41 protein-coding genes are annotated in these 57,416 nt (G+C 72.7%); 19 read left to right on the top strand and 22 right to left on the bottom strand.

Features of this window, described 5'->3' with window-relative positions; translation table 11 throughout:
• Nucleotides 1–53: 53 nt before the first annotated feature.
• Together ACG2DA_RS04535 and ACG2DA_RS04530 are read right to left on the bottom strand one after the other, a co-directional pair.
• Nucleotides 54–1,316, bottom strand: coding sequence for a hypothetical protein (locus ACG2DA_RS04535; protein WP_395254285.1), 1,263 nt, complete (start codon nt 1,314–1,316; stop codon nt 54–56).
• A gap of 816 nt (nt 1,317–2,132) precedes the next feature.
• Complete coding sequence (locus ACG2DA_RS04530) at nt 2,133–2,978, bottom strand: YkgJ family cysteine cluster protein (RefSeq protein ID WP_395254284.1); 846 nt, start codon at nt 2,976–2,978, stop codon at nt 2,133–2,135.
• A 203-nt stretch (nt 2,979–3,181) separates the two neighbouring features.
• Here ACG2DA_RS04530 and ACG2DA_RS04525 point away from each other — a divergent pair, with 203 nt between their 5' ends.
• Nucleotides 3,182–5,533, top strand: a complete 2,352-nt coding sequence (locus tag ACG2DA_RS04525) for a hypothetical protein (RefSeq protein WP_395254283.1) — start codon at nt 3,182–3,184, stop codon at nt 5,531–5,533.
• A 33-nt stretch (nt 5,534–5,566) separates the two neighbouring features.
• Here ACG2DA_RS04525 and ACG2DA_RS04520 read toward each other — a convergent pair whose 3' ends face one another.
• Nucleotides 5,567–5,791, bottom strand: coding sequence for a hypothetical protein (locus tag ACG2DA_RS04520; protein WP_395254282.1), 225 nt, complete (start codon nt 5,789–5,791; stop codon nt 5,567–5,569).
• Between the two features lie 58 nt (nt 5,792–5,849).
• Nucleotides 5,850–6,722: a dienelactone hydrolase family protein gene (locus ACG2DA_RS04515; RefSeq protein WP_395254281.1), complete on the bottom strand. Its 873-nt coding sequence runs from the start codon at nt 6,720–6,722 to the stop codon at nt 5,850–5,852.
• Between the two features lie 279 nt (nt 6,723–7,001).
• Here ACG2DA_RS04515 and ACG2DA_RS04510 point away from each other — a divergent pair, with 279 nt between their 5' ends.
• Entirely contained in the window at nt 7,002–8,015 is a 1,014-nt protein-coding gene (locus tag ACG2DA_RS04510; RefSeq protein ID WP_395254280.1) for a hypothetical protein, read from the top strand.
• Nucleotides 8,016–8,126: 111 nt separating this feature from the next.
• Here the strand turns inward: ACG2DA_RS04510 and ACG2DA_RS04505 are convergent, their stop codons facing one another.
• From ACG2DA_RS04505 to ACG2DA_RS04490, 4 genes are all read right to left on the bottom strand, one after another.
• The gene (locus ACG2DA_RS04505) at nt 8,127–10,100 is read right to left on the bottom strand and encodes a protein kinase (protein WP_395254279.1); all 1,974 of its coding nucleotides are present in this window, start codon (nt 10,098–10,100) and stop codon (nt 8,127–8,129) included.
• A 157-nt stretch (nt 10,101–10,257) separates the two neighbouring features.
• The gene (locus tag ACG2DA_RS04500) at nt 10,258–11,709 is read right to left on the bottom strand and encodes a sulfatase (protein ID WP_395254278.1); all 1,452 of its coding nucleotides are present in this window, start codon (nt 11,707–11,709) and stop codon (nt 10,258–10,260) included.
• Complete coding sequence (locus ACG2DA_RS04495) at nt 11,706–15,224, bottom strand: PVC-type heme-binding CxxCH protein (protein ID WP_395254277.1); 3,519 nt, start codon at nt 15,222–15,224, stop codon at nt 11,706–11,708. The genes ACG2DA_RS04500 and ACG2DA_RS04495 overlap by 4 nt, the downstream gene beginning before the upstream one ends.
• Nucleotides 15,221–16,153: a GDSL-type esterase/lipase family protein gene (locus ACG2DA_RS04490; protein ID WP_395254276.1), complete on the bottom strand. Its 933-nt coding sequence runs from the start codon at nt 16,151–16,153 to the stop codon at nt 15,221–15,223. The genes ACG2DA_RS04495 and ACG2DA_RS04490 overlap by 4 nt, the downstream gene beginning before the upstream one ends.
• A 79-nt stretch (nt 16,154–16,232) precedes the next feature.
• Here ACG2DA_RS04490 and ACG2DA_RS04485 point away from each other — a divergent pair, with 79 nt between their 5' ends.
• Nucleotides 16,233–17,657, top strand: a complete 1,425-nt coding sequence (locus ACG2DA_RS04485; RefSeq protein ID WP_395254275.1) for a sulfatase-like hydrolase/transferase — start codon at nt 16,233–16,235, stop codon at nt 17,655–17,657.
• Between the two features lie 27 nt (nt 17,658–17,684).
• On the opposite strand, the gene ACG2DA_RS04480 is transcribed toward ACG2DA_RS04485, so the two are convergent.
• The 5 genes from ACG2DA_RS04480 to ACG2DA_RS04460 all read right to left on the bottom strand — a co-directional run bounded on the left by ACG2DA_RS04480 (nt 17,685) and on the right by ACG2DA_RS04460 (nt 23,031).
• Nucleotides 17,685–19,616 carry a GH3 auxin-responsive promoter family protein gene (locus tag ACG2DA_RS04480; RefSeq protein WP_395254274.1) on the bottom strand — a complete coding sequence of 644 codons (1,932 nt, stop codon included), beginning with the start codon at nt 19,614–19,616 and terminating at the stop codon, nt 17,685–17,687.
• Nucleotides 19,617–19,723: 107 nt separating this feature from the next.
• Nucleotides 19,724–19,999: an Mpo1-like protein gene (locus tag ACG2DA_RS04475; RefSeq protein ID WP_395254273.1), complete on the bottom strand. Its 276-nt coding sequence runs from the start codon at nt 19,997–19,999 to the stop codon at nt 19,724–19,726.
• Nucleotides 20,000–20,003: 4 nt separating this feature from the next.
• Nucleotides 20,004–21,245 carry a pyruvate carboxyltransferase gene (locus ACG2DA_RS04470; protein WP_395254272.1) on the bottom strand — a complete coding sequence of 414 codons (1,242 nt, stop codon included), beginning with the start codon at nt 21,243–21,245 and terminating at the stop codon, nt 20,004–20,006.
• 32 nt (nt 21,246–21,277) lie between these two features.
• The gene (locus tag ACG2DA_RS04465) at nt 21,278–22,138 is read right to left on the bottom strand and encodes a hypothetical protein (protein ID WP_395254271.1); all 861 of its coding nucleotides are present in this window, start codon (nt 22,136–22,138) and stop codon (nt 21,278–21,280) included.
• Nucleotides 22,139–22,248: 110 nt separating this feature from the next.
• On the bottom strand, nt 22,249–23,031 hold the full coding sequence (locus ACG2DA_RS04460) for a TrkA C-terminal domain-containing protein (RefSeq protein ID WP_395254270.1): 783 nt from the start codon (nt 23,029–23,031) through the stop codon (nt 22,249–22,251).
• 230 nt (nt 23,032–23,261) lie between these two features.
• On the opposite strand from ACG2DA_RS04460, the gene ACG2DA_RS04455 reads away from it, so the two are divergent.
• Together ACG2DA_RS04455 and obgE are read left to right on the top strand one after the other, a co-directional pair.
• Nucleotides 23,262–26,435, top strand: a complete 3,174-nt coding sequence (locus ACG2DA_RS04455; RefSeq protein ID WP_395254269.1) for a hypothetical protein — start codon at nt 23,262–23,264, stop codon at nt 26,433–26,435.
• A gap of 1 nt (nt 26,436) precedes the next feature.
• Entirely contained in the window at nt 26,437–27,447 is a 1,011-nt protein-coding gene (gene obgE / locus ACG2DA_RS04450; protein ID WP_395254268.1) for a GTPase ObgE, read from the top strand.
• A gap of 78 nt (nt 27,448–27,525) precedes the next feature.
• On the opposite strand, the gene ACG2DA_RS04445 is transcribed toward obgE, so the two are convergent.
• The 3 genes from ACG2DA_RS04445 to ACG2DA_RS04435 form a co-directional block, all read right to left on the bottom strand.
• Nucleotides 27,526–28,011 carry a hypothetical protein gene (locus tag ACG2DA_RS04445; RefSeq protein WP_395254267.1) on the bottom strand — a complete coding sequence of 162 codons (486 nt, stop codon included), beginning with the start codon at nt 28,009–28,011 and terminating at the stop codon, nt 27,526–27,528.
• A 157-nt stretch (nt 28,012–28,168) separates the two neighbouring features.
• Nucleotides 28,169–28,789, bottom strand: coding sequence for a hypothetical protein (locus tag ACG2DA_RS04440; protein WP_395254266.1), 621 nt, complete (start codon nt 28,787–28,789; stop codon nt 28,169–28,171).
• A 43-nt stretch (nt 28,790–28,832) separates the two neighbouring features.
• On the bottom strand, nt 28,833–29,357 hold the full coding sequence (locus ACG2DA_RS04435) for a methylated-DNA--[protein]-cysteine S-methyltransferase (RefSeq protein ID WP_395254265.1): 525 nt from the start codon (nt 29,355–29,357) through the stop codon (nt 28,833–28,835).
• Between the two features lie 159 nt (nt 29,358–29,516).
• On the opposite strand from ACG2DA_RS04435, the gene ACG2DA_RS04430 reads away from it, so the two are divergent.
• Nucleotides 29,517–30,260 (top strand): hypothetical protein, encoded by a 744-nt coding sequence (locus ACG2DA_RS04430; RefSeq protein ID WP_395254264.1) that lies wholly within the window; start codon nt 29,517–29,519, stop codon nt 30,258–30,260.
• A 50-nt stretch (nt 30,261–30,310) separates the two neighbouring features.
• Entirely contained in the window at nt 30,311–30,742 is a 432-nt protein-coding gene (locus tag ACG2DA_RS04425) for a VanZ family protein (RefSeq protein ID WP_395254263.1), read from the top strand.
• Between the two features lie 7 nt (nt 30,743–30,749).
• On the opposite strand, the gene ACG2DA_RS04420 is transcribed toward ACG2DA_RS04425, so the two are convergent.
• Complete coding sequence (locus ACG2DA_RS04420; protein WP_395254262.1) at nt 30,750–31,220, bottom strand: hypothetical protein; 471 nt, start codon at nt 31,218–31,220, stop codon at nt 30,750–30,752.
• Nucleotides 31,221–31,459: 239 nt separating this feature from the next.
• On the opposite strand from ACG2DA_RS04420, the gene ACG2DA_RS04415 reads away from it, so the two are divergent.
• The 3 genes from ACG2DA_RS04415 (at nt 31,460) to ACG2DA_RS04405 (ending at nt 36,791) form a co-directional block, all read left to right on the top strand.
• The gene (locus ACG2DA_RS04415) at nt 31,460–32,662 is read left to right on the top strand and encodes a phytanoyl-CoA dioxygenase family protein (protein ID WP_395254261.1); all 1,203 of its coding nucleotides are present in this window, start codon (nt 31,460–31,462) and stop codon (nt 32,660–32,662) included.
• A gap of 34 nt (nt 32,663–32,696) precedes the next feature.
• Nucleotides 32,697–34,277 (top strand): hypothetical protein, encoded by a 1,581-nt coding sequence (locus ACG2DA_RS04410; protein ID WP_395254260.1) that lies wholly within the window; start codon nt 32,697–32,699, stop codon nt 34,275–34,277.
• A gap of 108 nt (nt 34,278–34,385) precedes the next feature.
• Nucleotides 34,386–36,791 (top strand): DUF1592 domain-containing protein, encoded by a 2,406-nt coding sequence (locus tag ACG2DA_RS04405; protein ID WP_395254259.1) that lies wholly within the window; start codon nt 34,386–34,388, stop codon nt 36,789–36,791.
• Between the two features lie 39 nt (nt 36,792–36,830).
• On the opposite strand, the gene ACG2DA_RS04400 is transcribed toward ACG2DA_RS04405, so the two are convergent.
• The 4 genes from ACG2DA_RS04400 to ACG2DA_RS04385 all read right to left on the bottom strand — a co-directional run bounded on the left by ACG2DA_RS04400 (nt 36,831) and on the right by ACG2DA_RS04385 (nt 44,568).
• Nucleotides 36,831–37,913 (bottom strand): hypothetical protein, encoded by a 1,083-nt coding sequence (locus ACG2DA_RS04400; protein ID WP_395254258.1) that lies wholly within the window; start codon nt 37,911–37,913, stop codon nt 36,831–36,833.
• 104 nt (nt 37,914–38,017) lie between these two features.
• Complete coding sequence (locus ACG2DA_RS04395; protein ID WP_395254257.1) at nt 38,018–39,346, bottom strand: hypothetical protein; 1,329 nt, start codon at nt 39,344–39,346, stop codon at nt 38,018–38,020.
• A 256-nt stretch (nt 39,347–39,602) separates the two neighbouring features.
• Complete coding sequence (locus tag ACG2DA_RS04390) at nt 39,603–41,504, bottom strand: serine/threonine-protein kinase (protein WP_395254256.1); 1,902 nt, start codon at nt 41,502–41,504, stop codon at nt 39,603–39,605.
• Nucleotides 41,505–41,541: 37 nt separating this feature from the next.
• Nucleotides 41,542–44,568: a hypothetical protein gene (locus tag ACG2DA_RS04385; protein ID WP_395254255.1), complete on the bottom strand. Its 3,027-nt coding sequence runs from the start codon at nt 44,566–44,568 to the stop codon at nt 41,542–41,544.
• Nucleotides 44,569–44,650: 82 nt separating this feature from the next.
• On the opposite strand from ACG2DA_RS04385, the gene ACG2DA_RS04380 reads away from it, so the two are divergent.
• The 6 genes from ACG2DA_RS04380 to ACG2DA_RS04355 all read left to right on the top strand — a co-directional run bounded on the left by ACG2DA_RS04380 (nt 44,651) and on the right by ACG2DA_RS04355 (nt 52,505).
• Nucleotides 44,651–46,597, top strand: coding sequence for an HSP90 family protein (locus tag ACG2DA_RS04380; RefSeq protein WP_395254254.1), 1,947 nt, complete (start codon nt 44,651–44,653; stop codon nt 46,595–46,597).
• Nucleotides 46,590–47,861: a hypothetical protein gene (locus tag ACG2DA_RS04375; protein ID WP_395254253.1), complete on the top strand. Its 1,272-nt coding sequence runs from the start codon at nt 46,590–46,592 to the stop codon at nt 47,859–47,861. Before ACG2DA_RS04380 ends, ACG2DA_RS04375 begins: the two co-directional genes overlap by 8 nt.
• On the top strand, nt 47,858–49,021 hold the full coding sequence (locus ACG2DA_RS04370; RefSeq protein ID WP_395254252.1) for a hypothetical protein: 1,164 nt from the start codon (nt 47,858–47,860) through the stop codon (nt 49,019–49,021). Before ACG2DA_RS04375 ends, ACG2DA_RS04370 begins: the two co-directional genes overlap by 4 nt.
• A gap of 1 nt (nt 49,022) precedes the next feature.
• A complete protein-coding gene (locus ACG2DA_RS04365; RefSeq protein WP_395254251.1) occupies nt 49,023–50,189 on the top strand; it encodes a hypothetical protein in 1,167 nt (388 codons plus the stop codon).
• Nucleotides 50,190–50,206: 17 nt separating this feature from the next.
• Nucleotides 50,207–51,322: a hypothetical protein gene (locus ACG2DA_RS04360; protein ID WP_395254250.1), complete on the top strand. Its 1,116-nt coding sequence runs from the start codon at nt 50,207–50,209 to the stop codon at nt 51,320–51,322.
• A 79-nt stretch (nt 51,323–51,401) separates the two neighbouring features.
• Nucleotides 51,402–52,505 (top strand): hypothetical protein, encoded by a 1,104-nt coding sequence (locus ACG2DA_RS04355; protein WP_395254249.1) that lies wholly within the window; start codon nt 51,402–51,404, stop codon nt 52,503–52,505.
• Nucleotides 52,506–52,511: 6 nt separating this feature from the next.
• On the opposite strand, the gene ACG2DA_RS04350 is transcribed toward ACG2DA_RS04355, so the two are convergent.
• On the bottom strand, nt 52,512–53,564 hold the full coding sequence (locus tag ACG2DA_RS04350) for an SDR family NAD(P)-dependent oxidoreductase (RefSeq protein ID WP_395254248.1): 1,053 nt from the start codon (nt 53,562–53,564) through the stop codon (nt 52,512–52,514).
• A 173-nt stretch (nt 53,565–53,737) separates the two neighbouring features.
• Between ACG2DA_RS04350 and ACG2DA_RS04345 the strand changes: the two genes are divergently transcribed.
• From ACG2DA_RS04345 to ACG2DA_RS04335, 3 genes are all read left to right on the top strand, one after another.
• On the top strand, nt 53,738–54,760 hold the full coding sequence (locus ACG2DA_RS04345; RefSeq protein ID WP_395254247.1) for an ROK family protein: 1,023 nt from the start codon (nt 53,738–53,740) through the stop codon (nt 54,758–54,760).
• A gap of 224 nt (nt 54,761–54,984) precedes the next feature.
• Entirely contained in the window at nt 54,985–55,374 is a 390-nt protein-coding gene (locus ACG2DA_RS04340) for a hypothetical protein (protein ID WP_395254246.1), read from the top strand.
• A 222-nt stretch (nt 55,375–55,596) separates the two neighbouring features.
• Entirely contained in the window at nt 55,597–57,378 is a 1,782-nt protein-coding gene (locus ACG2DA_RS04335; protein WP_395254245.1) for a hypothetical protein, read from the top strand.
• Nucleotides 57,379–57,416 lie beyond the last annotated feature (38 nt).

The raw sequence follows: 57,416 nt of genomic DNA, 5'->3' as shown, positions 1-57,416 counted from the left end.
TCGGATGCGGATCGACGCCGCCCCGCCGCCCCGGCCACCCGCCCGCGATCATTTCACGACCAGAACTTCCACCACGGCTTTTTGGGGATCAAGCGGTCTCGCTCAACCCGGGCGTCGAGCGCCGCGAGCGCAGCATCCATCGTCTTCTCATTGACGCCGCGATCCGGCACGACGGACGGATACATCTTTAAGTGAGTCAGGTCCAATTCGTCGCCGGAGGCCTTGATGGCCTGCAGGATCGCGCGCGATTCTGCATTATAGAGACAAAGCGCCTCGAATTCTTCGTTCGTCATTCCTTTGCGTAACGGGGCGGCGAGGGCACGGGCGCGTGCGTAAGCCGGGATCGACATTAGCGGAACGTCGGTTTCAATCCGCCCGTCGCGACGGGCGAGGATGACGGTCGGGGAATATTGAACTCCATGCCCTTCAAAGAGGGTGCGGCCGAACGCGATTGTGGAGACGGACTCCGTCTCATGCACGAGGTCAGGGTCGAACCCCTGGCGAACCATCTCTTCCATGAGCCGATCGACGGACTCGTACTTCGCGAAGTTCTCAGCGAAGTAGCGGATGACTCGCTCCAACTCGGCTCGCCGGGAAATCTCTGTTGAGTTGCGAGGAAACTCAAACACTGCGAACCGCGTCAGGTATCCGAAGCCGGGACCTTGCACGCCGGCCGGCCAGTTTGGGTCTTGGTGGGAGACGTCATGCCCGTCGATTTCCAATTCGCGGCGCCACCCCTCCCCCCCCTCCGAGACGACGGTCGCTTTCGCCAGATGCACCCTGCGTGGCGCGGCGGATTCGGCGGCGAAGCGGAACCAGGGCTTTGTGTCGTCAAGCGCCAACTGAACGGCCCCGTCCTGAAACCCGCGGGAGATCGACGGCCCGACGAAGGCGCGAAGTCCGGACAGGCCGTAGTCGCCTTGAGAGTAGCCCTCCGAGGCGTCGCCCCCTTCGACGCCCGCCTGGCATGTCATGCAAACGGGCTCGTTGTCGATAAATGATTTGATCGGCCCCGCAACGCAGGTGATCCACATCACGGCGGCCTGTTCCAGCGCCGCCTCGCGGTCCTCGCCCATCCCGAACAGGCAAGCGTCGAGCGCCTCGTCATCGTGTTCGTGCAGCGTCGCCATGACGTGGGCGTGCACCACGCCGTCGCGGGAGGACGGCCCGGCGTCCTTCAACACGGCGTGCAGCGTCACCCGCCCGTCAAAGAGCTGCAGCGTGTCCTCGAAGCGTCGGGTCCAGCCGGCAAGGTCGCCGCCATGCTCGACGACGCCCTCTTCGATCAGTTCGAGCAATCGATCAGGATCAGACATGAATTTGTATAAGCCCTGTTGTGCGGAGGGGGCCGGCCCTGCCCGCCGCCGCGTCGGGCGCCAGGCGCTCACCGCGGCGCGCCAGCGGAGCGGGGTTGAGCATGCGAGTGACGCCCAACGGTCGCGAGCGGAGCCGGATCGCCCTCCACGCTCACCCGCCTGCGGCGTGAAAGCGGGGCCCCCAATTGAGAGCCAGTGGCCGAGACGGCGGCCGACCCGCACGGTTCGTACGCCAAACCGCCGATCCGGCAACGAGTTCGGACGAAACAGGTCCCGCCCCCGCGTGAGGTAGGGCCCAGGACGTTAGCACCCCGCCCCCCGGCACGCCGCACGGCGGTCAGGCCGCGAGCGGGGTCACACGTCGGGTCCGGGGGCCGCGGCCGTCATCGCGTTGACTAGCTAGCAGCCGAGCCGGGAGCACCCCCCGCGCCGACGTCGCCGGCGGACTCGACAGGCGAGTTCCGTTCCTCCCGACAGGCGCCCCGCCGCCGAGCCTCGCGCAGGTTCGCCCGGCGGGCGAGCCCCACCCCCGCCCGGGGCCGGCCTTCGCCGCCCCGAGCCCCGCAGCCCCCGCACCGATCGGCGGGCGCCGCACCCCATCGACATCCCTTCCCCCCACGCCGGCGCCCGCCGGACCGGCAGCCGCCGGGCGGGGCGGGGCGCACCGACCGCGCAACGACGTGAACCCGCTGTGACAACTCGACCCGCGTCCCGGTCCGCGGCGGAGCGAACCCTCCGCCGCGGCCGGGTTCGCCGCTGCGCCGACAGTTCCCCGCCTCTATCAAAGTGCGTTCCGTGCCCGCCCCACTGCCCCGCTCACGCCGCCTGACGCCGCGGGGCCTCCGCGGCGCCGCCGTCGGCGATGCGGCCGGCGTAGATCGCTTCGAGGAACTCCGGGAACCGCTCCGCCGACCGCGGGGTCCGGTTCCAGACGGCGGCGACGCGGCGGAAGAAGTCCATCTCCCAGCGGGCCGCGGCCAGTTCGCCGGGGGCCGTCAGCGGGTCGACGTCGTCCGCCGTCCACGGCCGCGGGCACAGGTCGTAGGCCGGATGGGCGCCGGATCGGCCGCGGGCCGGCACGTCGTGCACCTTGACGAGGTGTCCGTCGGAGGCGAACCGCAGCGGGAACGATCGGCAGGAGGCCGGCCGCTGACCGTAGACGCCGCACCGGCCGGTCCCGCGGGGGTTCTCGGCGGTCGGCGGGGTCTCCTGCAGGAACCGACACTTCGTGCTGCCGGGCAGCGCGGCGCTGGGCTCGTGCGTCAGGCAGAGCACCGTCGCGGCCTTCGGATCGTCGGCGAAGTACAGCGCCGGGGCGTAGCGGCGGGAGATCTTGCCCTCCGCGTCCGGCCAGCGGCAGGCGATCTCCCAGAAGGATCGCCCGGTCGCCCGGGTCAGGCGGAACACGTCCGCCCCCGTCACCGGGACCGCGAAGCTCCGGCAACACCCGGCGTGACAGCCGTCGCAGGGCGTGCCGCCCTCGTCGTCGGAGCCGCCTCCGCCGCCCGCCCCGCAGCCGCCGCCGGAGCAGCCCCCGCTCCCCCCGCCGCCGAGCACCGTGAGGGTCGGCAGCGGGAGCAGGGTCGGGCCGTCGTCGCCGCTCTCGGGCGCGCCCCCGGGGGTCGGGGCGGCGTTCGGGAAGGCTGGTCGGCCGTGGGTCATCCGCCGTCGCTCCATGCCGGATCGGAAAGGGGGCTCCCCTTCCATCGGTCGGCGGCGTCCCGGGGTCCACCGGCGCCGGCGCGACCCTCCCGGGCCGGGCGATCTGCGAAAAAATCGCCCGTCCGGGACAGTTTCGTGCACGAAACCACGTTGCGGTTCCCACCACTACGAACGCCCCCCGCCCTCCCACCCGCCCCGCCGCGATGCGCCTGACGCTGCGAACCCTGCTGGCCTATCTGGACGATCAACTCACCCCGGCGGAGGCGCGGGAGATCGGGGCGAAACTGCAGGAGGCCCCCGCCGCCCGGGAACTGGCCGAGCGGGCGAAAGAGGTGATCCGCCGGCGCCGGTTGGGCGTGCCGGGCGATCCGACCGCCGGCGGCGACGCCGGGGCCCCGACGCCGGAGACGGCGGCGCTGGATCCGAACGAGGTCGCCGCCTACCTGGACAACGCCCTCCCGCCGGAGCGGGTCGCCGCGGTGGAGCAGGTCTGTCTGAACGACGACGCGCACCTGGCGGAGGTCGCCGCGGGGCACCAAATTCTCACGCAGGTGCTCTCGGAGCCGGTGGCGGTCCCGCCGACGCTCGCCGCCCGGCTGGCCGGTCTGGCGCCGACCGCCGCCGCCGATCCGGACGCCCACCCGGCCCGGCCGGCGCATCAGTCGTCGCCGAACATGGCCGCGGTCCCGCCGCGGTCCGAGGGGTTCGAGGCCGGGCTGCCGGAGCACCTTCGTCAGCACACCCGCCGCGGCTGGGGTTGGGTCCCGTACGCGGCGGCGGCGCTGCTGGCGGCGATCTGGCTAGGCTCGCTGGCGGTGGATCGCGATCTGTTCTCCGGCCTGGCGGGCGACGCCGATCCGGCCGCCCCGGACGCGACCGGCCTGGCGCCGGCCGCCGTCGCCGAGGCGGACGCGGAGGCCGCGGAGGCCGGCACCGACGGGGCGGACGCCGGGGAGGCGCTCGACGCCGAGGCCGCCCGGATCGCCGCGGCCGAGGCCGCCGCCGCGGAGGCCGCCGCCGCGGAAGCCGCCGCCGACGAGGCCGAGGCCGCCCGCTTGGCGGACGCGATGCCCGTCGACCCCCCGCCGCCGGAGGCGGACGCGGACGCCGCCCCGGTCGCCGTCGCCTCCAGCGACGGGGCGATGCCCGACGCCGCCGCTCCGGCGAACGCGGACGCGCCGAACGCCGAGACCGCCGACGCGGCCACCGCAGACGCCGCCCCCGCGATCGCCCCCTCGGCGCCGCTGTCGGTGACGGAAGGCGAGGGCCTGTACGCGTTCGACCCGGCCCGGAACGGGTTCTACCTCGTGCCCGCCGGCGAACCGGCGCCGAAGGGCGTGCCGCTGGTCGTCCCCGAGCCCCTGCGAGCGACCGTCGCGGTGGAGGGGGCGCCGCTGACCGTCGAATTGTTGGGCGGCACGCGGGTTCTGTTCGACCCGGCGAAGGCGGACGGGGCGGCGCTGGGGATGGCGGTGGTGGACGGCCGCGTCCGGCTGATCCGCGGCGACGCGGCGACCGACGGGGCGACGGGCGAAAGCGAACCGGCCGTGGTGGTGGGCGCCGGCGGGGCGAAGTGGCGGCTGGTCCCCGCCCCGGGGGCCGCGGCGGCGATTTTGGTGGAGCCGCGACGCCCGGAGGGCGCCGGGGCCGATCTGACCGGCGCCCCGCAGCGGGCGGCGGTGGCGGCGCTGGGCGGGACGGTGCAGGCCGTCGATCTGGCGCCGGGCTCCCGCGGGGAGCCGGTCGCCCTGCCGCCGGGCAGCGCCGTCGCCATGATCACTGAGGCCGGCCAACTGGCCGCCCCCGGGGCGGCGCCGGCGTCCGCCGCCGGCCTGTTCGCGGACGGCCTGCCCGGCTGGACGACGGGCGCCCCGCCCTCGGAGGCGGAGACGCTGCTGACCGACCAGTTCGCCGCGGCCCTCATCAAGGGTCAGCCGTTGGAGGTTTCCCTGCCGCCGCTGGTCGAGGATCAACGCGAACTGCTCGCCCGGCAGGCGGTCGCCGCGTTGGCCCTCGCCGGGCGAGCGGGTGATCTGGCCCGGACGCTCAAGCGGACCCCGCACCCCTCCGTCGTGCTGGTCGCCGCGAACGGTCTCCGAGCCCTGCTGGGCCGCAACCCCGAGATGGACGCCGAGGTCCGCACCGCCCTGGAACGCGAGTTCCCCCGGGAGGCCCGCATCGCCCTCGGCCGGCTGCTGGACCGCCTGACCGACGCCGAGGCCCGCGACCCGCAGATCAGCGCCGAGGTGATCTCCGCCCTCGAAAGCCCCGAACTGGCCGTCCGCACTTTGGCGATCGCGGAACTGGAGCGGCTCACCGGGGTGACGAAGTCGTACCGACCGCTGGATTCGGAGTCCCAGCGGGAGAGCGCCGTGAAGCGATGGCGGCGGGAGCTCGACCGCACCGGCGGGGCGATCCTCGATCCGAACGAGGCCCCCGCCGAACCGGTCGCCGAGGGCGACTCGGGGACGCCGGCCGCGGCCCCCGGCGGCGCCGCGGCGCCGGCCAACCCCACGGGGGTCGACTTCGACAGCCTCATCCCGGGCGATCTGTGAGCGGGCCGAGAGCCGCTCTCTTCAAGAGAGCGGCTAACCCCCGTTCGGTTCGTAGACCACCGCCATCAGCACGTCGCTGGGGGCGAAGGCGCTTTTCGTCAGCCCGTGGGAACCGTCCTCCGGCACGACCGTCTGCGGGGCGATGTTGCCGAACACCTGCACGACCTTCGCCCCGCTGTCGCGGAGCCAGTCGTTCATCTCGGCTTCCAGGGCGGAGAGGTCCGCTTCAGTCGCTTTGAAGAACTTGATCTGCTGCACGGGACGGCTGCGGAACGAGGGGGACGGCGGGGCGGACGGGCCGCGGGAGTCGCAGACGCTACTTCGCGTCCGCGGCGGTCGGCAACGATTCGCCCTTCAGGGCGACGTCGAACAGCGCCTTCATCGCCGCCCAACTGCGGGCGTCGGCCTTGGCGTCGTAGGCCAGACCGTCCATTCCGCGCTCGTCGGCCCCGGGATTGGTGAAGCCGTGCTTGGCGCCGGCGTAGGCGGTGAAGACGTAGTCGGCCCCCGCTTTCTCCAGCGGTTCCAGACAGGCTTTGACCTGCTCCGGCGGGACGAACCCGTCCGCGGCGCCGTGGCAGATCATCACGCCGGCGGAGACGTTCTCCGCTTCCTCCTGCGACGGAGCCGGCAGCGCCCCGTGGAAGCTGACCACGGCCTTCACCGGGGCGCCGGCGTAGGCCATCTGCAACACGGTCGCCCCGCCGAAGCAGTAGCCGATCGCGGCGAGGTTGCCCGCATCGGTCTTCGGGTGCTTTTTCAACTGGTCCAACCCGGCGAGGGCCCGGGCCCGCCAGTCGTCCACGTTGTCACGAACCATCCCGGCGAACTTGGAGGCCTCCTCGGGGTGCTCCGCCGTCTTGCCCTGCCCGTACATATCGACGGCGAAGGCGACGTAGCCCAACTCCGCCAGCATCTCGGCCCGATGCTTCGCGTAGTCGTTCAGGCCCCACCACTCGTGGACCACCAGCACGCCGGGCCGGGGGCCGTCGAGGGCGTCGTCGTAGGCGACGAACCCTTTGAACGTCGTGCCGTCGTGTTGGTATTCGACCGTCTCCGTCTTCACCGCGGCCGGGGCGGCGACGGCGCCGACCGCCAGCGCGGCGACGGCCGACAGCAGGGAGAGCGGGCGGAGCGAACGACGGGCGGCCTGAGACCGGGCGGCGTGAGATCGGGCGGGGGCGTGCATCCGGGCGATCCGTGGGGAGAGGGAACAACGGGAGGACGGTCGAACGAGCGACGCTGGCCGGTTGTGCGACCGACGCCCCATCGCTCTGGCGGCGGAAGCAATCCGCGCCCGCGGACCGTACCACCCGGGCGGTCCGCGGCGGTATGGTCCGATTCGGGGGTGGACCCTTCTGTCCCGTTCCGGGATTCGCCCCATCCCGCCGCCCGTCCCGAGCCGTTCCGTTTCCCGGCCGCGTCGTCGATCCCCCGGTCGCGGCGTCGCCCCGTCGGAGAATCCATAGTGCCTGCCGCGATCGCCGCCCGCTGCCCAGACTGTGCTAAGGGGTTCAAGCTGAAGCCGTCCGCCGCCGGTAAGACGGTGAAATGCCCCGCCTGCGGGGGCGCGGTCCCCGTCCCCGCCGCGGCCGGCGAGGCCCCCCGCCCCGCGAAGAAGCCGGCGAAGGCGAAGCGGAAACGGGCCGCCGAGCCCGCCCCGGCGCCGACCGGCAGCGGGAACAGCGGGGAGATCTTCGCCGGGCTGGACCTCAGCGAGTTCGGCCACGACTCCGGCTCCCGGGGGGCGCTGTCGAAGAAGGGCCTGCCCGCCCGCGTGCAGAAGGGCCCGCTCACCGACGAGATCGCCACGCCCACGGAGGCGCCGAAGAAGAAGAAGGAGGAGGATCCGCCCCCGCCGCTGCCGGTGATTCTCGGAATCGTCGGCGGCTCCCTGGCCGTGCTGGCGCTCGCGGGGGCGGGCACGGCGTACATGCTGTTCGGCTCCGGCCCGGTCGAACCGCCGGGCGAACTGGTTCGCTACACCCACCCGGAGCAGGGCAAGTTCGCCATCGACGTGCCGAGCAACTGGGAGACGGTCCGGGAAGGCGGCGGTCAGGGCGGGCGGCCGGCGTTCGCCACCTTCGAGGGGCCCGGCGGCGAGGTGCAGGTCCGCCAGAGCCTCGGCGGCTCCGCCGTCGGCGACATCGCCAACGCGGGCGACACCCAACTCGCCCCCGGCGAGGAGCTGCCCGAGGAGCTGACGCCCATCTACTCCCAGCACGAGGCCGTGAAGAGCCAGGTCGAATCGAACTTCTCCAACTACTCCGAGACGGGCGGGGAGAACTTCGACTCCAAAGCCGGCGAGGCCCGCCGCAGCGTGTTCACCGCCTCGAGGACGTTGGGCGGAGCGATCACCGGCTACCGCGGGACCTTCCGGGTCGGCAACGACACCTACACCGTGGTGATGCAAAGCTCCACCCGCGACTTCGCCACGATGGCGCCGGTCTACGAGAAGATGCTCGAAAGCGTGGGCCGGTGACCGGCCGGGATTTGGTTTCCCCGTGAGCCCGAAACGCAGGCGAGGGGCGGAACGTTCCCCCCGATTGCGTTTCGAGCTCAGGGAAGGCTCCTCGCGAACGAGCGAAACGCCCTAAAAGACCCACACGGCCGCGGCGGTTCCGGCGGCGGCGAGGGCGGTCGCGGCGGCGACCAGCCACGGACCGAGCGGCTTGCGGACCGGCCCGAGCCGCAGGGTGAATCGGCGGGAGCCGAGGGTCAATTCGTCGCCGTGCCCCAGCTCCGCGCCGGCGCCGCCGTGCAGCGGGGCGTCGTTGACGGCCGTGCCGCCGCCGAGGTCGGCGACGTTCCAGCTGCGGCCGTTCCACCGAAGCTCGCAGTGCTCCGGGGCGACGCCGGCGTCGGTCAGCCGGACGTCGCAATCGGCGGAGCGGCCGACCGTCAGCCGCCCGCCCCGCACGGGAATCTGGGGGAGGAACCAGCCCGCCAGCCCGGCCGGCACGAGTCGGGTGGGCGGAGAGATCGCCGGCAGTTCCACACCGCTGGGGGCCGGCTCCGCCCGCTGCGGCGCGGCCTTCGGGGACCAGTCGTCGACGACGGCGGAGTCCGGGACGGCGTCGGTCCCGGCCCCGGCGTCGGACTCCAGCCGGCGGCCGACGTGCGACAGGTGGGAGAACGAATCCCGCACGTTCGATTCCTGCCCGGCGTATCCCCCGCCCAAGATCTCCGAGGCGAGGTCCGCGGCGCTGCGGCGCTGGCCCAGCGAGGCGGCGGTCAGGATCGACGACGAATCGTAGCGGCGGCCCGCGTCCGGCCGGGCGGTGTCGAGGTCGGCGGTGGTGCCCGTTTCGCGGTCCGACTCCGCGGGCGACGGGGCCGCCGGGACGGCGTCCGGGGCGTTCGCTTTGCGCTTCTGCTCCGCTTTGAGGGCCGCCTCCTTCCGGCGCCGCTCCGCCTTCTTGGCCGCCGCCCGGGCGCGGGAGTTGAGGATCGTGTCGAAGTCGAACGCCACCGGCTTACGCCGGCAGTGCGGCTCCAACAGCGCGGCGACCTCGGCGGCGTTCGCCGGGCGGTCCGCGGGGTCCTTCGCCATCAACCGGGCCACCAGCGCCGCGACCTCCGCGGGGGTGTCCGGCGCCTTCCGCCGCACGTCCGGCACGGCGTTGCGGCGGTGGGCCTTCAACACCTCCCGGCCCGTGCGGGCCGGGTACGGCACGCGGGCCGTCAGCAGGGAGTACAGCGTGCAGCCCAGCGAGTACAGGTCCGCCCGCGGGTCGATCTCCGTGCTGTTGCGGCTCTGCTCCGGCGCCATGTAGTCGGCGGAGCCGACGCAGTCGTGGCCGAAGATCATCTGCAGACTGAACTCCGCCGCCGCCTGGTCGGTCAGCAGGGCCAGGCCGAAGTCCGCCACCTTGACCGTGCCGTCCGCCGCGACCAGCAGGTTCGCCGGTTTCACGTCCCGGTGGATCAGGTTCGCCTCGTGACAGGCGGCGAGCCCCAACGCCGCCTGGCGGGCGATGTCGCAGGCGGCGGCGCTTTTGACCGGCCCGCCCCGGATCAGCAGCTCCTCGGCGCTGACCGCCTCGACGAACTCCATCACCAGCAGGTGGTCGCCGGGGCCGTTGTCCGCTTTGCAGAACCGCAGGGCCCGCACGACGTTGGGGTGGTTCACCCGCCCCGCGGCGACGCCCTCGTACTTCAACCGGGCGATCATGCCGGCGTCGTCCCGCAGCCCCTCGGCGAGCACTTTCAGCGCGACCCGCTGCCCGCCGGTCGGGCCGTCGCCCTCGTCCCGGGCCACGTAAACGTTGCCCATCCCGCCGGCCCCCAGTACCGCCAGGAGTCGATAGCGGTCGAGGAAGAACCCGCGGTAACGTCCCGCCCGCAGCCGGTCCGCCTGGTAGCGGGTGAGCAGGCCCTCGCGAACCAGCTCGGACGCCGCCGCCTCCGGGCTCCACCCGCCGAGGCGCTCGGTCAGTTCTGCGACGCGCGTCTCGGGAAGCAAATCGCTTTTGCCGAGCGTCTCCAGAAAGCCCCCCGCGTCGCCGGCCCGCACGACGGACTCTCCCCGGGGGGTCGCGTCGGCGGTGGTTCGGGAGCGGGGCACAGGCAGAACGCGGTCGCGGGAAGTGCGTCCGGAAAGACTTGGGAAACGGCGAGCGCCGCCCCCCAAAGTATCACTTCGCCCCCTCTGCGGGGAAGCACGTCGCCCGCCGGCGCCCGTTTTTCGCCGGGCGGACGCCGAACCGGCGGGTCCCGCGGACTCAGGCTCCGGGATCGCCCGACTCCCGCATCCGTTCTAATTCGGCGGACCGAGCCCGCATCGTCCCCAATTGGTCCGCGAAGGCCGGATCGGTCGCCAAATTCTTCAACTGGAGCGGGTCGGCGGAGAGGTCGTGCAGGAACTCATAGGGGGGCGACTGCTCGTAGTAATTTGCGTAGACCCACCGCTCGCCCCGCACGCCCTGCCACTTCGGAATGCGGGGATGGTCCATGCGGTGCTCCGCGAGGAAGTCCGTCCGCCAGTCGGCCGGCGTCTCGCCCTTGAGGAACGGCACGAGGGAGCGCCCCTGATAATGCTCCGGCACGGGTTGGCCGCAGGCGTCCAACATCGTCGCCGGCAGATCGACGTTCAGGGCGACCGCGTCTTCCACCCGCCCCGCCCCGCGCTCCCCGATCCCGCTGCCGCCCCCGGCCCCGCCGGCGCCGTTCACGCCCGGTCCGGCGACGACCAGCGGCACCCGCAGGCTCTCCTCGAAGTGCGACCACTTCCCCGCCAACCCGCGGGAGCCCATGTAGTAGCCGTTGTCGCCGGTGACGATCACCAGCGTGTTCTCCAGGCGTCCGGCCTGCTCCAGCGCCGCGATCGCCCGACCGACGTTGCGGTCCGCGGCGCTCAACAGGCGGTAGTAGTCGCGGGTGTTGCGTTCCCGCTGGAAGTTGGAGTGCCAGCGCCACTGCCAGCGATCCCGGTTCATGCTCTCCTGCAGAAACTCCGGCAGCCGGTTGAACGCCTGCGGCGGCGCCGGGCCGATCGGCGGGAGTTTTTCGTTTCGGTAGAGGTCGGCCTCGGTCTCCGGGTAGGGGAAATGATCGCGGAGGTCGCGGTCCTCGGCGTGGCCCGCGTTGAAGGAGAGCGACAGGCAGAACGGCTGATCGGAGGGCGTCGAGGCGATGAACTCCTCCGCCCTATCGCCGATCAGGTCCGCCGTGTGCCGCAGCGAGCCGTCCGGCTGCTTGTGGAAGTAGGGCGAGCGGTTAATCGGTTCGTAGACGTCGAACATCTCCGCCTGCGCCCCCCGCGCCACGCCCACCCCGAACTTGCCCGCGAAGCCCGTGCGGTAGCCGGCCCGCTTGAGGACGGCCGGGTAGCTGTCCCGGACCAGTTCCTCCCGCAACGGCGGCTTGCCGAAGGTGTGGCCGTGGGAGAGTTCGTAGTGCCCGCTGAAGATCGACGCCCGGCTGGCGGCGCAGATGCTGGTCGTGACGAACGCGTTCTCGAACCGCACGCCGCGGGCGGCGAGGGCGTCGATGTGCGGCGTCTTCAGCACCGGATGCCCGGCGCAGCCGAGGTGGTCGTGCCGATGATCGTCCGTGAGGACGAACAGCACGCTGACCGGCGGCGAACCACCGTCCCCCGCCCCGCCGTCCCCCTCTGGAGGAGCTCCGTCGGCGGAGGCGGCGGCGAGCAGGGCGGCGAGCAGCAGGGGCGTCACGGGGCGTCGGTGGGGTTGGGGGAAGCGGCGGCGGGGGACGGCCCGGCCGCGGCGGCGGGGGCGTCGTCGAGGTCGATGCGGAGGGCGTCCGCGGTCCGTTCGGCCGGGTTCACCGCCAGCGTGATCCAGCGGCCCTCGGCCGGGTCCAGCGTGACCGCGGCGCCCTCCACGTCCTCCTCAGCCAGGCGGCCGAGGTCGTAGCGGATCGCGGCGCCCTCCCCGGAGTACTGCCAGAGCGTCACCCCGGAGGCGTCCGCCGCGCCCGCCGCGTTCCGCACCCGCAGCGTGATCGGACCGACGGTGTCCTCCGGCAGGGGGAACCGCAGCAGGGCGACCTTCAGGCCGCCGAAGAAGTTCGCCAGCGGCAGGTCCGCGGTCGGCAGGGCGCCGGAAACCTTGGAGTATCGGGTCTCCCACGGATACTCCTCCGGCCGCTCCGCCGCGTCGCCCAGACCGTTGGCCCGCAGGCTGCGGCTGACGTCGCCCCAGATCTCCGGGTGGTCCACCACCTGCCAGGTCCGCACCCGGCGGCCGGGAGCGACGCGGTACTCGCCGCTCTTGCCGAGGGCCCCGAGGAACGCCACCAGGTCCGCCAGTTCGTCGGGTCGCAGCGGAGCGACGAGGTCCTCCGGCATCAGGGAGACGGGGGAAACTTCCGCGTCCAGCACGGCGGCGGTCGGCACGACGACGGTGTTTCCGTCCGCGTCCCGCAGGGTGTAGGCCTCGTCCGTCTGGGAGACGAGCACGCCGTTGAGCACCACGCCGTCCTCCCGCAACACGGTCAGGGTGGCGTAGCCCTCCTTGATCTTTGCCGACGGTTTGAGCAGCGATTCGAGCAAGTAGTCGAGTTGGGCGCTGCCGCCGATGCTGGTCAGGTCCGGCCCGACGAGCCCGCCGGCCCCGCCGATGGCGTGGCAGTCCATGCATTTCAGCGTCTCCCGACGATAGACCGCTTCGCCGCGGGCCGGATCGCCGGCGGTCCGGGCCCGTTCCACGAGGGCCGCGAACTGCTCCGGGGCGAGGTCCTTGACCGGCTCGATGCCGCCGGCGGACCGCAGGGCCGCCTCCAGCCCCGCCACCCGGCCGCCCCGGCCGGAGAGGGCCCGCAGGGCGTCGGCGGCGACGGCTTCCGGCAGCGTCTTGCCCTTCAGCGCCGCGACGAGGGCCTTGGCGCCGGCGTCCGTCGCGGCGAAGGCGGCGACCAGCTCGGCCCCCCGCTCTCCGGCGGTCAGCCGACCGACGGCCATCGGCGCCGCGGCGGCCGCGTCGACCCGGGCGAGGGCCGCCAGCGCCGCGGCGGCGACGACGGGCCGGCCGTCCCGGGCCAAGTCCGTCAACGCGGCCTTCCCCGCCCCGCCCAACTCGGCCAACGCCCGGGCCGCGAACGCCCGGGCCGCGGGGGAATCGTCGGTTCTCACTTGTTCCGCCAATTCCGCGACGGCCCCGGTCGCCTTCCACAAGCCCAGCAGCTCGGCGGCGGCGGCCCGCACGCCGGGATCGTTGTCGGCGAGCAACTCCCGCACGAGCCGGCCCTCGTTCTCCGGCACGATCTTGCGGCGGGCGGCGGCGGCGAGGGCGGCGAGCGTCGCCGGCTTCGGGGCCGCCGGGTCGTCCAGCAGCTTCGCGGCCCGCTCGACCGCGGCGGCGTCGCCGAACCGGCCGATCAGCGTCAGGACCTCGCCCCGCTGGACGTCGCTGAGCGAACCGGCGTCCCACAGGGCCAACGCCGGCGGCAGGGCGGCGGGGTCGGCGGCGGCGGACAGGGCGAACAGCAGCCGGTCCGGGGAGCCGAAGAAGTCCGGGTCCTCCGCCACCTTCGGCAACCATTCGTCCGACAGTTCGCGGGCGGTCAGCCGCAGGGCGTAGGAGAGGTTCTCGTCCAGCGGGTGATCGACGGCGACGAACGCGTCCCGGGCGGCCTCGGCGGCGCCGAGTCGGCGGAGCATGTTGACCGCTTCGAGCCGCACGCGGGGATGCGGGTCGGCGGCGAGGGCGGCGAGGCGGGTTCGCTCGTCGTCTCCCCGCTCGACCGCGAAGCCCAGCACGCGGGTCGCCGCAGCCCGGATGCGGTAATCGTCGTCGGCGAGCGCCGCTTCCCGCAGCCCCGGCATGTCGAGCCGCAATCCCTGGGCGAGCCACAACGCCTCCAACCGTGCCCGGCCGTCGTTTGCCGGCCGATCCCCCACCCAAGCGAGCAGGTCGGGCCAGACGGCGTCCGCCCCGCGGGCGATCAGCAGGCGGCGGGCCATGTCCCGCACCCAACGGCGGGGGGAGGCGAGCTCGTTCAGCAGTTCCGGCGTGCTCATCCCGACGAGATCGGGCGCCGTCGTGCCGGTCCCCCGCTTCGGGGTGAGCCGCCAGATGCGGCCGTGGGTCTTGTCGCGGCGGGGGTCGCGGAAGTCGACTTCGCCGTGCTGGATGATTGGGTTGTACCAATCGGCAACGTACACGGCGCCGTCCGGGCCGACGTGGGCGTCGATCGGACGGAAGGCGACGTGATCGCTGCCGAGCAGGTCCTCGGTCTGCCGGGCCACGTAGCCGCTGCCGGTCGGGCTATCGGTCACCTCGAAGGCGTTGACGCGGTGGCCGCGGAAGTCGCTGGTGACGAACCGGCCCCGCCACGGTTCGGGAATCGCCGGGTCGTCGAGGATCGCCAGCCCGCAGTGCTTCGGCTGGCCGGGGCTCATCCCGTGCAGGATGTCGTCCGTGCCGACGGCCGTGGGGAACGCGGCCCCGGGGAAGACGTAGGTCACGCCCTCGCCGTTCGCCCCGTCGGTGGCGAACTCCTGCCCCCACTCGTCGAAGCGGTGCCCCCAAGGATTGATGAACCCGCGGGCCCAGACTTCCAGCTTGCCGACGTCGGGCTCGTACCGCCAGATGCCGCCGCCGTCGAGCCGTTCCAAGCCCTGCGGAGTCTCAATCTGGGAGTGAATATAGATCGACTGATTGAAGTAGATCTCTCCCGCCGGCCCCGCCCGCAATGTATGCAGAATGTGGTGGGTGTCCTCCGTGCCGAAGCCGTCCAGCACGACGGTCCACTCGCCGGGTACGTCGCGGTCGGCCCGTCCGTCGCCGTTCACGTCGGTCAGGTAGAGCAGCTCCGTGCTGTTGGCGACATACGCCCCCCGCCCGTCCGCGTCCGGCAGCACGCCGGTGGGGATGAGGAGGCCGTCGGCGAAGACGGTGGTCTCGTCGGCGGCCCCGTCGCCGTCCGTGTCTTCAAGGATGACGATCTGGTCGTTCGCGACCTCGCCCGGCTCCAGCTGCGGGTAGACCCGGCTGGTGGCGACCCACAGGCGGCCGCGGGCGTCCCAGTTGGTTTGGATCGGCTTGGCAATGTCCGGGTCGGCGGCGAACAGCGTCACCTCCCAGCCGTCGGCGGGGGCGAACGCGGCCTGCTCGGCGACGGGGTCCGGCTCCGGGATGTCCGTCAGGTCCCGCTGGGCGAACGCCGCAGCGGGGACGAACAGAACGGGGGCGAGGGCGAACAGGCCCACGCGGCGGGCGAACGTCATTCGGTCTCTGCTTTCACGATGTCGTCACGGAGCGCCCGAATCTCCGCGTCCTTCGCGGCGACCAACGGCTCGAATTGTTCGATCTCCACCGCATTGTTGCCCTGCTCGTGGGCGCGGAAGCCGCGGAGGTAGGTTTCGTTTTGGGGCCGGTGACGTTGGAAGAACAGGTCGTTCTTCGCCCGCACCAACTCGAGCAGCCGGCCCACGTCCTCCCGCGGCGCCGCGGCGTTCCCGGCGCTGGCGGGCGGGGGCGTGACCAGCAGGCCGGCTCGCCGGGCCTCCGGCGTCTTGCCGGCCCACGCCAATCGGTCCGTCGCGGCGACGGCGAGCGCCAGCCGGGCGTCGGCCGGGCGGGTCAGCGTGTCGGCGACCGGCTCCAGCGTCCAGAAGACGTCCACGAACGGCACGTCCGCCTCGGCGGCGACGCGGGCGGCGGCCTCGCCGTAGCGGGCCAGGTCCGCGTTCCGCTCCCGCCGATCCGGGCCGAGTTCCGGCATCGGGCTCAGCACGACGACCCGCGGGGTGCGCTTTTTCAGTTCGACCAACAGCGACGCGAGGTGCGATTTAAAATCCGCCACGTTCATCCCGCCCGGCAGGGACTCGGCGGAACCGTAGGCGACGAAGATCACCGTCGGGTCGACCAGATCGACGTGCTCCAACAGGTGTTCCCGGCCCTCCTCCGCCGTTTTGAAGAACCGGCGGGCGGACTGATCGGCCATGTCGCCCGCCCAGCCGAGGTGGCGGAACGTCACGTCCGGCACGGCAAGGGTCAGGGCGGCCTCCAACTCCCCGCCACGGCGTTCTCCCTCCCAAAAGCTTCCGCCGACCAGGGCCACGCGGTCGCCGGGTTTCAGCAGCGGTTCGGGGGCCGCATCGTCCGCGAAACCGCAGGCGAGCGCCGAACAGGCGAGGGCGATCAGGGCGGGCACGAGGGGGTCCGTCTCAGGTAGCGGGAGGTGCGGCGGGCGGGCATCCTACGGATTCACCGCCCCCGATGGGAACGAGCCCGTGCCGCTTCGCTTCGTCGCCTGCGTCCTCCTGACGTGCGCCGCCCTTCCCGCCCTCCGCACGCCGGCCGCGGCGGCGGCGGAGAAGCCGAACGTCCTGTTTCTCCTCACCGACGACCAGCGGGCGGACACGATCGCCGCCCTCGGCAACCCGCAGATCGTCACGCCGAACCTCGACGCGCTGGCGAACCGCGGGTTCAGTTTTTCGGAGTGCCATTGTCTGGGGGCCAACAGCGGGGCCGTCTGTTTTCCGAGCCGGAATATGATTCTTTCCGGCCGCACCTACTTCGAGCACGAGGTGCGGAAGGGAAATCGCACCTACGCCAACCCGGCCAAACCGAACTTCGCCGCGGCCCTCGGAGCGGCCGGTTACGAGACGTATCACCACGGCAAGAAGGGCAACACGGCCAGCTTGCTGCACGGGCGGTTCGAGCATTCAAAATACCTCTCGAACGACCACGAAGTCCGCATGAGCGGCCAGCCCGGCGAGGAGATCGTCGACGCCGCGCTGGAGTTCTTCGCAAATCGCACCGACGACCGCCCCTGGGCGATGTATCTGGCGTTCGCCACGCCCCACGACCCCCGCGTCGCCGCGGAGGAATATCGGTCTCGATACGACCCGGCCGACCTGCCGATCCCGCCCAACTTCCTCCCCCTGCATCCGTATCAGATCGGGTCGGATACGGTGCGGGACGAACTGCTGGCCCCCTTCCCCCGCACGCTGCCGGACACGCGGGCTCAGATTCACGACTATTACTCCGCGATCACGGGGCTCGACCATCATATCGGCCGGTTGCTGAGCGATTTAGAGGCCCGCGGCGATCTGGAGAACACGCTGATCGTCTTCAGCTCCGACCACGGTTTGAGCCTCGGCAGCCACGGGCGATTCGGCAAGCAGTCGCTCTATCGGGACAGCATGCGGGCCCCGCTGGTGCTGGCCGGGCCGGGCGTGCCGCACGGGCGCAGCGACGCGTTGGTTTATCTGCACGACATCTACCCCACAATTTGCGATCTGTTGGGCGTCGACCCCGCCGGCGGCTCGACCGTCCCCGCGGAACTGCACGGCCGCTCCTTCAAGGCGGCGATGCACGGCGACGACGGCGGCCGACCGGCGTTGTTCGGCTCCTATCTGGACGACCAGCGCAGCGTCTACGACGGGCGATGGAAGCTGATCCGTTTCCCGAAGATCGGCGTGACGCGGTTGTTCGACACGGAAACCGATCCGTACGAGATCCTCGACCTCGCCTCCGATCCGGCTCAGGCGGGGCGGATTGAACGGCTCAACGCCCGACTCAAACAGCTTCAGGAAGAGGTGGGCGACGACCTCGACCTCGACGCCCCGGCCGTGATCGACGACCCGACGTTCGTTCCGCCGGACGCCACCCGGCTGGAGGAACTCCGCCGGCCGTGGAAGGGGCGGAGCTGACCCGCCCGGTCCCGTCCTCCGGCCGGACTATCCCGCGGCGCTGCGGAGGCCGGGGGGATCGATTTCGTCGGCGAAGCCCAGATCGCCGATCAGCACGGGGCGTTTATATTGTTCCGCGACGCCGCCGGTGCGGGCCAGACGGCGGGCGTCCCACGTTTCCCACGCGCCCGCCGGCAGCGCCCGCACGGCGATCGCCCCCAGCCGGCCGCTGGCCCGCTTGGCGTCGTACTCGCAATTCAGAGCCCGCAGGCGACGGTCGACCTCGGCGGCGAGTTCGGACGGCGGCGCCTCCCCGTCCGCGACGAACAACTCGTAGCGGGGCGAGCCGCCGTGAAAGACCGGGGCCAGCGCGTAGGCGTTTAATCGACGGCCCTGAGCCTCCAACGCCCCGCTGACGGCGGCGGCGGCCTGATATTCGGTCAGCTTCTCCCCGGTCACGCTGCTGAAGTTCCGGCCCTTCGACAGGAAGCTCAGCAGCGGCGTGCCCGGCCCGGCGGCCCGCTTCAGCTGACGGGCCGAACCGGCCGGCGGGGAGTAGCCCTCGCAGCGGACCACGTCGCGAATGTCGTATCGCCACAGCCCGCCGGGGGTGGTCATCAGGACGTAATAATTCCGCCCCGGCGTCAGTTCGTCCGCGAGGAGCGCCGGCGGGTCCGGGTCTTCAATGCGATCTTCAGGGACGAATTCGAAGAAGGCGCCCCGCAGGTCGAGCAGCCCGGCGGGGGTGTCGTCCTCCATGGGGATCGTGGTGCGGCCCTCGCTGGCGATCAGGCCGATGTCCCGGACGCGGGCGTCGCCGTAAAACTCACGCAGCAGCGGGAGGTAGTGCCCCAGCGTGCCGCCCGTCCAACAGCCGATGACGTTGAGGTTCGCCCACACGTCCGCCGGCCGCAGCCCGCCGACGGAGCGCTCGATCGCCCGCAGGGCCCGGGCCCGGGCCGGGTCGGCGGGCAGATGTTTGGCGGCCGCTCTGCGGACGGCCTTGGGCAGGTCGATCCCGGCGAGCGCTCCCCCGGGGGCGAAGGTTTCGTCGGGCAGCCCGCCGCGGGCGGTGTGGTCGATCAGCAGTTCGGCGTTCGCGGCTCCCCAGCGGGCGAAGTTGAGGTGCGAGGCCGGATTGGGCGTGACGAAACTGCCCACGTCGCTGTGCAGGCCGAAACGCCACTGCAGGTAGTATTTCGCCTCGGTGACGCGGGCCTCGGCGCCGGCCTCGCCGGCGCTCCGCCGCAGGAAGCCGGTCTCCGGCGGGGCGACGTAGGTGCGCTTCATCACGCCGGGCTGCAACTGGGCGAGCAGGCCGGAGATGCTTCCGCAGGGCGTGCCGTCGGGGCTGTGTTCTTCGGCCGGGTCGCCGGCGAGGGCCAGCTTCCCCCGCAGCAGGGCGGGCGGGTCCGGCGCGTACGTGGACAGCCCCCACACGAACCAGCCGCGGCGGTGGTTCCTCACGGCCCGCTTCGGCACCGGCAACAGCTTGCGGGCGTCGGTCGTCCCGCTGGTGAGGGCGAACATCACGATCCGCTCCCCCGGGCGGAACAGCGCCCGGGCCCGGCCGGCGAGCGTCGCCTCGATATAGGGGCGGTGGTCCGCGTAACTCATCACCGGCACGCGGCGGCGGAGTTCCCGCACGAGCGCGCCTCGGTCCCGCAACCGGATCGACCCCAGGTCGCGGTCCTTGCCGAGGTCGCTGCGGCGGGCCCGGCGGATCAGGTCGCCGAGTAACCGCAACTGCGTCTCGCGGACGTCGCGGCCGGCGGCGCGCAAGTCCTCCGTAATCGTCGCGGCCCGCTTCCAGAGCGCCCGTTCGACGATCCGCTGCCCGAGCGTGAACCGCTCCCCCACGACGTGCCGCCGCGGCGTCAGCGGCGGGGCCGGCGGTCTCGGCGGGGCGGCGTGCACCGCGTTCTCCTCGTCCTTGGGATCGAACGGGCGGAGGACGGGCGAGGGCGGTTCGGCGGACACTCCGGGGGGGTCGGTCGGCGAGGCTGGAGATCGCCACGGGCGCGGCTGTCGCCCGGCGTTGACATCTTACGCCGCGGGAACGCCCCAAAGCGCCCAACCCCGCCAGGTTATTTCGCCGGGGGGCGGTCGGCGAACTCGCGGTAGGGCAGACCGCACCACCGTTTCACCAACACCGCCTCGCCGGCGTCGTTCCCCTCGACGGCGTGCCCGAGGAACTGCAAGCAGTAGCCGCCCACGAACGCCGCCAGCGCCCACCACGGCTGCTCCTCGACCAGCAACCAGACCGGCAGGGCGAACGTCACCGGCAGCCCGATCGCGTGCAGCGCCACGTTCACCGGGTGCCGGTGGCGGGCGCCGTAGTTCGTCAGGAAGTTGCGGATCATGGCGTCAGTCCTCCCCCGCGGCCCAGCGGCGGATGCGGTCGTCGGTGATCGGGGTCTGCTTCGGCAGCGTCTTGAGGCCCTCCACGACCCGGGCGGTCGCGGCGTCGTCGTCCGGCAGGTTCAGTTCCCGCAACCGGGCCCGCACCGCCCCCCGCCCGCTGTGCCGGCCCAGCGTCAGGTGCACCGGCGGGCCGCCGACCAACTCCGGCCGATACGGCAGATAGGTGTCCGGGTGCTTGAGGAAGCCGTCCTGATGAATGCCGGCCTCCGTCGCCCAGACGTTCGCCCCGTAGACGGGCTTCATCGGCGAGACCGGCACCCCGGTCAATTCGCTCACCAACTGTCCCAGCGGCGCCAGCTTGGCGAGGTCCAGTTTGTGCGTGCGGCCGTACTGCTCCCGATTTAATTCGAGGGCGACGGCGACCTCTTCCAGGCTGGCGTTGCCGGCACGTTCGCCGATCCCGCCGACCGTGCACTGCACCACCGTCGCCCCGGCCTGCACCGCCGCCAGCGTGTTCGCCACCGCCAGGCCGAGGTCGTTGTGAAAGTGACCGGCGATGAGGCAATTTTCGATGCCGGGGACCTGCTCCTTGAGCAATCGCACCCACCCGGCGGCGGTCTCCGGGGTGCAGACGCCGACGGTGTCCGGCAGGCCGCAGGTGCTTGCCCCGCACTCGACGGCCGTGGCGTAGCACTGCACGAGGAAGTCCGGCTCCGTGCGGGTGGCGTCCTCGGCGGCGAAAGAGACGACGGCGAAGCGGTCCGCGGCGTAGGCGACGGCGTCGGCGATGAGGTCCAGCACCTCGGCCTGGGACTTCTTCAGTTTGTGCTCCCGGTGCAGCGGGCTGGTCCCGCAGAACAGGCTCACGCCCTTGCGGATCCGCGGCTGCTGTTTGAGGGCCTGGGCGGCGAGGTCGACGTCGCTTTTGAGCGTCCGGCAGAGGGCCGTCAGCACCACGCCGGGGACCTCGTTGCACATCAACTCGATCCCGGCGACGTCCGCCGGCCCGGCGGCGGGAAAGCCGGCGTCGAGGCTGTGCACGCCCGCCTCGCCCAAGGCCCGGGCGATGCGGAGTTTCTCCTCCGGTTCGAGCGTCGCCCCCGGCATCTGCTCGCCGTCGCGGAGGGTGGTGTCCGAAAACAGCACCACGCCGGCGCGATTATGATGGCCGATCACGAGTTTTTTGATCTGCGACTCGAGGAGCCGCCGGGGCGAGAGGGACGACAGCAGGGACCGGCGGCGCACGCCGCAATCCTACTCCCGGCGTCCCAGCGTCGTCATCCCCGCGGCGGGCCGGCGGGAATCGTGTCCCCGGGCGACTCGAAGTCGGCGGGGAGCGGATCGGCGAAGCCGTCGGGAACGGGAGCGAGGGCTCCCGGTTCCGGCCGTTCGGCGTCCGGACCCGGTTGTTCGCCGTCGAAAAACGGTCCCCCGCCCGGGTTCCCCCCGAACTTCGGCGTCTCGCTGAAGCCGCCGTCGTAGTTCGCCGCGTCCTCGAACGGGGAGTCGCCGGGCCTGGGAACGGTCGCTGGAGCGGTCGCCGGATTCGTCGGTTCCTTGGAGACGCATAGTTCCAAAAACGCGCCGATCGCCCGCTGCGTCTCCGGCGGGGCGACGACGATTAATTCCAAGTCTTGCCCCGCTGTGCCCCCGCCCTCCACGGCGACGGTCTCCGTCACCGGTCGCAGCCGCACGTTGAGAGTTCCGTCCGGGGACACCACCTGTTCCTTCGCCATCCGCGTCACCTGCCGGATCGACGCCGCGGTCCCCTCCCGCGGCCGGATCTGCACGTCCACCCCGGGGGCGGCGTGTGCGAACAGGAACTCGTAGATCGCCCGCACCCGGCTGGGGTGCGGGCGGTAGACGCACCGCAGCACCGGTTCCGTCGATTCGGCCCCAGGCACCTCGCTGTCCGTTCCGATCAGCAATCCCGTCTCACCCGCCGCGGGTTTGGCGAACGGCGGCTTCACGTCCCCGTCCGACTCGACCGGGCCGGCCTCCTGAAGTGGCAACGCTTTGGTCGCCGCGGGGGCATCGTCCGGCCATGCTTCGGCTTCCTGCGAGCACGCCGACGGCGCCCCGAGGGAGGCGGCGAGCAGGGCGGCCGACAGGGCGGCGGGGCGACGAACGCGGGGCATCGACGGGCTCCGAGCGAAGACGGGCGGTTCGTCCGCCGAACGTACCCGCCGGCGCCCCGCCGGTCACGGAGCGATTCGGCAATCTGGCAACGTCAGGCCGCAGCGGGCCGTCAGGCCGCGACGCGTTCCTCGGCGTCCTCTTTCGCCTCGACGCGGCCCTGGGCGGCGACGGCGGCGGCGTGCTCCTCGTCGCCGGCTCGGCCGGCGCGGCGGGAGTCCAGCTCCTCGACCCGGCCGCCGTCCGCGTACACCAGCAGGGTGTCGTAGGGGCGGATCATCGTTTCGCCGTGCGGCGCCCCCACGTAGGTGCCGCCCTTCCGCTGCACGCCCAACACCAACACGCCCTCCTGCGGCAGGGCGAGTTGAATGAGCGTTTTATTCGCCAGCCAGTCCTCCGGCTCGACCCGGAGTTCGCTGATAACGTAGCCCTGCGCCAGGTGCAACAGGGCGACGTAATCCTGCACGTTGAGGGAGGTATATTTCCGCAGCGCCCGGGAGATAATCCGGTTGAGGCGCCGTTCGACCCATTCGCTGTTGGCCAGCAGGATCAGCGTCGCGGTGCCGGCCAGCAGCACGCCGACGGCGAAGGCGACCTTCCGCGGGTCGTTCGCCCCGGTGAACTGCGAGACCGACAGCATCACCGTGCCCGCGACGGTCGCGACCCCGAGGTTCCCCAGCAGCATGAGGATCATCGCGATCCGCCGGCGGACCGGGTGGTTGACGACGCTCTCGGCCTCGTTCGTCGTATAACCGACGCCGGTGAAGGCGCTGCGGGCCTGGAACCGGGCGCTCTCGCGGCTCATGCCGGTCGCCATGAACGCGACCGTAGCCACCCGCGTCACCACCAGCGAAATCGTCAGAGTCGCCAGCAGGGACAGGAACGCGGCGATCACGCCGGGGGGCTCGGTTGGAGGCGGCGGGGGAGAACGGGGGCCGCACCGGGGGCCGGGCGGCGCAGACTCCGGACGGGCGCGGGGGTTATGCGCCCCAGACGGTCCGACGGCAAGGCGCGAATCGGGCTTTCGCCCCGGAGCCTGCCGGTCGAACCGCGACCGCGGTCGCTCCGCCCTGTACACTGGGGAAATCGCCCCGACTCCCGGGACGGTCCGCTCCCCACGCCGCCATGCCCGCCTCCGAACTGCTCTCTTTCGATTGCCCCGGCTGCGGGAAGACGCTGAAGGCGAAAGCTTCGCACGCCGGCCGGACCACCGCCTGCCCCAAGTGCGGCGAATCCCTCACCGTCCCCGCCGTCGAGGGCGGGGCGGAAGATACTAACGAACCGCTCCAGCAGGAATCGGCCGCGGAGGACGCCGCGGCGTTCGAGCCGCCGGAGGAGGAGGCGATCGAGGAGTTTCCGCCGCTGATCCGCACCGGCCCGGTCGTTCGCGACGACCCCGCCGACGCAGCGGACGCGGAAGCGGCGCCGATCGTCGAACGGACCGCGCCCCGGCGGTCCCGCGGCGGCCGGCGGCGGGGCCGTTCGGACGAGGGGGAGGTCCGCTCGAAGATCGTCCCGCTGGCAATCGGCGGCGGGGCCGTCGCCGCCCTCGGTCTCGGGCTGGCCGCGTGGGCTTTCTGGCCGGGCGGAGACGCGGCGACCGCCGCCGCGGACGGCGCCGGCCTGCTGGCGCCGATCGCCGAGCAGTCGGCGACGGAGGGCGAAACGCTGAAGGTGGTCCTCGCCCCCGCCGACGCGCTGGGCCCGCTGGCGGACACGCACGCCTTCACGCTCACCCAGGCCCCGGACGGCGCCCGCATCGGCCCGGACGGCCGCACCTTCGTCTGGACTCCCGGCGAAGCCGACGGCCCCGGCGTCGTGCAGGTGACCGCGGCGTTGGCCCACCGGGCGACCGGCGAGGCCGCGGAGACCCTCACCTTCGACGTCGCCGTCGCCGAGGAGGACCTCCCGCCCTGGGTCGCCCCGCTGGCCGCGGTGACCGTCGGGCCGGGCGAATCGACCTCGTTGCAGGTCTCCGCGGAGGACCCGGACCAGCCGGCCAACGCCCTCGCCTACGAACTGGAGGGCGACGTTCCCGCCGGCGTGAGCGTCGACGAGTCCGGCCTGATCACCTTCGCCCCGCCGGCCGACGCGCCGGAGGTGGACTCCGCGTTCGGCGTGAAGGTCGTCGAGCAGCGGGCGGACGGCACGGCGGGCGCCAGCTCCGTCGCCCCGGTTCGGCTGTCGGTGATCTCCAAGAACGCCCCGGGCCGGGAGCCGGCGGGGGCGGAGCACGCCCCGACCGTGGCGATGGCGGAGCCGGCGGAAGCGAACGCGGACGACGCCGCTGCCGGCGAACCGGCCATGACCGAAACCGTCGTCGCCGACGCCGCGACGACCGACGCGGCGAAGCCCGCTGCGATGGAGGCGACGCCCCTCGCCATGGCGGACGCCCCCGCCGGCGAAATGCCGGAGGAGCCGGAGCCGACGACGCCCGAACCCGCCCCGGCGAAGTCCTCGGAGGGCAACGTCAGCGCCAGCGTCACCGCGATGTTGAGCGGCGAGACGCTGCCCCCGCTGGAGGACGACACGCCGGTCCCGCTGAACGAAAACGAGGCGGCCTACGAGGAGAATTTCGTCGCCCCGCTGTTGGAGATGTACGGCGAGCCGGACGAACACCGCCGGCCACTGCTCTCCGCGAAAGAATACGACACGCTGCGAACGCTCTTCGCCGAGGAGTTCGCCCGTCACCACGAAGACGAAATCAGGGCCGGCCTCGGCGACAAGACGGAGGAGATCCTCGCCTGGCTCAACGAACGGCCGGAGCTGCGGGACACGCTGTACAACGCCTTCAAACCCTCCGACGACGTCGCCGCCGGCATGGGGGTGTTCCGCCAGCTCTACGACGAATTCGGCGACGACCTTGAGAAATACGGCGCCCTGGCGACGGCGACCGCGGTCGTCTGGGACGACCCGCAGCGGGGCCCCTACAGCTACGATTTCCACGCCAAACGGGCCAAGGCCGAGCTGCCCACCGGGGGCCGCCCGGAGGCGGTGGAGAACGTCCGCTACTTCCTCGACCGGGAGGCGGCGATGCAGGGCCGGGCTGAGCGCCTGCCGTGGGAACTGCTCGTCCTCACGATCGACCACCAGACGCCGATCGAGGAGCGGGAGTGGGCGTTGAATTGGTACGGGAATAACCGCAGCCAATTCGGGCAGTGCTACTCGCAGGTGCCCTACGACGACGAGATGATCCGCACCGACGAGCGGGTCACCAAACTCGACGGCTCGCCCTACACCCTGCCGATGATTCTGGAGAAGGGCGGCGTCTGCGCCCACCAGGCGGACTACGCCGCCCGGGTCGGCAAGAGCCTCGGCGTGCCGGCGATGTACGTCCGCGGCGACGGCAAGTTCGGCGGGGCCGGCCACGCCTGGGTGATGTGGGTGGACGTCACCGGCGTGACGGACTCCGCGTTGAAGTTCACCCTCGAAAGCCACGGCCGCTATCAGGACGACAATTATTACGTCGGATATCTGAACGAGCCGCAGACCGGCGAGGAGACCACCGACCGCGACCTGATGCGGCGGCTGCACTCGGTCGCGATCGATCGCGACGCCTCCCGCCACGCCGACCTGCTGATGCGGGCCTACCCGATCGTCGCCCAGCGGGCCGGGGAGAACGGGGAGGGTCTCTCGCTGGACGCCCGGCTGGACTACCTCGACGCCGTTAACCAAATCGACACCTGGAACGGCGCCGCCTGGCGGGAGCGGGCCCGGCTGGGGACCGAGAACACCGGCGACCTCACCAGGGACCAGATCCGCCGCTACAAGCAGAACCTCAAGCGGCTGTTCCGCGACTTCGCCCCCTTCCCCGACTTCACCCAAGAGGTGTTCGCCGGGATCAGCGTCTACGAAACCGACGAGGAAAAGCGGCTCGAACTGACCCGCGAATTGTTGGACCTCTACGCCGCCGCCGGACGGCCGGACCTGTCCTTCGAAACGCTTCCGGCCTACGTCGACGGATTGGTGGAGCAGGATCGCACCCCCGAGGCGATCGGGATGATCACCGGGGCGTTGATGAAGTTCGCCGACGAAGGTCGCTACACGCCGGCCGCGCTCGATCGGCTGGACGAACTGCTCGCGGACCGGCCCGAAGACCTGCTCAATTTCTACCGCGGATTTATCGAGGCGATCCCGCCGACGCGCGGGAACTCGCCCAGCGAGTACGCCGTCGCCATGCACAAGCGGGGCATCGAAAAAGCCCAGGCGGCGAACAACCAGGCCGCCGCGGATTACTTCACGGAGCGCATGCGTGCGATCGGCTCCGGCAAATTAAAAACGAAAAACGGACGGCGCTGACGTGTTCGCGGACCATGTGTTGTTGCACTGCAAAGCCGGCGACGGCGGGAACGGCTGCATGTCGTTTCGGCGGGAGAAATACGTCCCCAAGGGCGGCCCGGACGGGGGCGACGGGGGCGACGGGGGCTCCGTGATCGTGCGGGCCAACGAAAACGTCGGCAGTTTGATTCACCTCGTCGGTCATAAGTTCTGGAACGCCGGGCGCGGGGAACACGGCCGCGGCAAGCTCCAGACCGGGGCGACCGCCGACGACGTGCTCATCGAGGTGCCCCCCGGCACTTTGGTGAAGGACGCCGTACGCGGCCACACGCTGCGGGACCTCGGCGCCCACGGCGACGAGGTGGTCGTCGCCCGCGGCGGCGCCGGCGGGCGGGGCAACAAAAAGTTCGCCACCGCCACCCACCGCGCCCCCCGCGAGCACGAACCCGGCGGCGAGGGCGAGCAGCGCGACGTGGTGCTGGAGCTCAAGTTGATCGCCGACGTCGGCCTGCTGGGCAAGCCGAACGCCGGCAAATCGACCCTGCTGGCCCGCCTCAGCGCCGCCACGCCGGAGATCGCCGACTACCCCTTCACCACCAAGTACCCCAACCTCGGCGTCGTCCGGGAGGGGGCCGGCTGGGACGCCAAGCGGCAGTACGTGCTCGCCGACATCCCCGGCCTGATCGAGGGCGCCGCCGACGGCGTCGGGCTGGGACACGAATTCCTCAAGCACGTGGAACGCACCCGCGTGCTGGTGCACCTCCTCGAACCGGACCCGACCGACGGCACCGACCCGGTGCACAATTACAAGACGATCCGCGAGGAGGTGGAGCGGTACAACCCGGACCTCGCCGCCCGGCCGGAGGTGCTGTGCGTCTCCAAGGGCGAACTGCCGGACGCCGCCCCCGCCGCGGAGTTGTTGCGGGAGGAGCTGGGCGTGGAGCCGCTGATCATCTCCGCCGCGACCGGGCTGAACCTCGACGAGTTGCACCGCCGCGTCTGGGCGGCTTTGGACAAAACCGTCGACGCCTGAGCGGAAGACCCTCAACGAAAACGCCCCGATCCCGCGGGGGATCGGGGCGGACGGAGCGGGCGCGGTCCGTCTTGGACGTCAGCGGGTGAGGAACCAGCCGTAGGTCGGGTAATAGGCCGAGTAATATCCGGCCCGACGAACGCCGTAGCCGTAGCCCCCGGAGCTGTACGGGCTGTAATACGAGGTGTAGCCGTAGGGAGCGTACGCCCCGTAGCCGTACCCGTAGGGGCCGTAACCGTAGTTGTAGAACGACGTGCTGTAATACGTCGGCGTGACCGGGCGATAGAAGCTCGTCGCGGTGTAGCTGTAGCCGTTGCCGAAGGGCGAATAGACGCCCGCCGGCACCGCGACCGCCGGGGCGACGTAGGCGGACCGATAGTAGGACCCGTAGCCGGCGGAGTACGGCAGGCCGTACCCGTAGTAGTTGCCGTACCCGCCGTAATAACTCCCGTAGCCGGAGTAGCCCCCGTACCCGTAGCCGTACCCGGCGGAGGCGTCGGGGGCGGAGCAGGCGGCGGCGAGCGCGACGGCGGCGGCGGTCAGACAGGTGCGGAGGGCGGACATGTTCATAGGGGGTCGGAGGGCGTAATCGCAGGATGCGCAGCGATTATGCCTGTCCCCCGCCCCCCGCCCGGAAGCCGGGGCGGCCCTGTCCGCCCACCGGGGAAACCCGGAACGGGGCCTTCCTGTTCCGTTTGCGTCTCCCCCGACCGGCCGCCGGTCAGAGCCACTCCCACAGCGACTGGGTCCGGACCACCGTGCGGGCGTCGGCGAAGGTGTGGGTCGCGTGAATTAAGAGCGAATCGGCGGCGACCTCCGCCCGGATCAGGCCGACGGAGTCCCCCGACAGCCGCCCGCCGGAGGCGAAGCGGCAGGCGAGCGCGCCCGGCCGGGCCGTGCGGCCGGGCTCGTCGGAGCGGGCGATCGGCGCCCGCTCCTCGCCGTCGCCGCGGGCCGCGGTGGCGGCGGCGTCGGCCAGCAGTTCGGCGGTGATGTGCTCGAACACGTCCGCCGCCGGCGTCTCCGCCTGGTGCCCGGCCTGATAACGCACCGCCGGGCCGAGGTCGTCGTCGAAGGTGACGTCCTCCAACCCCGCCCCCCGCACGCCCCGGCCGACCCGCCGTCCGCCGGCCGGCAGCACGAACTCTTCCGGGGCGAGCAGTTCCGTCAGCGTCCGGCCGCCGGTGCGGACCTCGATGCGGTGCCCGTCCTCCCCCAGCGACAGCGTCGCCGAGAACTCCGGGCGTTCGATTCGCTCCGTCGCCGTCGCGGGGAACAACTCCGGGTGCAGGGGACGGTCGAACAGCCGGAAGGCGAACGCGGTGACGGCGGGACGGGGCACAGAAAAGGCGGAAGGGGCAAGGCGGACGGCGGAAGGACGGGTCTTAGCCGCGACCGACGGGCGCGGCACCCGGCACCGCCTCCAGCGCGAGCAGCCGCTTCTTCAATTCGATCCCGGTCGGCGCGCTGAAGCCGCCCAGCCGCCCGCCGGCGCCGACGACGCGGTGGCAGGGCACCAGCAGCGGGGTGCGGTTGGTCCGCATCACCCCGCCGACCGCCCGGGCGGCGTTCGGGGAGCCCGCCCGGGCGGCGAGTTCGGCGTAGGAGACCGTCTCCCCCCGCGGCACCCGCCGCAGTTCGGCGACCACCCGACGGGCGAACCGCGTGGGCGGCGTCGGCACCGGGAACGCCTCCAGATCGACCGGCTCCCCGGCGGCGAAGCGGGCGAGGGCGTCCGTCAACTCGGGCCGCCAATCGCGGACCTCCTCGTCGCTGGTCCCGGCCGCGGCTCGGATCGCCTCGAGGGCGGCGTCGGGGCCGGGGTGCCCGATCGTCACGTGGGTGACCGTCGCCCCGGTCCCGCGGACGGCAAACCACCCCAAGTCGGTGGCGAAAGGGTGAACGGCCATCGGCGTGAACGGGCTCGGCGGGGGAACGCGGGGCGGCATTGTACGCCGCAGGCCCGCCCGGGTCCCCAACGTGCCCGCCCCGCCGTACACTGCCGCCTTCGACGCCGTTCGCCTTCGTCCCGCCGTCCCGCCGGCCCCCGTTCCCTCGCCCCGCCCGCCATGGACGCCTACGGCACGCTCGCCGACGACTTCTACGTGAACTGCAATCTCAACACCGAGATGCGGCTGCCCGAGGGGCGGGAGACGACGCTGCAGTTCTTCGAGCGGATTCGCAAGAAGTACGACTCGATGCGGAACTTCTACACCCGCGACAACGGCGACTTCGTCCTGGAGGAGGACAAGGACGACGGCCACCAGCGCTGGGTGAGCCTGGAGCCGCGGCGGGTGTGCAGCGGCTACATCAACCCGCCGGACGTCGAGGACGCGATCGAGCAGCACGTGCTCGTGCTCCAGCAGGTCCCGTACATGCTGAGCATCAGCCCGCTGGACTGCGAGGCGCTGGACTACACCCTCGGCTTCGACTTCACCTACCGCGGCAATCACGACGCGTTGGTCGTCGAGGCGCTCGGCGCCGGCCCGGGGATCGAACCGCTGACGGACATGCCCGGCTGCTCCGTGCTGAACTACGAACCCGGCATCACCGTGGTGTTGGACGAGGAGTGCCGCCTGCAGGCCCGGCTGGCGGTGGAGACGCGGACCAACGCCTACCAACTGCGGCGGGACGACTTCCCGGAGGACCAGATCAGCGTCTACTTCACCGTCCGGCAGTACGGCAGCCTGGACTCCGGGGTCGCCTTCGAGGAGCGGCTGCTCACCCTGCGGGAGCACTGCGATCGGTTGATGGAGGAGCACGTCACCGAAAGCGTGCTGCGGCCGCTGTCCCACGCGATCGCCGCCAAATAACCCTCGGAAGAGAGCGTTCGCGTCGCCCCCCGTCGCAGCGCCCCCGCCCCATGAGCGACGCCCCCCCCGACGCGGCCGCGGGCCGCCCGCGGCCGAGACGTTGGCGCCGACGGCTGCGAGCCCTGCTGCCCTGGGCGGCGGCGGGCTATCTGCTGGCGGCGTTCACCGCGACGCACCTGCCGATGCCTCCGGGCGTGGGCCAGGGAGTGCCCCACGCCGACAAGCTGGTGCACGCGACGATCTTCGCCGGTCTGAGCCTGCTGACCGCCTCCTGGCGGGTCGTGCGATACGACCCGCCGCGGCGGGCCGCCGCGGTCGCGTTCGTCCTCTGCCTCGGCTACGGCGTGCTGGACGAATTGACGCAAACGCTCCTCGCCAGCCGCACGGCGAGCGGCTGGGACCTGCTGGCGGACGCGGTCGGGGCGCTGCTGGGGCTCGCGGCGTTCTTCCCCCTGCTCCGCTGGTGGCGCCGGCACGCCTGAGCGGCGCTCAGGGAGTTCCCGCCGGTTCAAGCCGTTCGCGGAGGCTGTCGGCGAAGGCGTCGGCGGCGTTCACGTCGCCGCTGACGACCGCCGGCCGGTCGGCCCGCGTGCGGCGGGAGGCCCCCCGCCGACCCGACTTCTCCGGCCACAGTCGGAACCCGCCGCGGTCGGCGCCGCTGGGCAGCGACCACACGCCCCACAGACTGCCGTCCTCCGCGAAGCCCCGGTAGTGAACCGCGTAGCGAGCGTAAGACTTCGTCCACTCCGCCACGCCGCGGGCGACGTCGTAGGTTCCGGCGAGGGTAAACCGGCCGCAGTCGTCCGCCCCGGCGCCGGTCAGGCGGCCGCCGCGGAAGTGCATATCCTGGCCGGTCGGACGGTCGGTCCGCTGCTGGAAGAACCCGGCCCACGCCCCGGAGGGAAAGCGGGGATCGCGCTCGGCGAGGGCGGACGAATCGGCGGGGGGCTGACCGGACACGGGAGCGGGCCGCGGGGGGACGGGGAACCGAAGCGACGAACGGTCGTTCGCCGTCTCGCCGGGAATCTTCGCTCGTCGCGACGGCGGGACTACGGGGGCGGGGCCGTCGAAAAGGGTCGGATCGCGGCGGATCGGGCCGAAAGCGGTTCTTCACCGCGGATACTGCCTACAATGGGCGCGATCTTGCCGGCAGTCTGACCGGCTCCCAACTCTCCCCCTTCTCACTGCTCACGTCACTTATGGCGACCAAGTCCGCCTTCAGCGCCTTCAAGCCCGGCGGGGTGTGGCATCGCGCCGTCTCCACGCAGGTGATGCGAGGCCTGCGGGCCGCCGATTCGCTGGGGGTGCCGCACTCCCTGACGCCCTCGAAGAAGCTGAAGGGGATCCGGAAGTACTGGAACCGGGAGATGATGGACCGGTACATCGCCAGCCGCGGCACGGAGCTGCCGCACGACGAGATGTGCCAGCTCCGCGTGCCGGACCCGCTGGTTCCGAAGACGGACGACGTCGCCCCGGAGAACAAGCTGTCCACGGAGGACCTCGCCGCGTTCTACCGCAACGGCTACCTCAAGCCGTTCAAGGCGTTCGAGCCGGAGGAGATCAAGGATTTCGGCCGCCGGCTGCTGGAGCGCTGCGACCAGCCCAGCCAAGTCTACCCCGGCGGCGATCCGCACCGGGACCGCCATCTCGAGATGCCGGAGATGATGCGCTTGATCGCCCACCCGGCGATCACCGACCGCCTCGCCCAGTTGCTGGGTCCGAACCTCATCACCTGGCGGAGCCAGCTGTTCCACAAACCGCCCGGCAACAACCCGGTCGGCTGGCACCAGGCGACCACCTACATGTTCGAGGAGGAGTTCGGCGAACCGAGCGTCTTCCCGCCGGACATCAACGAGCTGTTCATGCTCACGGTCTGGATCCCCGCGGACCCGAGCACCCGCAAGAACGGCTGCCTGAAGGTGGACACCAGCAGCGTGACCGAACGCACCCGCTGGATGCGGCTGGGCGGCGACGTCGGCTTCCACGCCGTGAACTACGGCCCTTGCTACGAGGTGAAGGAGGAGGACGTCCACTACGTGGAGATGGAGCCCGGCGAGGTGCTGATCTTCACCGAGCGGGCGATTCACGGCTCGGACGCCAACAAGTCCGACCACAACCGGATGGCCTTCAACTTCCGCGTCGTGCCGACCGACGTGCAGGTCTATCGGCCCGGCAAGCGGTTCCACAAGGCGTCCCAGATGAACCGGGTGTACGACCTGACGAACTGGCGTCCGGTGGTCATTCGCGGTACGGATACGGTGCGGAAGAACGAGACCGTGCCGTGGACCGACTACGCCGGCTCCGAACCCGTTCCCGGGAAGATCACCCCGGACGGCGCCCCGCCCAACCCGTCGGCGGCGACCGAGGCCCCCGAGGCCGCCCCCGTCCCGGCCGGCGCCTGAGTCGGCGGCCGAGTCCGTCTGACCCGAGGCCGTGTTGAACGTCGCGTCCGCCCCCCCCGCCGCGCAGGGCTCCCGCGCGGAGGCCGCGGGCGCGGAAACGCACGGCCTGCCGGAGCGCCTCCCGCTGACCGCCGTCGAGCGGTTCATGCTCGACGACGACCGGCCGTCGCACCCGATGACCGGCGTCCACGAGTTGCTCGTCCGCGGCCCGTTGGACGACGCCCTGCTGGCCGACGCCGTGGAGGCGACCCGCCGCCGGCACCCCCTGCTCTGCCGCGTCATCGACGACTCCGGCCGGGAGCCGGTCTGGGTCCCGGCCCCCGCGGACGCGACCGTGATCGTCGACCGGGCCCCCGCCGGCACGCCCCGCACCCATCCCCGCGGGCACTGGCTGGACGTCCGCCGGGAGCTCGGCCTCCGCATCTGGGTTCGGGACGAGGAACCGGACGCGGACGGCGTCCCGCTCTGCCGGATGTCCGTCGCGGTGCACCACTGCGTCGCGGACGCCCTCGGCGGGATCACGTTTCTCATCGATCTGTTCGCGCACCTGTCGGCGGCGCGGGGCGGCGCGGCCGTCCCGGCTCCGCCCAGCGCGGAGCGCCTGCTCCGCCGCGGCCAGTTATACGAGCGCGCCGGCTTGCTGCCCGGTCTGCCGCCGGGACGGTTGACGGTGTGGGGCCACCTGCTGATCGGCGCGCAGCGGATGAAGCGGACCCGCACGCTGCCGCTGGCCCCCGGGTCGCGGGGCAAGGCGATCTCGGCCAAGCCGGCTGCGGACGCCGGCCCCGAACCGCCCGGCGTGACCCCGACCGACGACGTTTCGCCCCCGCGCACCGCGTCGTTCACGGAGGAGGAGACGCACCGCCTGAAGGCCGCCGCCAAGGCCCGCGGGATAACGCTCAACGACCTCCTGCTGCGGGACGTGTTCCTCACCGTGCGGGAGCACAACGCCCGATTCGGCGCCGCCGGGGCGACGCTCGACGGTCAACCCGCGGCGGTGCGGATCAACGTCCCGGTGAACCTGCGCGACGCCTCCGACCTGCCGGCTTCGTTGAGGAAGCCTCCCGCCGACGGGCGGGCGAACCGCGACGGCACGGACGACGGCGGCGGGCTGACGGTCGTGAACAAGATCGGCATGGCCCTGGTCACGCGTCCGACGGCGCTGGCCGACGACCCGCAGGCCCTGCTGCGATCGGTCCACGAGGAGATGAGCTGGGTCCGGCAGACCGAGCGCGGCCGACGGTTCGTGGAGGCGGTTCAGCTCTCCTACGCCCTGCTGAATCGACCGCCCGGCGGCATGTTCGACGGAACCTGCTACGCCACCGCGGTGCTGTCGAATATCGGCGATCTGGAGCGGGTCCTCCCCCCGGCCCTGCGGGACGATCGCGGCCGGCTGCACGCCCCCGCCGCGGATCCCGCGGAGGCGCTGACCGTGCTGGAATACGCCACCGGCTCGCCCGGGCGGCCCCTCACCCGGGCGACGGTGCTGGCGGCGAGCTACGGTCGCCGCCTGCAACTTCATCTGCGCACCGATCCCGCGGAGATCGCTCCGGAGGACGCGGACGCGTTCTGGGCCGACCTCGCCGCCCGCGTCCGCCGCAGCGCCGCGGGCTGAGCCCGGCGGGCCGACCGCTGGAGGCCCCCCCGCGGGGGACGTAGCATGGGCGTCCCCGCGCGCCGCGTCCGTCGGCGCCGTCCCGCCCCCCCGCCCCCGGGTCCCGCCGTGCGTTTCGTTGCCCTGTTCGCCCTGGCATGCGGTCTGCTCCCCGTCGGGCCGACCGCGGGGGCGGCGGAGTTGCAGCCGGAGTCCGCGGCGCACTACGCGGAGTCCGTGCGGCCGAAGCTCGTCGATTATTGCGGCGACTGCCACGCCCCGGACGACGAGGACAACCACGTCGACTTCCTCGCCGCGACGACGGACGCGGCGATCAACGACGACCGCGGCCTGTGGAGCAGCGTCGCGGAGCAGCTCCGCAACCGCACGATGCCGCCGGCCGACGCGGCGTTCCAACCGACCGAGGACGAGCGCCGGGAGCTGGCCGACTGGATCGACGGCTACCTGCGGGCCACCGCCTGCGAACGCGGCCCCTACGCCGGCCCGGTCGTCGCTCGTCGGCTGAACCGGCAGGAGTACGACAACACCCTGCGGGACCTGCTGTTCGTCGATCTGCGGCCCGCCGAGGACTTTCCCGCGGACGGCGCCGGCGGCGAAGGCTTCGACAACAACGGCGAAACGCTGTTCTCCTCGCCGATCCTGCTGGAGCGCTACCTTGCGGCGACCGCTGAGGTATTGGATGCGGCGATCTCCACCCCGCGGCTGAACCACACGATCCCGCCGGCGGACTTTCTCCCGGCCCCGGCGGACGACGCGGACGGCCCGCGGACGCTGAAGCCGGGCGAGACGCTCTCGGTCCCGCTGACGGTGTACGTCGCCGCGGACGTGACCGTCGCGGTGAAGTTCGAGCGGGACGCCGCCGGGTCGGTCTCGCTGAACATGGACGGGGTGCCGATCGGCACGTTTCCCGCGGACGACGCCGGCGGCGTTCCCCCCCGGGCGAAGGCGACGATGCGGTTATCGCGCGGCGATCACGTCGTCGAGGTGACCAACCCCGGCGAGGCCCCGCTGCGGATCGCCGGCGTGGGCGTCTGGGACGACCGGCCGAACGCCCCCGGTGACGAGAAGGCGGTCGCCCACGAGCGGCTGCTGGGCCTGCCCCCCTACGAGCGGCCGGACGACCCGCGGGCCGGCGCCCGGGAGGCCCTCGCCCGGCTGGCCCGCCGGGCCTTCCGCCGACCGGTGGACGAGGCGGAGGTGGACGCCCTGATGACGCTCTACGACCGCTCCGCCGGCCGCGGCGACCCGTGGGAGGAGTCGGTGAAGCTCGCCGCCCGCGGCGTGCTGCTCTCCCCGAAGTTCCTGTTCCGCACCGAACCGCCGCAGGGCGCCCCGGCCGACGAGGAAGCGGCGGGCGGCGAGCCGCGACTGGTGGACGATCACGCCCTCGCCTCGCGGCTGAGTTACTTCCTGTGGGCCTCGATGCCGGACGAGACGCTGTTCGAACTGGCCGACGCCGACCGCCTGTCGGACCCCGCCGTGCTGGACGCCCAGGTGGACCGGATGCTGGCCGACCCGAAAGCCGCGGAGTTCGCGGAGCACTTCGCCGGGCAGTGGCTCGGCACCCGGGACGTCGGCGGGCGGATCGCCCCGGACGTGAACCGCTTCCGGGCGATCTTCAGCGACGAGCTGCTGGACGACCTGAACGCCCAGCCGACGGAGTGGTTCCTCTACCTGCTCCGGGAGGACCGCCCGCTGCGGGAGGTGATCGACGCGGATTACGTGATCCTCAACGACCGCCTGTCCTGGCACTACGGCCTCGTCGAACCGCCGGAGAAGCTCCGCGGCGACGCCGGGCGGACTCCCGACCGCGGCAAGAAGTGGATGCACGAAGACGACGTCGACCCGACGTTCTTCCGCTTCGATCTGGAGGGCGAGGACCGAGCCCGCCGCGGCGGCGTGCTGGGGCTCGGCGGGGTCCTGCTGGCCAGCAGCTATTCGCAACGCACCAGCCCCGTGCTGCGGGGCGCCTGGGTGCTGGAAACGCTCATCGGGGTGAAGGTGCCCTCCCCCCCGCCGGACGTGCCGGAACTGAAAGTCGGCCGGGACAAGGGCACCGTGCGGGAGAAGCTCGCCCGGCACCGCGAGGACCCAGCCTGCTACGCCTGTCACAACCTGATGGACCCGGTCGGCTTTGCGCTCGACAACTACGACATCCTCGGCCGCTGGCGGACCGAGGAGGGCGGCGCCCCGATCGACGCCTCCGCGACCCTGCCGGACGGAGAAGAGTTCGAGGGCCCCGGCGGTCTGCGGCGGGTCCTGTTGAAACAGGAGGACCGCGTCGTCCGACATCTCGCCGCCAAACTGCTCGGCTACGCCCTGGGCCGCAGTCTGGAGGACGGGGACGACTGCACGATCGACCGCGTCGTCGCCGAGGCGCGGGAGAACGGCGGGACGACGCGGGCGCTGGTGAAGGCGATCGTCCGCAGCGTGCCCTTCCGCATGATCGCCCGGGAGCCGGCCCCGCCGACGCACGAACCCGCCCCGGAGGCGTCCTCCGAGACGGGTTCGTAGTCCGGCCGGCGGTCGGCCCCGCGGGGGCGGGCCGACCGGTCACATGTTCGGGACGGGCATCGCATAGGGGACGGCGTCCAGCAGCCAGTAACGTTTGGCCTTGCGGATGTCGGTCTCGCCCTTGGGCACGGAGATAAGAATCGGCTCCGGCACGCCGGTCTGAACGTCCGGCCGGGCGGCGAACTGCCGGGCCATGCGGATCGCGGCCGGGTCCTGCGGCGAATCGAAGCTGCCGACCGTCACCACGCTGCGGTAGCGGTCGTGCCAGACGTAGGCCTCGTGCCCCTCGCGGTTCCGCAGAATCTGGCACAGCTCCCAGGCGTCGCGGCCGCCCTCGTTGAGTTCGTCGGAGACCTCCACCCGCTCGCCGAGGTCCGCCGTCTTCGTCCCGCTCACCTGCGTGAGCGTCTTCCCGCGGAACTCCTTGATCACCACGCTGTATTTCCCTGGGCACTTGTGCAGGGAGTACTCCTCGCTGGAGTTCAGCGCGGTCAGCAGCGGGTCGCGGATCTTGCGCAGCTGCCGGACCTGTTCGGCGTCCAGCAGCGGGTTGACGGTCACGAACGCCCGGGAGAGCGGGGACTTGTAGCGGCCCATCGTCCGCTTGAAGAAGCCGCCACCCTTCGTCCGGGTGAACCCGCCGTCGGCGGCGACCGGTTCGAGCGTCGGGCACTTCACCTGCGACTTGATCAGTTCAAGCGCCCGCTGGGTGCGCTCGTCGTCGGCGGAGGGGAAGTTGCAGGCCAGCACGCACACGCCGCCCCGCATCGTGGCCATCAGGCGGTCCCGCTGCTCGCCGTCGCGGCTGAGGGTGGACAGGGACTCCGTTTCGGTCGGCACGTCGTAGACGTACGCCGGGATGCCCTGCTCGCGGAGTTCGTAGCAGACCTGGTCGGCCGCCTCCGCCGGGGTCATGCCCTCCTTGTTGCCGCCCCGCAGCGGGGAGATCGCGGCGACCATGATCATGTACGGCCCGTTCTGCTTGCCGAGCGTGTACCGCTTGCTGCGGTCGCACTCCACGCCGCCGACCGCCGGGGCCGCGGCGCTCAGCAGCACCGCCAGGGAAAGAGCCGCGGGAGCGAGGCGATGCAGCGGCGAACAAAAGGGGCGACGGGCGGTCACGGGCCGGTCTCGGAGGCGGGTCGAGGGGGCGAACGTCGGGGCGGCGGTGGTAAGACGAGCCGCGGCGCCCGGTCCACCCCGGTTCGCGCGCCACGCAGCGACGATCAACGGGCCGCGCGGCGCCGGAGTTCGTCCTGCGGGCGCACGTGCCGCACGGCAGGAGTTTCCGACGGCAGAGCGGCGAGTTCCTCGAGAATCGTGCGGACCGCCTCCACCCCGGCGATCTCCGCGGCGGGTTCGACGTTCGACTGCTCGATGAACCGGGCCCGCGCGGTGAACTCACGCACCGGATGCACCGGGCCGAGCGGGCGGTACAGCGCCCCGCCGAGCGGCTCCACCGCCGCGGCGTCCGCCGGGGCCACCACCGCCACCCGGCCGACCTCCACGTCGCCGCCGCCCTCTTCCTCGGGTTCGTGGCGAAACACCTGCCCGGTCGGGGCGATCGAGAGGTGACCGGGCTCGTCGCCCACTGCGATCGCACCGCCGTGCACGCCCCGCACGCGCCGATCCGGGTCCGAGGCGAGGACGAGGAACCCGTCCCGCAGGCAGAAGGACCCGTCCCGGGTAAGAACGGGCGGCGCCCCGTCGTCGTCCGGCAGCAGCGCGAACCAGCCGGGGCCGGTCAGGGCGAGGTCCAGCGGGCGGCCGGTCTCCATCAGCGGACCGGGGGTGAGGATCACCCGCAGCCCGGAGGACCCGCAGGGTTCGACCCGTCGGAAGCCGGGCGTGAGGGCGTCCGCGAGGCTCACCCGGGCCGCGGCGAGCCGCGCCCGCAGGGCCGCGAGATCGGTTTCCGGCGGAGCCAACGGCGCCGCCGGTTCGGCGGGCAGCGGCGCGGGTTCGGCCGGCGTCGGCAGCGGCTCGGTCGGCGGGGACGGGACGAAAGGGACGAGGGAGCCGAACTGCTCCCGCATCGCCGTCAGATCGTCCGCGGCCGCCGGCGGCAGATCGGCGAGGGCGTCCGCCCACGGGTCCGGCGACGCGGGGTCCGCCCCCCCCGGCGGCGGGACGTCGTCGCCCGGGGGAACGCACGTCTCGCCCGGCTCAATTCCGCTCTCGCCCGGTTCGGCGACCTCCGCGATCGGCGGCGGTTCGTAGCCTTCCGGCGGGGAGGGCCAGCGTCGAATCGGCCCGGCCCCCGGCAGCGACGCGACCCGCACCGGCAGCACGTCGGATTGCGGCGCGTCCTCGGTCGGCGTCTCCGCGCCGGCCGCCGCCGGCGGGGCGTCGGCGGTTTGCACCGGCTCCGACGCCACCGGCGCCGGGGCGGCGAGGGCGGCGGCCAGCACGGTCGAGCCGGCGAATAGGCCCCACCCGCCCAGCGTCAGCAGGTTCCCCCGGTCGACCCACCGCCCGAACCGCAGCAGAACGGCGGCGCCGCCGCGGTCCGGCAGCGACTCGGCGACGGGCGGATCGGACGGGGCGGCGCTCATGAGGAAGCGCGTCGCACACCGCCGCCGCCGCGGTCAAGACCGGTTCGCGCCCGAAGCACCGAAACTCCCCTCTCCCCCTTTTGGGGGAGAGGGGTCGGGGGTGAGGGGGCAGCGACTTTCGAACGTTCCTCACGACCCGCTTCGCTCGCCCATCGGCCGGTCGATCACCGCAGAGAGCGGGGGCGAAGGAACCGTGCGTCACCCTCACCCCCGGCCCCTCTCCCTCGAGGGAGAGGGGAGACACTGCGGCCCCCAGTCAGGATCCGGCGGACGCCCCGCCCGCGGCTTCCTTCCGTCGCCGGCGGTCGATGCGGCAGTAGCGCAGACCAAGCCAGACCAGCACCGCCGTCCACATCGCCCCGAAGGCCGGCACGGCCCAGGGGCCGGCGGCGGCCAGCGGGAGGGCGGCGGAGAAGAACGCCGCGGCGATCAGGTAGCACACGCCCCAGGCGTGCCCGCCGAGGGTGTAGAACGCCGCCCCGGCCATCAGGGCCGCCACGCCGTAGGTCACGCCGCTGTCCCACCCCTGCCGCCAGGCCATGACGGTGAGCATCCCCCGGGCGACCAGATAGCCGGCCCACACGGCCCAGATGGGGCGTTCGACGCTGTCGGTCGGCAACACGCCGTGGCCGCCGCGGCGGGCGAACCACAGCACGGCGGCCAGGCCCAGCAGCATCGCCGCCGCCGGGAGGAGGTGGGCGACAAGAAAGCCGTACCCGGCCCGTTCCGCGAAGAAGATGGCGACGTGGGCCGCCGCGACCACCGCCGCCATCGCCAGCAGGGAACGCCCCCAGTAGCGGAAGCGGTCCTCGTACCGGCTGGCCGTCAGGGCCCCGGCGACGCGGAGGGCCAGTCCGCCGGCGCCGCCGCCCGCCGCGTGCACGGGCTCCCCGGCGAGGAAGCGTCGCACCTCCGCCGCGACCTCCGCCGCCCCGCCGTAGCGGGACCGCGGGTCCTTCCGCAGGCATTTCAACGCGACGGCCTCCAGCTCCCGGGCCGCCCGCGGGTTGATCGACCGCGGCGGCAGCGGGGCGGCGTCGATTACCCGTCGCAGCACGCCCAGCGGGCCGTCGCCCTCGTCCGTGAACGGGGCCCGGCCGGTGAGGAGGTGGTACAGGATCGCCCCCAACCCGTAGACGTCCGCCGCCGGACCGACCGCGGCGCCGGCGGGGTCGTGGCCGGCGGCCTGCTCCGGGGCCATGTAGCCGGGCGTGCCCACGATCTGCCCGGTGCGGGTGCGGGCGGAGTCGATCGTGGGGGCCTCCGCGGCGCCGAGCCCCTCGGAGGCGGGGCCGAACCGCTTGGCGAGGCCGAAGTCCGCCACCTTCGCCAGCGGCGCCCCGCGGCCGTTCGGGCCGTCTTCGCACGCCGTGCCGTGCCCGCTGGCCCCGTACGGGGAAAGCGGGCGGTCGGCGGCGAGGTCCAGCAGAACGTTCGCCGGTTTGAGGTCCCGGTGCAGCACGCCGCGGGCGTGGGCGTGACTGACCGCGTCCGCCACGTCGGCCAGAATCGCCGCCGCCTCCCGCGGCGGCAGCGGCGAGCCGGCGGCGTAGGCGCAGAGGTTCGGCCCGGCGACCAGTTCCATCGACAGAAACGCCCGCGGCCCGCCGCCGGGGGCGCCCTCCTCCGCGGGGAGCACGCCCGCCTCGTACACCCGCACGATGTGCGGGTGACACAGCGCGGCGCTGGCCGCCCCCTCCGTCCGAAACCGGGCGAGATCCGCCGTGGACAATTCCTCCGGTCCGGCCCGCAGCACCTTGACCGCACAGGGCCGCGGCGGGGCGAGCTGCCGGGCCTCCCAGACCACGCCCATCCCGCCGCGGTCGAGTTCACGGATTAGCTCGTAGTTGCCGAACCGGGACGGCGGCGCCGGCCTCGCGGACGGGGCGACGCCGGTCGGGCCGGCGGCCGAGCCGGCGGCGTTGCGGAGGCGATCATGGCCGGAGAAGAACGCCCGCAGGTCGTCGGCGAGGTCCGGGTGCCGCTCGTACGCGGCGGCCCGGGCGGCGGGATCGGGGTCCTCCAACAGTTCCGCCAACACGGCGTCGAGCCGGTCCTCCCGGGCGTCGGGGTCGTCGTCGCGGCCGGGCCGACCGGGCCGCGTGAACGCCCGCGTCGGGGCGTCGGCGGAGCCGGCGGTGGGCGGGGGGGACGTCACGATCGCCGGCCGCGGCGCCGTCCCGTTCGCATCCGCATCACTCCGCCCCCCAACCCAGCCAGCGGTCGCCGGCGTGATGGATGGTGCCGAACAGCCGCACCGGCACCGGGGCGGCGTCGGCGTGTTCGTCCGGGGCGGCGGCCAGATCCGCCGTCACGGAGTACTGCATCACCGGTTCGAGCCGGGGGATCGACAGGAACGCCCCGCGGCGGTCCGGGGAAAGCGAAACCTCCGTCACCGGCCAGAGGTCGTGCCCCTCGGTCTCCGGGTCGGAGGGCCGCAACTCGTCGGAGCCGTAGTCGGCGCTGCGGAGGTAGGTCCACGCCTCCACCCGCCAGGCGGAGGGGTCGGCGGCCTGATCGGTCAGTTCTGTGGCGAACCGCAGTTCCAGCCCGTCCCGGTGGGCGCGGACGGCGGTCGGCAGCCGAAGGGGGGCCTCGGTGCGGCGGAGGCGTTGCAGGCAGCCGTCCTGCACCGCGGCGGTCTGCCAGCCGTCCAGCCCGCAAACCCACAGGTCCGCCGAGTCCGGAAAGAACCGCCCGCGGCAGACGCCGGCGAGGAACCGCACGCCCGGCAGCGGCATCGCGGCGCCCTGGGCCCGCGGCGCCCCGGAGACGTGGAGCGATTCGGTCAGCACGAGGTTTGCCGTGCAGCGGCCGAACGAGAGGTGCAGCATCGCCCCGGCCAGTTCCCCCCAGCTCTCGCCCTGCCGGCCGCAGGGCACCCAGCACTGCCCGCCGGCGCTGGTGCAGACCGCCCGCGGCATCCACAGGGCCGGCGGGTCGAAGGCGATCGCCGCCGCCCGGTGGGCGGTGGGGACGAAGCCGGCGTAGTACTCCGCGGCCGTCGCGTCGGAGACCGCCACGCCCGGGTCGATCAGATGCAGCGGCGTGGCCGGCACCCAATTGCCCTCGTTGTCGGCGGCGGTCAGCAATCCGGCGACGGAGCAGCCGTCCGGGCAGAACCCGATCCCGTTGGGGTGCCGGAACCCGGTGGCGACGACGTTCATCTCCGTCCCGTCGGCCGTCACCTGCACGAGGCACCCGCCCTGCTTCGTCTGACCGGAGCCGCTTTTGAGGAAGTAGAAGTTGCCCGCCTCGTCGGTCTCCAGCCCCATCGCGTAGGCGTGCGGCTGGCCGAGGATGTCCAGGTCGGCGTTGAAGCTCTCGTAGACGTCCGCCTCGCCGTCGTCGTTGACGTCGACCAGCCGGGTGATGCGGTCGCGGCCGAGGGCGAAGATCTCCGCCTCCCCCTCCGGCGAGACCCGCACCGTCAGGCCGAGCGGCTGGTAGAACCCGGTGGCGAACCGCCGCCATTCGATCTCCGACAGGTCCCCGCCGAGCCCCTTCACCTGCCAGACATCCCCGTGGGCGGCGGCGACGTAGGCCGTGCCGTCCGGCGTGAAGCCGAGGCCGGACAGATACAGCAGGGCCTCGTGCGGGTTCTCGAAAGGCAGTTCCACCGTATCCACCACGAAGGCGCCGCCCGTCTCGGGGACCGGTTCGCCCAACTGGCCGGCGGTGACCAGCGGGCCGTCCCAGCGGCCGGCGGGATCGGTCGGCAGGTCCGGGAGGGGTTCGTCGAGAACCCGCAACATCGGTCCGTCGGCCGGCGGGGACAGGTTCGCCCCGTCGGGGCCGGTTTCGAACCGGTAGCCGGCGACGTCGGCGACGAAGCGGACCGGCTCCTCGGCGATCGTGAAGTGCAGCGTGACGAACGGCCCGTCGGCGGTGAGGGCCTCGTACCGCACCGCCGCCGGCTCGCGCGTCCCGTCCTTGTCTTCGACAGTCCAGCGGGCGGACTTCGGCAGGCGCCAGACGCACTGCCCGCCGACCTTCGGCAGTTCGATCAGGCCGAACCGGCGGTCGCTGTGCTCCAGGAACCGCCCGCCCCAGCCGCAACGGGCCACGCCGGTGAGGGTGTCAACCAGCAGGTGCTCCGCCGGCCGGGCGCCGGGCACGGTGATCGCCACCCCCTTGAGAATCTTCTCCCCGTCCGGCAGCGTCAGGCTGCTGAAGTAGAACGGCCCCGGATCCATGCGGCGGACGCGGTCGTCGAACCAGTCCGGCTCGCGTTCGGTCTCGTAGGGCAGCATGGCGTCGGCCCGGCTGACCGGGGTCCACAGCTCGTCGAACGTCCGCACCCCGCCGGCCGGCACCTCCAGCCCGGCGGCCCAGACGATCGCGTTCAGCAGGAACCGCCGGTGGTCCGCGTTCGGCCCGTCGCCGTCGTCCCGCTCGCCGTCCTCATCGGCCTCGGAGAGGTTTCTTTCAAAGTGCCCGCCGGTGAAGCCGACGGCGCGGTGCGTCGGCCCGCCGGAGTTCACCGCCCGCTCCAGCGCCCAGGCGACGGTTTGTTCAGAGGTCGTGCCGTCGTCCTCGGGCAGCGGGGCGGTCAGCAGCGGCGTCCAGCCGGCCTTCGATTTGGGGAAAGCGAGATGGTGGTAGAACTCGTCGTGCAGCGCGTGCGGTTCGACCCCCTCCGTGACCGGGTGCGACGCAGTGACGGCGACGGTCGGCTCGGCGAAGTCGATGCGGCTCTCCCAGCCGCGGGGGCCGTCGCCGCCCTCGTAGTCGAACCGCCCGCCGACGACCTTCATCGCGGAGGCGTCCAGCCGGTCCGGCAGGAAGGTGGACCAGTGCAGCAACACCACGCCGCAGCCCCGGGCGGCGGCGGTTTCGAGCTGTTTCCAGCGGTCGCCGACCAGGAGCGGGTGGTCTTTCTCGTCGTGATCCCCGCCGGCGGAGTAAAGGAACACGCAGTCCGCCCGACTCAGCGCCGTGGGGTCCTCCGGCCAGCCGACGGCGGTCTCGATCGCCAGCCGTTCGCCGACGTTGGAGTCCTTCAGGTAGTCCGCCAGCGCCCGGACGGTCGCTGCGTACTCGTGCGTGCCGGGCGGGTGGGAGTCGTCCTTCCCCGCGATCAGCAGGACGGTGCGGGGCTGGATCGTTGCGTCCGATTCGCCGCCGCGGGCGACGGGCGGGTCGACCGTGCCGCCGTCGCCGAGAGCCGGCGGGGCCGGGAGGGCGACGAGAAGAACGGACAGAGCGGCGGAAGCGAACACGGGCGGGCGTCCCCTGGGGCGAACGCCCGTTATCCTACCCGGGTCCGACGCCCGCCGTCCCGCCCTTTCGTACCCTGCCCCCATGAGCGCGCCCGCCGACCCCGCGACCGCCGCCGCAGCCGTCGGCCCGAGCGACCACCGGTTCCAAGTCGACCTGCGGGGCGTCATCGAACTGCTCAGCGAGCACCTCTACTCCGGCCCGCGAGTCGTCGTGCGGGAACTGCTCCAGAACGGCGTGGACGCGCTGACGGCCCGCACGGCGAAGGACGACGACTTCGCCCTGTCCGACGGCCGCGTCACCCTGGAACTGCTGCCCGGCCGCACGACCGCGGACGGCGTCGCGCACCCGCCCACCCTCAGCGTGCGGGACAACGGCGTCGGCCTGTCCGAGCCGGAGGTGCACGAGTTCCTCGCCAAGATCGGCCGCAGCGCCAAGCGGGGGGACCTGCAGGAAGAGTCGTTCATCGGCCGCTTCGGCATCGGCCTGCTGGCCGGCTTCCTGGTGGCCGAGGAGATTGTCGCCGTCACCCGCAGCGTCGAGCCGGGCGCCAAACCGGTCGAGTGGCGCGGCCGGGCGGACGGCACCTACACCGTCCGCACGCTGAATGCGGACCTCGCCCCCGGCACGCAGGTGTTCCTGCGGGCCCGCGAGGACCGGCTGGAGCACTTCGAACCGGAGGTCGTCAAACAGCGGGCCGCCAGCTACGGGTCCCTGCTGCCCTTCCCCGTCACCTTCAAGCACGGTGCCGCGGAGGAGCCGCTGAACGAGGAGCCGCCGTGGGAACGCTTTTCCACGGACTCCCCCGCCGACCGCGAGGGCCTGCTGGAGTGGGCCGAGGGGGCGCTGGGCAAGACCTTCCTCGACGCCTTCCCGATCCGGTCCGACGCCGGCAAGGTCCGCGGCGTGGCGCTGGTCCGGCCGGAATCCACGGTGCGGAGTCGCACCGGCGATCACCGGGTCTATCTGAAGCGGATGCTGCTCTCGGAGAAGGCGGACGGCCTGCTGCCGGACTGGGCCTTCTTCGTGACCTGCGTGCTGAACGCCGACGGCCTGCACCCGACCGCCAGCCGGGAGGAGTTGCGAGACGACGCCGACCTCGCCGCCGCCCGGGAGGAGTTGGGCATGAGCCTGCGGCGGACGCTGCTCCGCTGGGCCGCCAAGGACCGCGACCGTCTGCACCGGCTGATCGACGTACACTACCGGGCCGTCAAACGGCTGGCCGTGGAGGACGAGGAGTTCCGCAAGCTCGCCGCCGACTGGCTGCCGTTCGAAACCACCGCCGGCCGACTGCGGTTGGAGGAGATCCGCAAGCGGTCCGACGACCGGCTGCGGTTCGCCGCGACGATGGACCAGTTCCGGCAGCTCGCCCCGGTGGCCAGCGCCCAGGGGCTGGTGGTGATCAACGCCTGCTACACGGACGAGCAGGAACTGCTCGAATCGCTGCCGGACACGTTGCCGGTGACGGCGGAGAAGGTCACCGCGGCGGACCTGTCGGAGGAGTTCGGGGAGCTGGACGACGCCGCCTGGGAGGCCGCCTCCGACCTGCTGAGCGTCGCCGCCGATGCCCTCGCCCCGCTGGACTGCACGCCGGACGTCCGCCGGTTCGAGCCCGCCACCCTGCCGGCCCTGTACGCGATCGGGGAGGAGGCCAGCTTCCTGCGGGACCTCGAGCGGAGCAAGGAGGACGCCGGCGAGTTATGGGGCGGCGTGCTGGAGGACATCAAAAAGGCCCGCCCGCAGGTGGAGGGTCCGCGACTCTGCCTGAACTGGGCTCACCCGCTGGTCCGCAACCTCGCCGCGACCGCCTCCACCCCGGACGAGCAAAACGGCGCCGTGGCCCGCGGCACGGTGCGGACGGCGGTCGAGCTGCTGTACGTGCAAAGCCTGATGCTCGGCCACTACCCGCTGGGCGAGGCGGAGTTCGAACTGTTCGGCGACAGCCTGCTGGGCCTGATCGCCGCGGCCGTCGACGGCCGCGGCGTGGGCGGGAACGGCCCCGCCAACGACGGCGGGGGGGCCGATGGCTGAGTCGGACGCCGCCGCCGGGAGCCCGCTCGACCCGTTCCTCACCGAACTGTTCGAACTGGAGATGATGCCTCCCGGCGCCGCCAAGGTCGCGGCGCTGGCGGATCTGACCCGCCGCACCGAGGCGGCCGGCGATCCGGGCCGGGTCCGTCGGGCCCGGTGGGCGTTGCTGATCGCCGCTGCCGGGACGGAGTTGGGCGACGACCGGGTGCTGCCGACCTTCGCCGCCCTGTTGGCGGACTTCGACGCCGATCCGGACGCCGCCGCCGCGGACGGCTCCCCGCCGGACCGGCTCCTCACCGCCTACGCCGAGGTCCTGCGGTACACCACCCGCTACCCCTCCATCCCCCGGGAGCGGGTCGAGGCGCTGCTGGACGACTTCGCCCGCCGGGTGGAAACGCTGGGCGGGGACGAGGCGGACATGTACGAAACCCGCCTGCACGCCCGCGGCACGCTGGGCAATCTGGAAGCGGTGCCGGCCCTGTGCGTGGCGATGAAGCGGGCCCGGGCCGCCGCCGGGCTGCCGCCCTCCTGGGACGCCGAGGCCCTCGCCGGCATCTACACGGCCCAGCCGGAGCGGGCCTTGGCGGCGATGCGGCCGGTGATCGCCAATCAGGTTCCCGGGGCGTGGATGTGGCGGAGCTCCTTCCTCGAATGGTCCCTGCGACCGCTGATCTGGGCGGGGGCGGAGGAGGAGGCCGACCGGAACTTCGCCGAGGCCGACGCCCGCAGCGGATCGTGGCTGTTCGGGGATATCCTGCTGACGGAATACGCCTCCCGCCGCCTCGCCCGCACGCCCGAGCGGATGAGCGACGAGGACGTCTCCCGGCTGCGGACCCGGGTCCGCCGGCTGCTGCGGACGGCGCCGGGCATGGGGCCGAGCTTCCGCGGGCAGGCCTATCAGGCGTGCGGCTTCGCCTGCGAAGCCCTCGCCGCCGCCGGCCGCGACGCCCCGGCGCCCCTGCCGTTACCGGGGGAGGAGCCGCCCGCCGACGGCCCGTCCGGGAATCCGACCGGGGGCCCGCCGCAACGGCGGCCCTCGGAAGTCGTCGCCCCGCTGCTGGCGGAGGCGGACCGGCTGGACGAGGCCTTCGCGGCCCGGAACGGGAACGAATACCTGGCGGTGGAGACGGCGGGGAACCGGGCGTTCGTGTTCGGCCCCGGCAGCGGCGTGGACCGCGTGCCGGCCGCCCGGCGGGAGCGGCTGCGGGAACTCTGGGAGCAGGCCGAAGCCTCCGCCGACCCGCGGCCGGGGAGCGACCGGTGACGGACGCGCTGGACCGGGCGCTGGAGGAGGCCGCGGAGCGGCCCTACGACGCCCGCCGGGTGGACGCCTTCGCGGACCTCGCCCGGCAGGCGGAGGCCGGCGGGCACGCGGAGGCGGCGTTCAACGCCCGGCTGGGGCTGCTGGACGCCGCGGTGATGACGAACCGGTTCGACGTGGCCCTCGCCGCCTTCCCCCGCCTGTTGGCCGACGCCGACGCGGAGCCCGGCCGCTTCGCCCTGGAGGGCCAATTGCTGCTCGCCTTCCCCATGCTGCTGGGCGGGGCGACGAGCTTCCCGGAGATCCCCCTTCGCCGGCTGCGGGAACTGGGCGAGGACTACGCGACCCGGGCCGCCGCCGCGGGCCGGCACGACTCGGAGATCGCCGGCGGGCTGTTCCGGCTGGCCGCCGCGACCGGCGATCTGGACAAGGCCGCCGCGTTGCTGCGGCGGATGTCGAACCCGTGGGGCGGGCACTTCGCCGAGTGCCCGCACTGCCGCCTGCGGCACGAACTGATGCTCCCCTGGTGCGCCGACGATCAGCCCGCCGTGCTGCGGCTCGTCCGGCGGCTGATCGACGGCGACCTGCACTGCACCCGGTTCGAGTTTTGCGGCCCGCGGGAGGCGCTGATCCTCCGCCCCCTCGCCCTGCGCAACGCCCTGCCGGAGGCCGTGCGGCGCTACCGGACGGCGGCCGCCGGGATGCGGAGCGGTCCGTTCTGGGTCGTGATGCCGGGGCTGAGCCTCGGGTTCCTCGCTCACCTGATCCGCCGCGGCGGGACGGACGAGCTCCCCGTCGCGGACGCCGCCGTCGCCCTCCGGCGGCTGCTGGTCCGCTGTGCGAGCCTGAGCGAGGGCATCAGCCCGGACAACCGCATGGAGCTGCTGACTGCCGCCGCCCCCGCGATCGGGGCGCTGGCGGAGTTCGACGCCGTCCCCGCCCTGCGGCTGCCGCCCGACGACCCGCTCGCCCCGCTGGCCGGCCGCGCGGGTCAGGCGGACCCGCACGCGCTGGCGGCGGCGATGACCGCGGAGGCCGAAGCCCTCGCCGGCGCCTTCGATCGCCGCAACGGCAACGACTTCCACCTCCGCCATCACCGCCGGCACCGGGCGTTCGCTTTGGGAGAGATCGAATCGAGCGACGCCGATCGGCATAATATTTGACATGCACGAGGATCTTGAGCAGCGGCTGGACGACGCCGAGGAGATGCCGGCCGGGCCGGCACGAACGGCGGCGTTCGCAGAGATCGCCCGCCACGCGGACGCTGCCAACGAGGACGTCGCCTCCTTTCGGGCCCGGTTGGCCCAGCTGGATGCGGCGATGCTCACCTCCCAATATCACGTCGCCCTCGCCCTGTTCCCCCGGCTGTTGCAGGACGTCGACGCCGATCCGGCCCGCTTCGACGACGGCGGCCAACTCATCGTCACCTTCCCGACGCTCCTGACCGGGGCGACCTGCTTCCCGGACGTCCCCCTCGAACGTCTGAGGGAGTTAGAAGAGGAGTTCGCGCGCCGCGGCGCAGCGGAGGGCTTGGCCGAAGCGGAAATCCTCAGCGGCCGGCTGAACCTCGCGCTGGCCACCGGCGAGCTCGACCGGGCCCGGGACCTGTTGGACCGGATGTCGAACCCCTGGAGCGGTCACTTCGCCCGGTGCGAACACTGCCGGGTTCGGGAGTGGCTCTACTTTCATTGGTACAGCGACGACCTGCCGAGCGTCCGGGAGACCGGCCGACGGCTGATTGACGGTCGCCTGAAGTGCACGCGGTACATCTGCCACGGCCTGATGGAGCCGTTCGCGCTGCGGGCGTTCGCCCTGAACGGGGACGACGAGGACGCGGTCCGGTTCTATCGGACCTCCGTCCGGGTTCTGAAGGCGGAGCCGCACCGCGTCCACGTCGCCGGGCTGACCGCGACGTTCTTGGCGCATGTGCTCACCCGGGGCGGCGTCCCGGCGCTGTGCGCAGACTCGGCGACGAAAGCCCTGCGGCAACTGCTGCGCCGCGCCGTGCATTACCTCCCGAACGTCAGTCCGGACGACCGGATGCAGTTCCTCACCGCGGCGGCGCTGGCGCTCGAGGCGCTGACGGCGGCGGGAGCGCCCCCGGCGTTGCCGTGGCCGGACGGCGATCCGCTCGCCGATTTGGCGGGTGACGCCGGGCGGGCGGACCCGGCGCCGCTGATCGCGGCGATGAACGCGGAGGCGGAACGGCTTTCGCTCGCCTTCGACCGACGAAACGGCAACGATTTTCATGTGCGATTGCGGCGGCGGGATCAGGCGTTCGCGTTCGGCGAGGACGCTCCCTCGGGCGCCGACGCCTCCCCGAGCACTTAGAACGGAGCGCCTCCGCGATGTACGACCCCGACGAACTTCCGCCCGACGTGTTTGAAGCGTCGGCAATGGCCTATTACGCGCCGGAGGGGCCGGCGAAGGTGGCGCTGTGGGAGACCGCCGTCGCCCGGGCCGACGCCGCAAAGCTGCCGGCGGCGGTGCGGATGGGCTTCCGCGCCGAACTGGTCGAGGCGGCCGCCTCCGACGGCGTGAAGCAGTACGACCGGGCCTTCGCCCCCTGGGCGACGTTGCTGGCCGAGGCCGACCGCGATCCCGACGCGGACTGGGTCGATTGGTACGACCTGCTGTGGAAGTACAAGTGGCTCAGCGACTCCACCGGCGAGTACGCCGCGATCCCGCGGGAGAAGATCCTCGCCGTGCTGGACGACTTCGCCGCTCGGGCGGCGGCGCACGGGTTCTCCCCGCGGCCGGCGGAGAATTACCGCGCGAACAATCTCTGGCTGATGGGCGACCGGGACGCCGCCGCGGAGGCGATGCGGCGATTCGAGCAGGCTCCGCGGGATGATCTCAGCGACTGCCACGCCTGCGAGACGGCCCGGGCGGTGCAGTTCGCGGTGCACGTCGGCGACGACGCCGGCGCCGTGGAGCGGTTCCAGCCGCTCGCCGCCGGCCGGTTGGCCTGCGCCGAGGAGCCGGAGAACACCCACGCCGTGCTGCTCGCCCCGCTGGTCCGGCTCGGCCGGCACGAGGAGGCCGCGGAGCGGAACCGCGTCAGTCTGGAGGCCCTGCGACGCTTCCCCCAGTTCGTCGCCCGGGCGGCGGAGCACCTGGACTACCTCACCCGCGTCGGCGATCTGAAGACCGGCGACCGGGTGTTCCGGCGGTTCGCCCGCTCGGTCCCCGCCGTCTCCGATCACGATCGCTGGCGGTTCCTCGGGGCCGCGGAGACCTTCCTGGAAGCGGTCGCCGCCAAGTCGGACCGGAAGAAACGCTTCGCCTTCCCCGACGGCTTCCCCGTGCCGGACGCCGGGGAGCCGGTGAAGCCCTCGGAATTGGCCCCGCAGTTCAAGACAGCCGCGGACGCGATCGAAGCCCGGTTCAACGCCCGCAACGGCAACGACGTGTTCACCCGGCGCCGGGCGGAGGCGCGGGCCTTCGCCGAGGGCGCCGGGTGAGGGCGCGGGATAACCTGCGACTCGAACCGATCGCCCGTCGGGCGGGTCGGTCGGTGGTTCTCCCTTACCGCGCGGTGCGATGTCCGACGGCCTGCCCCCCGAAGTGTCGGTCCCGCTGGAGTTGGCCGCCTCGGCCCCGCACGGGCCGGCGGCGGTGGCGCTGTGGGAGAGCGTCGTGCAGGCCGCCGACGCCGCCGGCTTGCCCGTGGGCCTGCGGATGGAGTTCCGGCTCGAATTGGTCCGGGAAGCGGCGATGCACGCCAAGTTGTTCGATCGGGCGCTGGCGCCGTTCGCCGTCGTGCTGGCCGAGGCGGACCGCGAGCCGGACGCCCCGTGGATCTTCTGGCCGGGGCTGCTGTGGAAGTACAAGTGGCTCTCGGACGCGCTGGCGGAATACGTCGCCTTCCCGCGGGAGCGGGTGATGTCCGTGCTGGACGACTTCGCCGCCCGCTGCGCCGCCCACGGGTTCAGCCCCCGGCCGGCGGAGAACTACCGGGCGAACGCCCTCTGGCTGCTGGGCGAGGAGGACGGCGCCCGGGCCGCCTTCGCCCGCTTCGAGCAGGCCCCCCGCGACCCGCTGAGCGACTGCCGGGCCTGCGAGGCCAGCCAGTCGGTGACCCACGCCGTGCGGCTGGGCGACGACGCCGGCGCCGTGGAGCGGGCCGCCCCGCTGCTCGGCGGACGGCTGAGTTGCGCCGAGGAGCCGGAACGCACCCACAGCAAGGTCCTCGCCTCCCTGCTCCGCCTCGGGCGGCCCGCGGAGGCCGCGGAGCAGCACCGCCTCGGGCTCGCCGCCCTCCGCCGGTTCCCGGCGTTCACCTTCTGCGCCGCCCAACACTTCCTCTACCTCGCCCGGCTGGGGGAGACCGGGGAGGCGCCCGGCCTGCTGCGGCGGACCGCCGGGACGGTCGGCGCCGTCTCCGACGACAACCGCCGGGAGTACCTCGCCGCGGCCGGCGCGGCGCTGGAGGCGTTCGCGGAGGACTCGGACGAACCCCGCCGGTTCCGCCTGCCGGAGGACTTCCCGGTGCCGAGTCCGGCGGAGGCCGTGCGGCCGTCGGAACTCGCCGCGGCCTTTGGAAAGGCCGCCGACGAACTCGCCGCCCGGTTCGACGCCCGCAACGGCAACGACGCCGTCAGCCGCCGGCAGGCCGCCGAACGAGCGTTCGCGCAGGGCGGTTAGCCGGCGTCAGACCTCGTTGTTCCGCACCGCGGCCCGCTGGGTCAGGCCGGTGAGGGCGGAGCGGGTCAGCGGGGTCTCCACTTCGTAACCCCGGCGGGCGGGGGTGACCTGATCGCCGATTGGCCCGGGGGCGTCCGGCATCGTGCGGCCCAACAGGCCGAGCAGGTCGAGGCTGAAGTTGCGGAACAGGTCGTGGAAGGTCGCCGCGGCGGAGAACGGCCCGGGGACGATCACCTCGCCGCGGCCCTCCTTCACCGCTTCGAGGGCGGCGTCGGCGGCGCGCTCGGCGCTACACGAGAGGCCGGGCAGGCTGTCGAGAATCTTGAAGCCCGCGTACTCCGCCTCGTGCTTGCCGCGGATCAGAGCATGCCGCGGGGAGCCGGTCCGCATCAGACCGGGGCAGACGGTGGTGACGTACACGCCGTGCCTCACGGCCTCCATCCGCAAGCCCTCGCTGTAGCCGACGAGGGCGTGCTTGCCGACGGTGTAGGCGTTGCCGTGCAGTAGCGGGACGCGACCGCCGATGCTGGAGACGTTCAGAATCCGCCCGCTCCGTCGCTTCTTCATCATCGGCAGGACTTCCTCCGTGAAGAAGTACGGCCCCCAGAAGTGCGTGGCGAGGCTGTCCTCATAGTCCTGGGCCGTCAGCGACGCGGCGGGGCCGAAGGAGATCAGCCCGGCGTTGTTCACCAGCAGATCGACCGGCCCGAGGGCGTCGGTGACGGTCTTCAGGAACCGGCGGACGTCCTCCCGGTTTGAGACGTCGCAGACCCCGCCGACGACCCGCCCCGGTTCGCCCCGGCGGGCGAGTTCGTCGGCGGCCCGGCGGACCTGATCCGCGTCGCGGGCGCAGATCGCCACCGCCGCTCCGGCCCGCACCAGCCGGCGGGCGATCACCAATCCGAACCCCCGCGAGCCGCCCGTGACGACGCAGGTCTTCCCCGCGAAGCTGTAGCGCCCGCGCAGGGCCCGCGTCGTCAGCTTGTAGCCGACGGCGGTCCCCGCGGCGGTGAGCGTCGCCGCGACGGCGGCCCGGGCGAACTTGGACGACAGGGACATGCGGACGGGCGTGAACGAAAGCGTGGACGAAACGGAGGGGTCGAACGCGATCGCCCGATCTTAGCGGCCGCCCCGCTCCGTCGCCGCGGGTGGGGGTCGCCCTTCAAGCGATGGGGGCGGCTCGGTAGAGTTCGCGCGCTTTCCTTTCCCCCCCGGTTGCCGCCGAGCCCCCTATGCCCCTGTCAGGCCTGACCACCCCGGACGGCCCGCCGCTGCTGGGCATCGACGTGGGCGGCACCAACATCAAGGCCGCGGTCGTGGACGCCGGAGGCGTCGTCCGCGGGAAGGGGTCGGTGCCGACGGAGCAGGAACTCGGCCCCGACGCCGGGCTGGACCGGATCGAAGCCGCCGCGAACGCCGCCCTGGAGGACGCGGGCGTCGACCGGGCGGAGATCGCCGCGGTCGGCCTCGCCACGCCGGGCCCGATGAACCTCAAGACCGGCACGCTGCTGTGCCCCTCGAACCTGCCCGGCTGGCGGAACTGGGCGATTCGGGAGGCGGTCGAAACCCGCTTCGGCAAGCCGACGACGCTCCAGAACGACGCCAACGCCGCCGCCTACGGCGAGTACTGGTCCGGCGCCGGCCGCGACGCGGACAGCCTTGTGCTCTGGACGCTCGGCACGGGCATCGGCTGCGGGATCATCCTGCGGGACGCCGTTATCGAGGGGGAGCACAGCCACGGCAGCGAGTGCGGCCACATCATCATCGACTGCAACCCCGACGCCCGCGTGCACCCCGGCACCGGCATGCGGGGCACGCTGGAGGCCTACTGCGGCGCCCGCGGCGTCGTCGCCCGCACCCGGGACGCGCTGGACGTGGACCGCGGCGAGTCGCTGATGCACGAACGCCTCGCCGGCGGGACGAAGCTCACGCCCAAGCTCATCTGCGAGGCCGCCGACGACGGGGACGAACTCGCCCTGAACATCCTCACCGAGACGGCCGCCCTGCTGGGGGTCGGCACGGTCTCCATCCTGCACACGATCGACCCGGACAGCGTGCTGCTCGCCGGGGCGATGACCTTCGGCGGACCGGGCACCACCACCGGGGACCTGTTCCTCGACACCCTCCGCCGCGAGGTCCAGCGGCGGGCCTTCCCCACCGTCGCGGAGCACCTCGACGTCGGCTTCGCCGCCCTGGGGGCGGACGCCGGCGTGGTCGGGGCCGCCGGCTGCGCCCGCCGGGCCTTCGCCGGCTGAGGCTGCGGAGAACGACCGTGCGCCGGCGACCGTCGCCGGCGATCGCCCCTGAACGTTCGGCGACCGCTCCGGCGGCGGGACGACCGGCGGGGGACGGCGGGAGGACGGAATTGCCGTGGCAACGCCAATTGGCGCCGAACTTGCCTCACGAAGGGGTTCCCACGGGAATCCCTTGCAGAGACCGCAGATTCGCCGCTCGATCCTCCCCACCTAGATCAACCCCCATGAAGGCTCTCCTCGCGTCCGTCGCCGTCGCCGGCGCCGCCCTCCTCGGCTCCGCCGCCCCCGCCGACGCCGGCGGATTGCGGATCGGCTACAACACCGGCGGGTACAGCTACAGTCCGTACAGCTACAACGTGCGGCCGAGCTACGGTTACGGCATCAGCCCGTCCTACGGGTACGGCGTTCGGCCCTCCTACGGCTACGGCTATCGCAATTCCGGCTACCGGCCCTACGGCTATCGCCGCGGGTTCAGCAGCGGCCTGTACGGCGGCCGGTACTACGGCAGCGGTCTGTATAACCGCGGCTTCGGCTACAACCGGGGCTTCTACAACCGCGGTTTCGGATACGGCCGCGGCTACGGCGGCAGTGGGTTCAGCCTGATCATCCGCTGACCCGTACGAGCGCCGCCTCGATTCCTCGCCGTCGCGTCCCCCGGGACGCGACGGCGTTTTTGCTGCGCGGGCCCCGTCTCCGCGGCGAACGGTGAGAGACGCGAACCCGGGGTTCGCGCGCGAGGGATCGTGTGCGATGACCCCGGCGCGACCCCCCGATCGGCGCCCGAACCGGAAGTCGAGGTCGCGACCCACCCGCCTCCCGTCTCAAGGAAGAGACTGATGAACGCCCTGAAACTCGCCGCCGTTCTCGCGATCGGCTTCGGCACGGCGTCGCTGACCGCCGCCGCCCCGCCCTCCTGCGGCGCCTGCCCGTCCAAGGCGAAGCGGACCGTGAAGGTCGAGGCCCCCGACGCCACGCTCACCGCGTCCGGACTCCGCCTCCAACTCGCCTCGTTCTCCGACGGGGCCTGCCCCACCGCCGACTGCCCCGCGACCTGCACCGGGCCGGGCTCCGCCTGCTGCGAGGCGATGGGCTGCTGCGAGAAGACGGCCTGCACCGGCGCCGTCTGCGACAAGACCGCCTCGAGCTGCGCGCTGTCCGAGGTTGAGAAGTCCATCGTCGCGGCTCTCAAACGGCCGATCAGCCTGCACATGGAGGAAGTGCCGCTCGCGAAGTTCTTCCGTCATCTGGCCAACGCGAACGGCTTCAACCTCTGCGTCGACCCCTCCGACTTGCAGCGAACCGGGAACGAAATCGACTCGCCAGTGACGATCAACGTGGATGGTATCCAGACGTCCTCCGCCCTAAAGCTCGTCCTTCAGCCCCTCGGCCTCACGCACGTCGTGGAGGACGACGTCTGTAAGATCGTCGCCGCGAAGTGCGAGGCCGAGGCCTGCGACGCTCCGGCCCCCGCCGCCGGCCCGAAGGCGACCTGCGACGTCGTCGTGCCCGCGACCGCCGTGGCCGTCTGCTCCGCCACCTCCGAATCGGCCCCGCCGGCCCCGAAGCGGATGCTCGCCTGTAGCGGGACCGCCTGCCCGATCACCGTCTGCGCCGCCGCCAGCGACGCCTGCGCCCCGACCGCCTGCGCCCCGACCGCCTGCGAGAACGCTGTCTGCGAGACCGCCGCCTGCGAGGGCTCGGTCTGCGGCACCGCCGCCTGCGGACTGCGGGCGGTGGTGGCCAAGCAGTTCACCACCATCGTGACCAGCGCCGCCAGCGAGCTGTCCGAGTGCGCCGCCGAGTGCGCCCGCGCCTGCGGCACGACCTGCCGCGGCGCCGCCTGCGACGGCGGCCCCTGCCCGAACGGCGTCTGCGAGGGGACCGTCTGCGAAGGAACCGTCTGCGCGACTGCCGCCTGCGCCGCCCCCGTCTGCGAGACCCCCGTGTGCGAAGCCCTCGCCCTGGCCCCGGCCGGCGGCGAAATGAGCCCGTGCGAGCTCCGCGGCGCCTGCGAGCCGACCGACCGCTGCCCCGGCTGGGTCGCCGCTCCGTCGCTCGCCGCCCCCGTCGCCCCCTACCCGATCGCCTACGAGCCGGCCGGCCTGTACGGCGTGCAGCGGACCGCCGCCGTCGAACCCGCCCCGGCCGGCTACGCCACCCCCGCCGCCTACGCGACGCCGGTTGAAGCGAACCCCGGCCTGCCGGTCGGCCGCTGGACCCGCACGCTGAACGACCAGTCCGTCACGATCGTCGTCAGCCCGGACGGCTCCTTCACCGCGACCTGCACCGTGCCGCACGCCGGCTGCTCCCTGGAGGTCGCCGGCGACTGCCGGGCGACCGAGGACGGCCTGCTGTTCGGCGTCGTCACCATGGCGAAGGTCTGCCCCGGCTCCGGCCGCGAGAAGGATTCCGTCGATCCGGTCGCCTGCGTGGAGGTCGAAGGCTTCTGTCGGGCCCTGATCGATCAGCCCTTCAGCGCCCGCTGCCGGGTGAAGGGCCAAACGATGAACGTGTCGAACGCCCTGTTCGGCGGCATCGGCTTCGTCGGCACCCCCGGCCCCGGCGAACCGGCCCACCTCGCCCTGACGATGTTCAGCGGCGCCTACGAGGCCGAGTGACCGCCGCGGGGACTCACTGCTAGCACCCGCAGCGTCCC

It is taken from the genome of Alienimonas sp. DA493 (assembly GCF_043951915.1).
In the GTDB taxonomy this organism is placed as follows: Bacteria; Planctomycetota; Planctomycetia; order Planctomycetales; family Planctomycetaceae; genus Alienimonas.
The sequence above is the reverse complement of the archived record's forward strand: the minus strand, read 5'-3'. Positions and strand labels throughout refer to the sequence as shown.

What these genes read in the sequence shown, in the direction of transcription:
- ACG2DA_RS04535 (WP_395254285.1), bottom strand. Translation starts at nt 1,316, where the DNA reads ATGTCTGATCCTGATCGATTGCTCGAACTGATCGAAGAGGGCGTCGTC.
- ACG2DA_RS04530 (WP_395254284.1), bottom strand. Translation starts at nt 2,978, where the DNA reads ATGACCCACGGCCGACCAGCCTTCCCGAACGCCGCCCCGACCCCCGGG.
- ACG2DA_RS04525 (WP_395254283.1), top strand. Translation starts at nt 3,182, where the DNA reads ATGCGCCTGACGCTGCGAACCCTGCTGGCCTATCTGGACGATCAACTC.
- ACG2DA_RS04515 (WP_395254281.1), bottom strand. Translation starts at nt 6,722, where the DNA reads ATGCACGCCCCCGCCCGATCTCACGCCGCCCGGTCTCAGGCCGCCCGT.
- ACG2DA_RS04495 (WP_395254277.1), bottom strand. Translation starts at nt 15,224, where the DNA reads ATGACGTTCGCCCGCCGCGTGGGCCTGTTCGCCCTCGCCCCCGTTCTG.
- ACG2DA_RS04475 (WP_395254273.1), bottom strand. Translation starts at nt 19,999, where the DNA reads ATGATCCGCAACTTCCTGACGAACTACGGCGCCCGCCACCGGCACCCG.
- ACG2DA_RS04465 (WP_395254271.1), bottom strand. Translation starts at nt 22,138, where the DNA reads ATGCCCCGCGTTCGTCGCCCCGCCGCCCTGTCGGCCGCCCTGCTCGCC.
- ACG2DA_RS04455 (WP_395254269.1), top strand. Translation starts at nt 23,262, where the DNA reads ATGCCCGCCTCCGAACTGCTCTCTTTCGATTGCCCCGGCTGCGGGAAG.
- ACG2DA_RS04445 (WP_395254267.1), bottom strand. Translation starts at nt 28,011, where the DNA reads ATGTCCGCCCTCCGCACCTGTCTGACCGCCGCCGCCGTCGCGCTCGCC.
- ACG2DA_RS04435 (WP_395254265.1), bottom strand. Translation starts at nt 29,357, where the DNA reads ATGGCCGTTCACCCTTTCGCCACCGACTTGGGGTGGTTTGCCGTCCGC.
- ACG2DA_RS04430 (WP_395254264.1), top strand. Translation starts at nt 29,517, where the DNA reads ATGGACGCCTACGGCACGCTCGCCGACGACTTCTACGTGAACTGCAAT.
- ACG2DA_RS04425 (WP_395254263.1), top strand. Translation starts at nt 30,311, where the DNA reads ATGAGCGACGCCCCCCCCGACGCGGCCGCGGGCCGCCCGCGGCCGAGA.
- ACG2DA_RS04415 (WP_395254261.1), top strand. Translation starts at nt 31,460, where the DNA reads ATGGCGACCAAGTCCGCCTTCAGCGCCTTCAAGCCCGGCGGGGTGTGG.
- ACG2DA_RS04395 (WP_395254257.1), bottom strand. Translation starts at nt 39,346, where the DNA reads ATGAGCGCCGCCCCGTCCGATCCGCCCGTCGCCGAGTCGCTGCCGGAC.
- ACG2DA_RS04380 (WP_395254254.1), top strand. Translation starts at nt 44,651, where the DNA reads ATGAGCGCGCCCGCCGACCCCGCGACCGCCGCCGCAGCCGTCGGCCCG.
- ACG2DA_RS04375 (WP_395254253.1), top strand. Translation starts at nt 46,590, where the DNA reads ATGGCTGAGTCGGACGCCGCCGCCGGGAGCCCGCTCGACCCGTTCCTC.
- ACG2DA_RS04365 (WP_395254251.1), top strand. Translation starts at nt 49,023, where the DNA reads ATGCACGAGGATCTTGAGCAGCGGCTGGACGACGCCGAGGAGATGCCG.
- ACG2DA_RS04360 (WP_395254250.1), top strand. Translation starts at nt 50,207, where the DNA reads ATGTACGACCCCGACGAACTTCCGCCCGACGTGTTTGAAGCGTCGGCA.
- ACG2DA_RS04355 (WP_395254249.1), top strand. Translation starts at nt 51,402, where the DNA reads ATGTCCGACGGCCTGCCCCCCGAAGTGTCGGTCCCGCTGGAGTTGGCC.
- ACG2DA_RS04350 (WP_395254248.1), bottom strand. Translation starts at nt 53,564, where the DNA reads ATGTCCCTGTCGTCCAAGTTCGCCCGGGCCGCCGTCGCGGCGACGCTC.
- ACG2DA_RS04345 (WP_395254247.1), top strand. Translation starts at nt 53,738, where the DNA reads ATGCCCCTGTCAGGCCTGACCACCCCGGACGGCCCGCCGCTGCTGGGC.
- ACG2DA_RS04340 (WP_395254246.1), top strand. Translation starts at nt 54,985, where the DNA reads ATGAAGGCTCTCCTCGCGTCCGTCGCCGTCGCCGGCGCCGCCCTCCTC.
- ACG2DA_RS04335 (WP_395254245.1), top strand. Translation starts at nt 55,597, where the DNA reads ATGAACGCCCTGAAACTCGCCGCCGTTCTCGCGATCGGCTTCGGCACG.